Origin of the sequence: Bilophila sp. 4_1_30, assembly GCF_000224655.1 — a bacterium.
Taxonomy (GTDB): Bacteria; Desulfobacterota; Desulfovibrionia; order Desulfovibrionales; family Desulfovibrionaceae; genus Bilophila; species Bilophila wadsworthia.
This window is the reverse complement of the sequence record NZ_JH114233.1, coordinates 851098-908768: the sequence shown is the minus strand read 5'-3', so window position 1 is coordinate 908768 and position 57671 is coordinate 851098. Positions and strand designations below refer to the sequence as shown.

Genomic DNA, 57671 nt, shown 5'->3' with positions numbered 1-57671 from the left:
GGACGCCATTGTGAGCAACCTTCCCCGGCACGCATGGCTGGATATGGTCAACGAAATCGACCGCAATGAGGCCGTTGACGAATATACCTACAGGCTGGTGCTCAAGCATCCCTACTACCCTACGCTGGTAGAGCTGGGGCTGACCCGGCCTTTCCGTTTCATCTCTCCGAAGTGTTTCATTGATGGCGAAACCAAGAACGGCGTGTCCGGTTATGTCGGCACGGGGCCGTGGGTTCTGACCGAGCACAAGGACAAGCAGTATGCCGTGTTCACGCGAAATGAACGCTATTGGGGGCCTAAGCCGGCTCTGGAGAGCGTACGCTGGAAGGTTATGCCGGACCATCAGACTATTCTGCTCGCACTCCAGAAGGGGGAAATCGATCTTATCTTCGGTTCCGACGGTGACATGCTGAACCTCGACGCGTTTGCCGCATTGCAAAAGGAAGGCAAGTACAAGACGGAGATCAGCGCCCCCATCGCCTCACGGGCCATCCTTCTGAACGCGCATCAGCCGATTACCAAGGATATCAATGTGCGCGAAGCATTTCAGCACGCCATCGATAAGAAGGCCATTGCCGACGGTATACTCAACGGCTCGGAAACGATAGCCGACACGTTGATGGCCAAGACCGTTCCCTATTGCGACGTTGATCTTCCGGTACGCTCCTATGATGTTGCGAAAGCCAACGAACTGATGGAAAAGGCTGGCTGGAGCATGGGCAAGGACGGGTACCGTTACAAGGACGGCGAGAAGTGCGTCGTCACCATCTACTATAATTCCAACAACTCACAGGAACGGACCATCAGCGAATACATGCAGAACGATCTCAAGAAGATCGGCGTGGAACTCAGAATCGTGGGCGAGGAAAAGCAGGCGTTTCTGGATCGGCAGCGCACCGGCGAATTCGACCTGCAATACTCCCTGTCGTGGGGTACACCGTATGATCCGCAGTCGTATCTGTCTTCTTGGCGCATTCCCGCCCACGGGGATTATCAGGCGCAGGTCGGGTTGGAGCGCAAGGAATGGCTGGACAAGACAATCACCGCGCTCATGATCGAGCCGAATGAGGATACCCGTAAGAATACGTACAAGGAATTGCTGGCGTATATCCATGAACAGGGCGTGTACGTGCCTCTGAGCTATTCGCGTACCAAGGCCGTGCATGTCCCGGCTCTCAAGGGGGTTACGTTCTGTACCTCCCAGTACGAAATCCCCTTTGAAAGGATGTCGTTCTAGCAGACTGGCCCGGGAGACGCGTCTCCCGGGCCGCTTGTAATGCTTAAGGAGTTTCGTATGGGGAGCTATCTTTTTCGTCGCCTGCTCAACCTCATCCCCATCCTTATTGGGATTTCGTTTCTGTCTTTCGTGCTGATCAATCTGAGCCCCAGCGACCCGGCGGAAGTGGCCGTGCGTGTCAATGAAGTCACTCCCACGGAAGAGGTGCTCGCCGAAACCCGTGCGAAACTCGGCTTGGATAAACCTTTTTTGACGCGTTATGTGGTTTGGCTGAACAACTCCTTGCATGGGGATTTCGGCAATCGTTATGTGGACGACAAACCTGTGCTTGGTGAAATCCAAAAGGCGCTGCCCGCGACCCTCGTTCTTGCCGGAGCGGCTCTGTGCCTGACGCTGGTGTGCAGTCTCTCCGCCGGGATCGTCTGTGCGTTGTATGAAGGAACCTTTCTCGACCGGCTCATCCGTGGCGGTGTCTTTCTTGGTACGGCCATGCCCAGTTTCTGGGCCGGGCTTCTCCTTATGTGGCTGTTTGCCGTCAAATTTGATCTCGTTCCGACGAGCGGGATGGACGGTCCCAGCTCCGTCCTTTTACCCGCGGTCACGTTGTCCCTTGCATATATCGCCACCTATACGCGGCTTATCCGTGCCAACATGATTCAGAATAAGCAGGAAAACTACATTCTCTACGCACGGGTACGCGGTTTGCCCGAGCGCTCGATCACCCGCCATATGCTCAAGAATTCGCTTCAGGCTTCGCTGACCGCACTGGGTATGTCGTTGCCGAAGCTTATAGCCGGAACCTTTGTCGTGGAAAGCATTTTCGCATGGCCCGGCATCGGAAGGCTTTGCGTGACGGCGATCTTCAACCGTGATTTTCCCGTCATCCAGGCTTATGTGCTGATCATGGCGGTTCTTTTTGTAGTCAGTAACGTATTGGTGGATATCCTGAGCGCTGCCATCGATCCCCGGCTGAGAAAGGAATTCTAGCATGTCCCCGTGGATTCGCCTGAAAAGAGACAGCCTGGCGCTGGCCTGCATGGGGTTTCTGGGGGTTGTTCTTGTATTGGGCCTCCTCGCTCCCATACTTCCCTTGTCCGACCCGACGCTTGTCGACGTCAGGGACAAGTTCGCGCCGTGGAGCTGGCATCATCCCTTTGGGACGGATCAGCTTGGGCGCGACGTCCTTTCGCGTCTTGTCTATGGCATACGCGCGACGGTGTTTCTGTCCTTGCTCACTATGGCCATAACCTCCGCGTTAGGGGCGTGCGTCGGCCTTGTTTCCGGGTTTTTCCGCAACCGTATCGACGACGTGCTTATGCGCATATGCGACGTAATGATGTCCTTCCCCAGCGAGGTCATGATCCTCGCCATTGTGGGCATGATGGGCCCAGGCCTGGAAAACGTGGTCATCGCCAACGTGGTGGCCAAGTGGCCGTGGTATGCGCGTATGGTCCGTTCCATCGTCCGGCAATATTCCGACAAGGACTATATCCGGTTTGCCAAGGTCGCCGGCGGATCATCCATCAGGATCATGATGCGGCATCTGTTGCCCGGCACAGCCGGCGAACTCTTTGTCCTGACGACGCTGGATACGGGAAGCGTGATCCTGATGATTTCAGCATTGTCTTTCCTCGGGTTGGGCGTGCAGCCCCCCACCCCGGAGTGGGGCATGATGCTCAATGAGGCGAAGGAGGTCATGACCATGTATCCGTTGCAGATGATCCCGGCGGGCATGGCCATACTGTTGGTTGTGGCGGCATTCAATTTTTTAGGCGACAGCCTGCGTGACGCCTTTGATCCCAAACACGCGGGCAGGGAACGTTCATGAGTTTACTTGAAGTGCGGGGTTTGACTGTCCGAGACGCCCTTACCGGGGCGCTGATCGTACGGGATGTGCATTTTTGCCTTGAACCGGGAACCTGCCTTGGCGTCGTTGGGGAAAGCGGCAGCGGCAAATCGCTGACGTGCCTGGCGCTGTTGGGACTGGCGCCTCCTTCCTTGCGGGTTTCCGGCAGTGTCCGTTTCGGCGGCATCGACCTCTTGCAGGCAGGACGGGAAACCGTGCGCGGCATCCGCGGCAAGCGAATCGCCATGATAGTCCAGCAACCGATGACGGCGTTCGATCCTCTTTACTCCATGGGGGCGCAGCTTCTTGAAACACTCCGGGCGACGACATCGGCTTTTTCGGAAAAAGAGAGCAGGGGACGCATCATTGAGGCTCTGGAGATGATGCACATCCACAATCCGTTGGATATGCTCAAGAAATATCCGTACCAGCTTTCCGGAGGCATGTTGCAGCGGTGTATGATCGCGGTGGCGCTGCTTCAGCGGCCCGATATCATCATTGCCGATGAGCCCACAACGGCGCTGGACTCCATGAACCAGCGGGAGGTTGTGGCACAATTCCATTGGATCCGGGAACGGTTCGGGACCAGCCTGATTTTGGTTTCCCATGATCTTGGCGTAGTCCGCCAGCTCGCGCAGGAAGTCTTGGTCATGAAGGACGGCGTCGGCGTCGAATACGGCGGAGCGGAGCTTTTCTCCGCTCCACGGCATCCCTATACGCGTTATCTCGTGGACACGAGAGCCTCGTTGTCCAAAGCCTTCGAGAGGGTGATGCAATGTCGGTAGCACATCGGGAAACGCCGTTGCTTGAGGTCCGCAATGTCTCCAAAAGCTATCCGGTATCGGGAGGCTTTTGGAGGAAAAAACGGCAGCCGGTCCTCAGAGACGTGAACCTCACACTGCCCGAGGGCTCTTCCGTAGGGCTCATCGGTGAAAGCGGCGAGGGGAAAAGCACGCTCGGAAGGCTGATCCTTGGTTTGGAACAGCCGGACAGTGGGCAGGTATTCTTGGAAGGCCGCCCTGTTCATGTATGGAGCAAGGAACATCCTGGGCAAATGAGCGTTGTGTTCCAGGACTATACATCCTCCGCCAACCCGAGATTCTCTGTGGAGGAACTCATCAGAGAGCCGTTGGATATCTTGCGGCTGGACGCGTCATGCGCAATCCCGGAACTGCTTGAGCGGGTCGGGCTCCCGAAGGCGCTGCGGAACCGTTATCCCCACGAGCTGAGCGGGGGGCAGCTCCAGCGGGTGTGCATCGCGCGAGCCATAGCGACCAGGCCCCGATTCATCGTATTCGATGAGGCCATCAGCTCGCTTGACGTGTCCGTACAGGCGCAAGTGCTGGAACTGCTGTTGGAGCTGAAGGGGGACATGACCTACCTGTTCATTGCCCATGATGTCCAGGCCGTCACCTACTTATGTGATCATATTATGTTTCTTCATGAGGGGACCATCGTGGAATCCTTGGAGAGGGAGCACCTGGCAAGGGCATCCAGCGGATATGCACAACGGCTTCTTCAATCCGTTATCCCCTTTAACCCTGACGCTTGCGTCGCAACAGTATAAGGCTCCGCCATGCATTCCTCCTGCCAGGCGCTCGACGGGCGCATCGAACGGTTGCGTCCCCCGCCCTGAATGGGACATGCGGACATTGGACGAAACAGGGTTCACCGATATCTGCTGCGATACCCGGATAAGCGACAGGATTTATACGGAAGTCGACGAGACATTCAATCCTGTCCCCATGTTCCGGCTGACGGCGGGCAAGCCCGGCTAGAACGTTTTATCATGTATTTCTTCTGATATTCCGCCCAATAGGGCCGTTTTCCTTCCGGGCAAGCTTATCCCGGGCTCTCGTCGTGCGCACTGTGCTTGGGGGGAGAGCCCATCGTATAACCTTTGACGCTAGAGAGGTGATGATGAAACGTGCAATGATGTTGTTCCTTGCGGCAGGCCTTCTTTTAAGTATGACGAGCGGTGCACGGGCGGCTGACGTGAATATTAAGGGGCAATGGCAAAACGGTTTTTCCTGGGCTGATCGCAACCCCCTCAAATCCGCGAATGCTTCTGTTGATAGATTCAAGGCTTCCACGCGGTTACGCACGCAGATCGATATCGTGGCTTCCGATTCGCTCAAGGGCGTCGTCTTTTTTGAAGTGGGCCATCAAAACTGGGGAACAAATGATGCCGCCCTCGGAACGGACGGTAAGGTCGTCAAAGTACGTTATAGTTATGTCGACTGGATTATCCCGGAGACGGACGCAAAAGTCCGCATGGGCCTTCAGCCCTTCGACATCGCGACATTTGCGGTACCGTACGCGGCATTCACGACCGACGGTGCCGGGATCTCGCTTTCCGGAAATTTCACTGAAAACGTGGGGGCCACGCTTTTTTGGGTTCGTGCGTACAATAACGATGAACGTACTGTTTCCCTATATGGCAAGGACAACACGTTGCTGTATACATACAACAGCCACGATGCGATGGATGTCATCGGGCTGGCGGTTCCGGTGCAGTTCGATGGCATCAGGATGAACCCCTTCGGAATGTACAGCGCGATCGGCAAAGACACCCGTTTCGGTGCCGGTGCGAACAACAAGACCGGAGTCGCCAGCGGATTGCTCCCCGTTGGCACCGGGAAGGTTGTCGCCGACTCCAAAGACAATCACGGCAACGCATGGTGGGGCGGCCTTTCCGCTGAAATGACGTTGTTCAGCCCGCTCAGAGTCGCCGTAGATGGTGTTTACGGAAAGGTGGACATGGGGAAAACGGGCAATCAAGATCTGAAGCGCGCGGGCTGGTATGCCGCCCTGGCCGCTGAATGCAAAACGGATTTTGTCACACCCGGCCTTACGTTCTGGTACGCTTCCGGTGATGACGCGAACGCGCTTGACGGTTCCGAACGTATGCCCGTCATCGATACTGACGTGGCGTTGACCTCTTTCGGATATGACGGCGGGATGTATAACCGTTCCAGCACGTTTAACGGAACGGATATCAGCGGCAGCTGGGGGATCATGGCTGAGCTGAAGGATATTTCCTTCATTGAAGCCTTGAGTCACGCATTCCGCGTCGCGATGGTTAAAGGCACGAACAATACGGAAATGGTACGCGGCGGGGTGGTCGCTCATGGCGCAATGGCCACTGTCGGCAATAATATGTACCTCACCACCAAAGACAAACTGTGGGAAGTCAATTTTGATTCCCAATACAAGCTGTATGAGGGGCTTACCCTCGCCTTTGAGCTTGGGTATATCTATCTCGACGCCGATAAGGAACTCTGGAATAACTTGTACAAGGAAAACAACTTCCAGGCAGCTTTTAGCGTAAACTACAAGTTCTAGCTCCGACCTTCCTGAAATGAAAAGGTATGCATGGGTACAGGGTACCGTGCATACCTTTTCAGACAAGAAATGTTCAGACGAAGAATATGCGTCTTATTCGTTTGGTGCGCTGCGTTTGGCGCGGACAGCCTGACGGAGCCAATCATACCATTCTTCAAGCCCGTCACCCGTGCGGCAGGATATTTTGAAGACGGGGAGAGCGGCATTAAGATGGCGGGCATGTCGCGCGGCGGTTTCCATGTCAAAATCCAGATAGGGGAGCAGGTCGATTTTATTCAGGATCATGGCACTGGCACGGTTGAAGAGGAACGGGTACTTTTCGGGCTTATCGTCGCCTTCGGGGAGGCTGAGGAGGGCGATCTTGGCATCTTCGCCACAATCGAATTCCACTGGGCAGACAAGGTTTCCCACGTTTTCAATGAACAGGATATCGATTTCGTTCAGGTTGAGCGCCCCCAGCGCCTCCATGACAAGATTGCTGTCGAGATGACATCCGCCTTCCGTGTTGATCTGCACAGCCTGAGCTCCGGTGGCGGCTACTCGTTGGGCGTCGTTGTCCGTTTGGAGATCGCCCTCGATAACGGCCATGTGGAACTCGGGGGAAAGATCCGCAAGCGTCCGTTCGAGCAGGGAAGTCTTTCCCGCGCCGGGGGAACTGATGAGGTTCAAGGCAAGAATGCCGTGCCTGGCGAAACATTCCTTCAGACGTGCCGACAGTTTTTCGTTGGCCTCAAGAACGTTGCGAATAACTGGTATTTCCATGAGATAACTCCTTTATTCCACTTCCATGCTCTGGATATAGAGTTCCCGTCCCGCTTCTATGGAGTGCCCTTGTTCTTCTCCACAGAAAGGGCACGGTGCCGAAAAACGTTTCTGCCGAGCGGGGGATTTCTTCGGTTTGCAACACAGCCCCTTCCCAATCCGTCCCTGCCGTAAGAGCGCTCGAACGCGACGGACAGTGCTTCCGGAACGATGTTCGCCAGAGCGCCGTACCGTACGCGTACTTGCAACAGACGGTGTCGAGCGTGCCGTTCCATCTCCTCGCGAATGATGGATAACAAGCTTGTAATAAGAGACATTTCGTGCATAAGAAAACTTTATGTGGTTTCCCTGAACAGGTTTCGCAATTACTGGGGAAACGGCGGCCTTGAGTATGTGTAAAACAGGGGCTCCGGCGTGTACGCTGAAACGGGGCGAAGGGGCTTCCGTGCCCACCGGGTGGAATCGTATGGTATCTTTGTTTTTTGCAGAAGAACCCAGATGGTATGTCCGTCCCCCCGTAACAGTCCCGGCCTCATCGGGGGCCAATGAAGCGTATTTTATCTAACTGGATTCACTGCCTATTTTTTGATTGAGAGTCATGACGCGTTTCATGGGCCGGTTCGCAGGCGGCAAGGGCATCGGGGAATGGTGTTAGTACCCGTTTGAGTACGCCCTGCGTGAAGGAAATGGCGACGCCGTAGTTCGTCATGGGGATGCCTCTGCTTTGAGCGGAGCGCAGGCGGCCGAGCATTTGCCGCCGCGTGAGTGTACACCCGCCGCAATGGACGATGAGATCGTATGATCCGGGACAGTCCGTGAGGGATTTGCCCGCACACATGTCAAAGCGCAGCTCTCCGCCCGCATACTGCTGGAGCAGGCGGGGAATCTTGATCCTCCCTATGTCGTCCTGTTGCGGGTGGTGGGAACAGGCCTCCATCATGAGCACGCTGTCGCCGGGCTTGAGGTTCCCAATGGCGGCGGCCCCGGCGGCGAGGAGCGGCAGGTCTCCCTTGAGGCGGGCCATCAGGATCGAGAAGGTCGTCAAAGGGACGGACTGCGGCGTCTCCAGCGCCACGCGGCGCACCACCTGCGAATCGCAGACCACCAGAGCCGGCGGTTCCTTCAGGCAGGCGAAGGCCGCCCCGAGTTCTCCTTCCGTCACCACAAGGCATAACTTGCGCCCATCAAGGGCATCCCGGATGGTTTGCACTTGCGGCAAAATGAGTCGGCCCTTCGGCGCGCCGGAATCGATGGGGACGACGAGGATGACGACGCCCTTCTCGGGAAGCAGATCCGCCACTAGCTGTGCTTCGTGAAGCGATTCGTCAGGCGACAGCCGAACCAGTTCGCGGCGGATCGTTTCGAGGCCTTCGCCCGTTTTCGCGGAAGCGCGCACCATGGGGAGGCCCCTCATGGCATCGGGTAGGCGATCCTTGGATGCAACGGACGACTCCGTTTTGTTCATGACCACAAGGAACGGAATTGCCTGCTCCCTGAGCCTGTTCACGATGGTTTCTTCGTAGTGACCCCAGACGTTTTCCGCCGTCACCACCAAAGCCATGTCCGTTCGAGGCAATACGGCAAGCGTGCGTTCCGTGCGCTGTGTCCCGAGTTCGCCCTCATCGTCCAATCCCGCCGTATCCAGAAAAACGACTGGCCCCAGCGGGGCGAATTCCAACGTTTTTTCCACCGGATCCGTGGTCGTTCCCGGCGTATCGGATACGATGGACACGGATTGTGCGGCCAACGCGTTGAGCAGCGATGATTTACCCACATTCCGCCGACCGAAAAGGCCGATGTGCAACCTGAGGCCTTTAGGCGCATCCAGCATGTCACCCCTCCCTGTGTAGCGAATGGGTGCGCCCCGCCGATTCGATGACCTGACGGGCCTCATCCATACTGACTCGATGTTTGTTGTCATAAATACAGTAGTCTTCCCGGTGGGCCGCCGGCGTGAAACCGGGCATGAGCACATTGCCGCCGGCGAGCAGGCCCTCCCGTTGCCCTGAAACGGGATCAAGCGACGCCAGAGCCGTTGTCGCGGGGAGATTGGACCACGGCAGAGCGATGCGCAGTACGGCCATGACCCGCAAGGCCAGCTCAACCGATCCCTGCGGTTCGTTGCCCAAAGGCGTATCGGCCTGAGGGATGAACGGCCCGGCCCCGCACATGTCCACATGAAGTTCCCGCGCCAGCAGGATATCGTCCGCCAGTGTCTCGGGACGTTGGCCGGGAACGCCCACAATGAACCCCGAACCGATTTCATAGCCGGCCCGCCGCAGGCGTTGCAGCGCATCCACCCGTTGCGTGAGCGTGTATCCGGGATGCAGGGCAGCGTACAGGGATGCATCCGCCGTTTCATGCTTCAGAAGGAAGCGGGATGCGCCCGCCTCCTTCCACAGCGCATAAGAAGCAGTGGGCTGCTCTCCGACACTCAGAGTAACGGCCACGGGGAACCGTGTGCGGAGAGCATCCACCACATGGGCGATACGTTGCGGATCGCCGTGGACCTCGCCGGATTGCAGGACGAGAGTGTCCACGCCGAAAGCCACGGCCCGTTCCGCCGCTTCGACAATTTGGGCCTCGTCAAGACGGTAACGTTTCAGGGACGGATTCGCCGAACGCAGGCCGCAGTATCGGCAGTTCCGTTCGCAACGGTTCGAGAATTCGATCAGGCCCCGGACAAAGACATGCTCTCCCTTTTCCCGGGCCCGCACCTCGTCGGCGCGCTCACGCAGAGCCTCGTACGGCGTTTCGAAAAGCAGTTTCAGGATATCGTTCCGTTGCATACCCTTTCTCCTGCCTTCAATCCGTCGTTCAACAGCCGTTCCTGCGGGAAAGGCGATCGGCAAAGCATCCGGCGCATGGGTTACATACCGCTTTTGGCGAAGGATTCCACCGCCTTGGTGACCTTTATCTTGTCTCCGATCACTCCGGCCCCGCCGACGCATCCCCCTTCACAGGCCATGACTTCAACGAGATTGCCGGGACAGTCCTTGGTTGCGTAGCTCTTGAGTTTGCGTAGCCCGGCGAGGGAAAGTCCGTTGACATACAGGGGGGTGACTTCGACGTCGTTTCCGACCGCCTTCTTGACCGCGGCGGCGACACCGCCGGAAATGGCATATCCCCGGCCATCGCCCGACGCGCCATCACCGAGCGAGTGTTCCGCGCAGGAGGATACGTCGATGTTTTTGGCTTCAAGGAGCGCACCGACTTCCTCAAATGTCAGCACGTAGTCCACAATGGGGTCGTACAGCGCCTCGCGGCGTTTTGCGACGCACGGTCCGATGAATACCGTCGTCGTGCTGGGGAAACGTTCTTTCGCTATCTCGGCGCAGTAGTGCATTGGGGTGCTCGTCGAGGAGACGAATGGGGCCATTTCCGGCAAGTGCAGGCGTACGGCCTCCACATAACCGGGACAGCAGGATGTGGTCATGAAGCGTTCACCGTGTTTCATCCGCTCCACAAATTCGGCGGCTTCTCTTTTGGTGGTGACGTCCGCACCGGAAGCCACTTCGAGGACCTCGGAGAAACCGAGCTCCCGCAGAGCCTCAACCACGCGCTTCAGGTTGCCGGGAAACTGCCCCACAATGGCGGGGGCCATCATGGCGGTAAGATGCTTGCCCGCTTTCATGGCGGAAAGGACGTCCACGATCTCGCTGCGCTCAATGACCGTGCCGAACGGACAGGCCCGCATACAGCGCCCGCAGCTGATGCATTTTGTGATGTCGATCTCGGCGCGGCCGTTTTCGCCCTTGTGAATGGCCTTTACCGGGCAGGCATCCTCACAGGGCACGGACAGGCGGACGATGGCCTGATAGGGGCAGGCGTCGTGGCACATGCCGCAGTTGCGGCATTTTTCGGGATCAATATAGGAACGTCCCTTGATGTGCTGGATGGCACCGAAATGACAGGACCCTATGCAGGGATGGGCAATACAGTTCTGACACGCGTCGGTCACATAGTACCGTGCGGGAATGCATCCCTGACAGGCCGTATCGCATACGGTCAGGATTGGGGCCGAGGGCTGTTCCCGTTCCAGCGCCTTTTCAGCATACACGGACAGAGGCGTGGAGTCGTCTTCCTCATCTTCAAGCCGGAATCCGAGCGCGGCCATGACCCGAAAGCGCAATATGGCGCGATCCTTATAGATACAGCATCGGCTTGGTTTCGTATTTTTGGGACGCATGACAAAGGGGATGCGTTCCACGCTTTTGCCGAAATCCGCATCGTGGAGAAAGGACTCGGCGACCCGTCTGAGCACTTCACGACGCAATACGTTGATATGGTTCCGTTCCACCATGAATTTCATTCCCTGACGGGACGGCTCCCGGCGCAGGGATTGCCCACTCCGGAAATCGTCCGCGCTGTTCATTGTAAGAAGGTTCTCAACAGTAGACGTCCCTGCGGCCGTCCCGCACCTTGGCGAGCAGGTTTTCGGAAACCTTGCGGATCCTGCCGTCCATACCGTCCAACGCCGCCGCAATGGCGCGCTCCCCGGCTTCCCGCGCTTCGGGTGTGCCGTAGTCGAGAAGATACTCCTCAAAGGTGGACAGAGCGTTGGGCGCGCATTTTTCCTTGATGAGGCCCGGTTTCGCCAGGTCCATGAAATCTTTGCCGGTACGCCCGAGACGATAACAGCCGGTGCAGAAAGAGGGAATGAATTTGTGCTGTCCGAGATCGGCAATCACTTCCGCGAGGGAGCGGTGATCGCCAAGCTGAAATTGTGCCGCCTCGAACTGGCTGGATTCCTGATAGCCACCCGGATTGGTACGGCTGCCCGCCGAAATCTGGGAAACGCCGAGTTCCAGCGTCCGCTGCCGGATAGCCGGGTTTTCCCGAGTGGACATGATAATGCCCGTGTACGGCACGGCAAGGCGCAATATGGCGACAAGCTTGAGAAAATCCTGATCGTCCAAGGCGTACGGCGGCCGGGAGGCCAAATCCGACCCGATGGCCGGTTCGATGCGCGGCACGCTGATGGTATGACAGCCGACCCCAAACCGCTCCTCAAGATGCGCGATGTGGGCCATGAGCGCCAACGTCTCGAAACGCCAGTCATATAGCCCGTAGAGCAGCCCTATGCCCACGTCGTCGATGCCCGCCTGCATGGCACGGTCGAACGACGATGCCCGCCAGTCAAGGTCCTTTTTGGGCCCGGCAAGGTGAACCCTGCCGTAGGTCGGCCGATGGTAGGTTTCCTGAAAAAGCTGGAACGTACCGATGTTCCGTTCCTTCAGTCGGCGGAAATCCTCTACGGACAGGGGGGCGAGGTTCACGTTCACCCGGCGAATGCGGCTGCCGTTCTCTTCCGCACCGTAAATCGCATCAATGGATTCCAGTACATAATCAATGCCGCTTCCGGGATACGCCTCGCCAGCCACCATGAGTACGCGCTTATGCCCCTGCCGCAGCAGAATTTTTGTTTCCTGCCTGATCTCATCCGGATTCAATGCCCGGCGGATCACCTCTTTATTGGATCGTCGGAATGCGCAGTACAGGCACTCATTGGAACAGAGATTGGAAATGTACAGAGGAGCAAAAAGGACAATCCGGTTTCCGTAGATCTCTTCCTTCACGGATTTGGCCGTATGAAACAGTTCGTCCAGTAAATCCTGTGAGTGAACGGTCATGAGGACGGCCACGTCCTCAAGCGAAAGCCCCGACAATGAACGGGCTTTATTCAGTACGTCCCGGACATGCTGCCGATCTTCCGCCTGATGTTTTTCCAAGAGCCCTTCAAGTGCAGACTCGTGGAGCCAAACCGCCTTCGTATCCGCCGCATGTTCCATTTCTGTTTCCTCCGGCGGCAGACCGTGCCGTCGACGTTCAGTTATACGGTTATCGCTGGATAAGCATGAAGAAAAGCCCAGATAGGCCTGTTGGCCGATAGTACGAAAACGAATCCTTTCTTGGGTGAAAGGCTATTCATAAGGATATGTGCCGGCCGCGAACTCTTTTTCGAAGCGTGGATTCGGAAACTCGCCTTTTGCCTGGAGTTCCTTCATCTTTGCGGACTCGTCAAACCACTTGGTATGGAGAAGCTGTTCCGATTTGTGCCCGAGCGGCTTTCCAAGATAGTTGGCATAGAGTTCGCGGACCTGCTGGTTATCTTGGGACGCTCGCCGGGGAAACTTCGAATCCGCGCCATAGACGCCGCTCAGCCTGTCGCTCATGGATTGAGAAAGTTCCCGGGTTGCCGCGATTGCCTTACTGTTACACGGATGCCTATGAGAACTCCACCCGTTATGGCACAGACGACCTTCAAGAAACCACGTCTGCCAATCTGATGAACGGACATCCTTCCTCCTAAGCGTTGTTCGCCATGGTCAGGCGTTTCTTGAGCCCAGCGAAGAGACTCGTCGTTTTGCGATTCATCGCACCAAACCATGACGGCATGACAGGTTGCCCTCCACCGCAGACGCATCCGCCAGGGCAAGCCATGAATTCGATGAGATGGTAGGGGGAGTTCCCCGCTTGTACCTGATCACAGATTTTCTTGAAGCGTTTCGCACCGTGGACGACTGCAACCCGGAGCTCCTTTCCGGCTATCGTCACTGTCGCTTCCTTGATCCCGTCCAGGCCCCGTACGGAAGTAAAATCCCAGTTCGCGGGTTTTTCTCCGGTCAGCGCTTCATAGGCATAACGCAGGGCCGCTTCCATAACGCCGCCGGTAACGCCAAAAATGGTAGCAGCGCCGGAAGATTCGCCCATCAAACTGTCCCGTTCTCCGTCGGGAAGCGCCCGAAAGTCTATTCCCGCCTCCTTGATCAAATACGCCAGTTCACGAGTGGTCAGCGTTGCGTCGATTTCCCGCATCCCGTCTAGCTGGAGTTCGGGACGCATCCCTTCATATTTTTTGGCGATGCACGGCATGATTGAGACGGTGTACACCTGCTTGGGGGCGTATCCCATACGTTCGGCCCCGTACGTTTTGGCAAGGGAACCATTCATGCCGATAGGCGATTTGCAGGACGAAAAATGGGAAAGCAATTCAGGGCAAAATGTTTCTGCATACTTCTGCCACCCAGGGCAACAGGACGTAAAATGGGGAAGGTTCTTCCCGTGCGTCAACCGCTCGACAAACTCCGTTGCTTCTTCCCATATGGTCACGTCGGCCGTGAATTCCGTATCCCAGCAATGGGCGAATCCGAGCTGTTTGAGCGCGGTGAGCATCTTGCCGGTCGTGACGGTGCCTGTGGGAAGCCCAAAAGCTTCTCCGAGCGCATACCGCACCGACGGTGCCGGCATAGCGATGCATTTGATCTCGGGATCGCATAACTTCCGCCGTAATTCCGGGATCCAGGTCTGTTCTTCGAAGATGGCTCCCTCAGGGCAGTGCGTCAGGCATTGCCCGCAATTGATGCAACCTCCCGTGTAGCGGATTTCATGCGGTTCAAACGTTTCCCCCAAAATGGCTCCAGTAGGGCAGTAGGATTGGCAGACATCGTATCCGATGCATTTCTCTTTGTCGATATTGACGAAAAATAAGGAATCAGGATTTGTGCCGGGGCAGGCGTATGTTGGACATACACGACATTTTCCATAGTGATCTGAGCCATATTGCCTCCTCTGCATATGTGTGATGGGGGAAACCCTTGGAACACGAGGTGCAACTGCCAACGAATACTGGTTCAAAGGAAAGAAGACACGCTGGTTGCCCGCAGTTGATTGAGCACCAGGTTCGCCTTTTTCTAAGTGTTGGTGTTACAAAAGTCAATAAAGTGTTACTTTGATATGTTTTTATAGCATGTCAGTATGTTATGTTTTTAGGGGCACAGGGAATAAGATAGAATGAAATGGACTGGTTAAAGAAGAGAAATCTTATTTTTCACAAGAGGACTTCCTTCGAAAGGAGATCATCTGGCAAAGTGTTGAAGGTTTCTCATATGCAGTGGTAATAGAGGGATTATACAAAAGTAGGGATGCGTTGAGCCTACAAAATGGTGTAGTTGAAATGTATTAATGCCTTTCACGTCTAAGCCAACTCAGATATAGGGCCTTCTCCCAAAAGGAGATGGGATAGCTTCCTATTGGTATATGTTCATAGCGCGATAAAGAACAATACCAAGTAAAATCTATATTTGGTTTTATCTTGTAATCTTATTCATTCTGTTTCAGCCACTATAGCCCGAATAGGTCATGCTCGCAGGTTTACGAGTACCCGATTACAGAAGGCTTTTTCTACACGGTCAGCCTAAATAGCGGCTTTGCCAAATACGGATGAATCCGGGCAGTTCATTCCTGCCTTTTCGCAGCACTCTGGGGGCACATATCCCATGCCTGCGAGAATTCTCGGTCGGCAAAGGCTTCGGCGAGCCCCTGCATCTGCTTCAGCCGCAACACTTCGTCTGGGTCCATGCCGAGTTCCTTGCCGATCTTTTCGTTTGTCCAGCTGTGCTTGCGGAGCAACGTCACGAGCCTCGCCGTAAGCTCCACCTGATGTGTCCCTCGCGCCATATTGTGCCTGACGGTGGAGGTGATGCGATCCTCAATGCTTTTGTCGAGCCTGACTACGGGCAAATATCCGCCAAGGCTTTTCCGTATCTGTGCGTCCATCTTCGCCACCTGCCGCCGATGAAAACCGTCTACTACGACATGCTCCTTGCCGTCTCGGGCCACCACAACGGGCATGGTAAAACCGTCCTTGCGGATCGACAGCTTGAGCAGCCGCATTTCGGGGGGAGCGACTTGGTTCGGATTATAATCGTTCCCCCGGACGTCATCCACCGGGACGAGCTGCGGGCATACCACCGGGTGCGGCATATCAAGATAGGCCGCAGCCAAAGCGACGATACGGTTGTACACGGCAACGCGCCTGTCCAGATCGCCTTTTTCCGCCTTGAGTGCACACTCCAGTTCAGCCAGAAGTCCATCAATCTCCACGTTCAAGTTCCTTTTTGAAGCGCACGAAACGTCCAATTTTCCGGACAGGGGCAAAGCCGTATCGCAGATACAGCTCCTTCCTGGTCCAATAATCCGTGGTTGTCAGATGTGTTGCGCCGTTTTCCCGGGCACTTTCAAGACAATGTTCCAGCACTGGAATGTCCGCCCCTTCCTCCAGTGCGTACAAATGGAGAATAGTGGCCCCCGCCCGCCCCAAACGTATCGATCCGAAGGCCATTACTCGCCTTGTTTCCCCTTTCTCCGTCATGATGAACCAGAGGCGCCCCGGCTCGGAGCTGATAACCCCTCCCAGTTTGTCTCGAATGGCCGAACTTGTTGCGTACTCACCCAACAGTCCAAACAGCTCCCGGTTTCTTGCCGGATCATTTTCATGCTTGAATTCGAGCAGTTCCATCATAGCTCCATGTACTTCATGATGAGCTGCGCCTGGCGCTCCATATCACGCTTGGTCTGGCCAAAGCTCAGCCCCTTGCACCAGTAATCATTTTTCAACAATGTCTTACAGATACGTCGCCAGCTCGGGGCCTTACGGCAGGATTCCAGTTTGGGATCGGCCTCCTGCGGGATTTCTTGGAAGCCGTGTTTCGTCCACCATTTTAGGAAGGTGTTGATCTTTTTTCTGTAATGCTCCGCCGTGGGTGGAGGCATGGTGTCGAGCAGAAATTCGGCATAACTCCTCCATGTGTGCCCTTTCGGAAGGCGGATGCGGATATTGCCGAACACGTTTCCAGAAAGTTCAACGTAACGGCTGCCGAAATTAGCCCCCTGCACACGCCCAACCACCCTGGACCACGTTTCCGGCTCCAGCATCTTGAATAACCAGAGCCCCTTGCGCTGATCGTCGCCATACGGTTGGCAGAGGCGCATCTGGTGGATGCCCACCCCGGCCAGATGCATGAGGTCGTAAACTTTGTTGTAGTCCCATCCCTGTCTGCCCGTGGCTGTCCATACATCTTCCGTTTTCCAGTCATAAATCGGATAAATGTTGACAACGCCGGAAGGCGTCACCGTGCTCCAGCTCTTTCCGTTCCACCGGCGTTTGGTCGTGGAGGCGATGGTCCGGAAGCGGTTCAGGGACTCATCGCTCCGGATGCCCACTATCGAGGCACAGGAACGTCCTTCCGCGAAATGTTCCGCAAACAGCGGTACGAATTCCTCGAACTCCATTCCCCGCCTGAACCATGGAAAAGAGGCCTCATCCGCAATGACGCCCGGATGAACAGGAAGCTCGCGGACCCACAAATCCTTCGCATCGGGATCCCAGCATAGCCAGTGCGGCTGAATCTGCGATACGGAATTTCTCAGGTGGATGGGCAGGCATATCCAGTGCGGACGGACATCGGGCCTGGTCATGATACGGGTGACGAAGGCATCGGTATGCGCATACCACGCTTCCAGATCGATGTGCAGCACATCAAGTGGGAGGCGGCCTTTTTCACGGGCGATATCCAATGCGAGCTGAACGACAACCCCGGAATCCTTTCCACCGGAAAAAGAGACATATACCCGCTCAAAAGCGTCAAAGACCTCCTCCAACCGCAAGCGTGCCGCAGAGAACACCTCCATACCAAGCCAATGCCTCATACCGCTTGCTCCACCAGTTTCCTTATGGCGTTCTTGTTGCCATTCAGTCTCCTGACTTCCTTTTTCAGCTCCTCAAGCGCGTCGGCCTTCCGGGTAAGCGCAGAACGGATGCGTTCGTCAAACCGGCTTTCACCCTGAAGCGTAATGTAGTATACGCTGCTCTTTTGGCCTATTCGGTGGCATCTGTCTTCAGCCTGAAGCCTGAGTGCATACCGCCAGTTTTCGGAATAGAAGAAGACCCGATGTGACTCCGTCAGCGTCAGCCCGTATCCTCCGGTCCCTTGCGTCGCCATGAGCACCCCGCCCCTTCTTTTCCAGAGATCGATCTTCGTCGTTCTCACCGTCGCCGGAATCCTGCCGTGAACCGTATACACCGGCATCTTTGGAAAGACTTTGGGAAAAGCCTCATCCAGTGCGGCGATCGATTCGAGGTAATTCACCCAGATGATCACATGGCTGGTTTTGAGTTGCCTGAGTTCAGCGAACAGAGCATCCATTCTCTGGTTTCTCAGACGCCTTGCCCCCAGAAAGCCGGACGGCAGGACGCCGCAGGAAACGGCATGTAACCCACTGAATAAACGGAAAATCGCCGTACTGAGATCGGATGGTCCGTAACTATCCAGATCGTCTAGGAAGCGAGCCTTCACCGCCTGATAGAGCGTCGTTTGCTCTTCGGAAAAACGGCACAGAATACGGCGGTACATCTTCGGAGGCAGTTTCAGGCAGTCTTCCTTGCTGACCTGATATACATAGGGGGCTATGATACGGCAGACTTCGCCGATGCTCATGCTTTCAACGGAAAAAGTCCGTTTTGGGGCTTGAAAGACGGCAAAGGCGCTCTGAAAGGCATGTCTTGGTGTGTATCCTAGAATCAACGGGGAAAGAAATTCCATTTGCGTATACAGATCTTCGATTCCCTGCTGAATCGGCGTCCCGGTGAGAATGAGTCGATAGGGAGTCCGGGCGCCGAACCTGATGAGCCGCCGTGTTCGCTTCGCCCGGCGTCCCTTGATATAGGTTGATTCATCAACCACAAGGAATGTTCCACCGTCGATCAGGCTGTCAAGAACATAAACCACGCGGGGCGAACTGCTGAGGCTTTCCAGCCCGACAATATGCCACCAGCTCTGTGGTACGTTCTTCTCCCGCGTCCGGGGGCCTATCATGTGAATGTCCGTGTCGAGACAGGACGTGTGCCGTAGAATTTCCCTTTTGGTTTCCTCCATAAGAGATACGGGGCAGCACCAGACACATTTTGCGATGCGCTTTCTACGAAGCCAGACAAGCTCAAGAGCTGTACGCGTCTTGCCCGTCCCCATATCCATGAACAGGGCTCCGACCCTGAGCCGCGAGAGCTTTTCTATCGCCGCCCGCTGATGAGCATAGGCAGTCGTTGTCAGTTTCCAGTCAGCGTTCAAACCGATCATCGAAGTCATCCCCATTCATGAAGCTATAACGGTTATTATAACACCGATGGAGGACTGTCAAAAGCAGATCTCATGATTACGCGGTCAGTTGGGTAACTTCTCGTGATGCGTGCTGAGGAAGCTGAGCCGGAGACAAATAGGTCTGATCCTCCTGATGGCATATTCAGATGTCAAAATTTCAACATGCGCATTGATAGCCTGTCGGACTTTTCAAAGCTTGGAATAGGATGTGGCATTTTAACTTGTTGTTTAACAAATATAAATAGTTAAATGTTTTTATTCGCCTTTTGTCTGAGCAGATAACATGCGTTTTATGCCCCATTTAGTGTCCCGGAACTGGTAGGGAATGTCGACAGCCGAGTGCCCGATTACCGGGGACGCCTCCTGCGTGGAGTCTTGGCCGGACAGCGTCCCAGAAGGTGGCTAACTCGATCAAAAACCATACCACACTCAGCAGACTCACACGCACAGTTCCAGCGGCCGGCTTGTCTCCACAGCCCTTACCGGCACAGTTGGGGGATAGCCTTTCTCTATTTTTTCAGAATAAAGGCGACGTTTTCATAATGGATCTTGGGAGCGGGATTAGCTGCCGATCATACTTCATCAAGTATGATCGGGGGCAGAGAAGGCTAAAGGGTAGCCCACGGATACAGAGCGCCGTGATGAGATGAGAGCCTGTAGCACGGCCCCACGGTCGGTTGCTGCTTCACGGGGAAGAGAAATGTTGAGGGACGGAACGCGGAGGTAAAAGGCGCTAGAGGGAGATAGGCGCACAGCGCACGTGGAGGGGACGACGCGGCCTGAAAGCCTTGGGAGAGAGCTTTACAAGCGGAGGGGATATAATACAAAAGGCGCACCACAACACCCTGATTTCAGAGTAAAGTGATGCGCCTCTAGTTTTCTAGTGGCGTCCCCAAGCGGATTTGAACCGCTGTTGACGGCGTGAAAGGCCGCTGTCCTGGGCCGGCTAGACGATGGGGACGTCTGGGGGTGCGTGTTGGCTGGGCTACGTGGACTTGAACCACGATTAACGGGACCAGAATCCGTCGTCCTGCCAATTGAACGATAGCCCAACGCGCAGAAAGCTGTTTAGTAAAAACAACCCTCACTGTCAACAAAAAAAGAGGCACTTCAGAAGAAAAAGTTTTCTGACAATATTTTTATATGTTATTTTACATCATTAGATGATGGTCTAAAAAGTTGTGCCGATGAGGGTATAGGGAGGCAGTGCGCAGGGGGGCTTACGGAGCCACGTCCGGTATGCTGATTTGGCAGGTCACTTGACATCAGCGGGCATGGCATTGCAGTATTACCCGGTGGACATTCCCATACGAACACGCCTCGTTTTGCTCCTCGCCATTGTCATGGCTGGGGGCTTTCTCTTTTTTCCGTCGCAGGGAACTTCTCTTTCCTCCGATTCGTTTTATTCCGCCGCGGTGTTTCCGTGTACGGAAAACACCCCAGAGCCTTGCCCGGTTCCTCTCGCCTTGTCGCCCGAGGAGGCTCCCTTCGGGGGGGAAGCGTTCTGGAGCCTTCCGGAGCAGGGGAGGGCGGCATATACTCCTTATGAACGTTCCACCCCCGGTACGTCCCGTTTGGAACGGGGGCACGCCTTCAGTTCATTCGTGGCGTTGTCGGGCAACTGTTTCTGCCCGGGAATACTCCTGCGGCGAGGCAGGGTTTCATTAGCCGTTTCCATACTCCCCCGTGGCTGGGTTTCTTGCCATGCTTGTCCCCGTTCGCCTCCGGCGGTTTGAACGTCCAGACTGGTCTAGTCCTTTTTGTTCAATCGCAACGGCGTTCTCCATATTCTGGGGAAGGAGCGTATATGTTTCTCGATTTTTCGTGGGTGGCAGAACCCACGGCTTGGGGCGGGTTGGGCACCCTTATCCTGCTTGAAGTAGTGCTCGGCATCGATAACCTTGTTTTTATTTCCATTTTATCTTCACGGTTACCGGAAGACAAGCGCAGGCACGCGTTTACCATTGGCCTTTCGCTTGCCCTGATCATGCGTCTGGGATTGCTTTCCACTGTTGCATGGCTGATCGGGCTCACAAAACCGTGGTTTTCCCTTTTGGGCTATTCGTTTACGGCCCGGGACATTATCCTGCTTATCGGCGGCCTGTTTCTTTTGTTGAAAGGGACTATGGAACTCCACGAGCGGCTGGAAGGGTTTCAGCCCACGGAAGAGAAGGCCGTTCACCAAGCCGTGTTTTGGCAGGTCATCACCCAGATCGTGGTGCTCGACGCCATATTCTCTTTGGATTCAATCATCACGTCCGTAGGCATGGTGAAGGAGCTCTCCATCATGATGCTGGCCGTCATCATCGCCGTTCTGGCGATGCTGTTGGCTTCGCGCCCGTTGACGGAGTTTGTGGACAGGCATCCCACTGTCATTATTTTGTGCCTCGGCTTCTTGCTGATGATCGGCCTGAGCCTTATCTTGGAAGGGCTCGGCTATCATATTCCCAAGGGATACCTCTACGCGGCCATCGGTTTTTCGATTGTTGTGGAGGCGTTCAACCAGCTGGCGCTACGGAACCGAAGAAACAGGATCACAACGCGCGGATTGCGTGAGTCCGCCGCCAGAGCTGTTTTGGAGCTGCTGGGCGGAACCACGATCCCCGGCGGCGAAACGGAAATGGAAATGGCCGCGCTGGGCTACTCCGATTGCCGGGACAAGGTGTTCAGGCCGGAAGAGCGGGCCATTGTCGCACGGGTCATCCGTTTTGGCGGGCGGACCGTGCGGTATATCATGACGCCCCGCCATAAGGTGCAGTGGCTCGACAGCAACGAGTCGCCGGAAGCCCTTCTCAAGCTCGTCGGCGCATCGAAGCACGCATTCCTTCCGGTCATGCGCGGGGATACCGACGAAGTGCTCGGCGTTGTGGATCTGCGCGAGCTGCTGTGGCGCTACCAGAAGACCGGCCGTTTTTCGCTTGAGTCCTCCGTGGTCCCCGTCCCCATGGTTTTCGAGCATACCGGGCTTCCCGATGTGTTGGACGCCTTCAGGCAGCACCCGGCTCCGATGGGTATCGTTCTGGACGAATACGGGAGCGCCGTGGGCGTTGTGACGCCTATGGACATCTTGTCCGCCATCGCCGGGCATATGGGGGATGTGGCCCCCGAGCCTGATTCCTTCCGTCAGCCTGACGGCTCATGGCTGCTTCCCGGACGTATGGCCGTGGACGAGGGGCTGCATACCCTGGGCATCCAGCCGGAAGAGGAACTGAGCTGCGCCACTATGGCCGGGTTGCTGCTTGAGCGTCTGGGGCATATCCCCGCTGCGGGGGAGAGCCTGTTTTTCTGGGGGCACTTGTGGACGGTCGCGTCCATGGACGGCCTGCGTATTGATCAAATCCGTATTCATCCACAGCGTTCAGGGGACATTACGGAAAAAAGTGAATAAGAATGCGCGGATTGATTTTGCCATGAGACGACTATGGATTTCTTTGCGAGAACAGTTTAGGTTAGGATGATTCTAAGAAAGGAAAACCCTTCCCAAGCGCTTTGGATTGCTTTTTAAGCGCGGAATCCTGTTTTTTGAGAGAAAATACCTCTTTGGAGGATTGTGCGGCGTGGCGTTTCTTTTCAAACGAGTCTGGCGACTGTGTCGTCCGGCGCTGCCGTGAAGAGGAACGCTACACCAACACAGAGGAATCGGAATGAAACGGAATCTCTTACAATGCATGGCCCGGGTGCTGCTGTTGCCCGTGGCTCTGATGTTCATATGTGGGGCGCTGGTTTCCGCTCATGCGGAATATTCCGGGCCCAAAGTGCGCTTTCGGCTGGCGCATCCGTGTCCGCCGGGGCATCATACCAGCTTGGCCTTCGAAAAGTTCGCGGAATTGGTCGCCCAAAAATCAAAGAACAAGATCAAGGTGCATGTTTTCCCCAATGCCGTTCTGGGGAGCGATGTCGTCATGCTCAAAGGCGCGCTGACCGGCGGGCTCGAAATGGCGGTCAGCTCCAGCCCGAACCTGACTTGGGTGGTGCCGTCGCTCATGGTTTTCGATCTGCCGTACATTACAAGCGTCAAGTATCAGAAGAACTTGTATGAGGCGTTGGATAACGGTGAGCTTGGCCGGTATTTCAAGGGAAAATTCAATGAAGTCGGCCTTGAGCCGATCATGTACTGCGAATACGGCTACCGGGATTTCTTCAGCGTTAAAAAGCCGATCCGTTCCGTTGCGGATCTGGCGGGCATTCAGGTCCGCACGACGGCTTCCGTCGTCGAGGTCGAAGTGGCGAAAGCCCTTGGCATGAAGCCGAAACCGTTGGCGTGGGGTGAAACCTATACCGCGCTCAAGGAAGGCATCGTAGAGGGTGAAGGCAACACGTTTTCTTTCCTGCTCGACGCGGAGCATGAGGATATCCTCAGGTACGCCTTCGCTTCACAACACAATTACAGTATGCAGATCCTGAGCGCCAACAAGAAATGGTGGGAAGAACTTGATCCGCAGGTCCGGAGCATCATCCGTGAAGCGGCCGCCGAGGCATTGAAGTACCAGCGGGAAGTCTTGGCCCCGCAGTCGGAAGAGGAGGCCGTCAAGCGGTTTATGGCCGATGGCCTTGAGGTTTCCAAACCTTCGGAGGCCGATCTTGAGGAGCTGAAACGGAAAACGCGTCCCGTTTGGAACCTTTTTTCGGACTCGTTGTCACAGGAACTCATTGACCTTGTGGTAGCCACTCAGCAGTAAGCCGGTTTTGCTTACAGGAGAGAGTATGAAAGAGGACTTGTCCTTTTTGCGCTCTTGTACTTAAGCCATAAGGCTATTACTCTAAAGAGAGGCGGGGGGCCGGGGAGCCCCGTTGTTTGCTGTTATGCCCCGGGACTGCCCCGGCGAGTGATAAATCGCCAGGGCGTTTGCTGCAGAGTATGACAAAGAAGTCAAAATTCTTTTTTACCTTACATCTGTTTTTTTTGACTTTTTGGTTGAAATCGTTGTCTTCCGTGAAAACGGATGGCAAAAATCTGCTTGGCAGATCAGTGTCCTTTTTATGGTCGGTTCAGGCCGGAAGGTGACGCCTGAGTATGCCATGGTATTGGAGTCCATGTGAGAAAAGGCATATTTGACCCATCAGTGGGAAGCTCCGCGGAAGAAGGTTTTTGGCCTTCGGATGCCCGTACCGTGCAGGCGCTGCTCTGTACGGCATTGTTGTCCGCGTTGTTCTTTTCATGGCTTTGGCAGGCGTTTCGTCTGTATAGCTATCCGGGGCTCGTGCCTTACAACGATGAAGCCGGGGAACTGTTCCACCTGCCGCTGTTCACGGGGCTTGCATTGCTTGCTTACGGCCTCCGGTTGCGGTTCCGTTTTGCGGAACAAGAGCCGTGCCAAGGATACGTCCTCCCCGTTCTTGGGAGCACGCGTTTACGGCGCAGGCTTGTGACGCTGCTGCTGATGTGGACGCCGGTTGTGTTGATGGTTACGCCGGTTTCCAACGAATTTTCCGGATGGGTACGCTCCGGCAGCTGGGCCGTCAGCGCTCTTGCCGGGATAGGGGCCGGCATCGCAGGCTGCCGCATTGGTCTGGCGCTTTGCCGGTTTTCCGGAGGCCAGCTCGTCCTGGGCCTTGGCCTGGCGAGCATCGTTGCGCCGATATGCAATTATCTTGTCCTGTTGTGCCCAGAGCCGTATTGGGTGATTCCCGCGTTGCTTTTCCCCGCCCTGTTCGCCTTGCTGCCTTCCGTGTATCCCTCTGCCTCTGGTGAGGAGGGGGAGCATACCTATCCCTTTTCCCGTATCCCGTTGTTCCTGTGGTGTGGATGCCTGCTCACGGCATTCAGCGAAAGCGCTTACTACAATCTGTATGGGGCGCTTGAACCGGTCATGCCCGGGCCAAGCCTGAGCGTGCTTTTTCTCGTCGTGCTGGGAGGGCTGTCGGCGTTACTGGTGCTGGGGCAAGCCCACCGTTCGCCGATCTGGTATGCCTTTTTGCTCGTCATCCCGGTATTGGTCGTGGGCTATACCGCGTGGCCTTTGCTGCACAGGGAATCGCCCGGCCTGTCGCTTGGCGGTTTGCTGTTCGGGTATACCTTGCTGAACATCTATATGATGACGGCATTTCTGCACACGGTTTCGTATCGCAAGGGTACGCGCAGGCTGCAGCTGCTGGCTTGCGGGATAGGGGGCATCGCGCTGGCGTCATGGATGGGAAGCCATAACAGCGGCTGGATTACGGAGAGCATTGCCAGGGGCGACTCGCTCAATTCACTGTTTGCGTTTCAGGCCTTCGCCATTTTGGCGGGAAGCTTCATCTTTGTCGTCTATCTGGAAAAAGTGGGTTTTTTCCGTCTGGCGAAGGGTGAGGCGGCCGCGCCGGAACGGGTGGCCGGGCAGGCCCCGAGCACGCCGATGTCCTTGATGGACTGGCCGATCGAGGAACTGGAGGCGCACTTCCGCGAGCTGGGGCTGACCCGGCAGCAGGCGATGATCGCCGCATTGCTGGCCCGCAAGACGCCGGATACGACCATTTGCGACAACCTCAACATTTCGCCGAGCACACTGAAGACCCATATACGGAATATTCACCGCCGCCTTGGGATCAGCAGCCGCCACGAGCTGGCGTGGCTGGTGACGGCGAATCCGGCGGGCATTTCCGAAACGCAGGGAGGCGGCCGTTAGCCGCATTGCGTTCAGGCTGGCGGATAGGCGGGAAGTGCCGTTGCCGCTCGGGAAGGGCAGTTGAAGCTGAGGAGGCGTTCTTTCGGGAGCGCCTTTTTTGCGTGCCATGAGGTTCTAAGCGGGACCGTGAGGCGGGTATCTCCAAGAGGATAGGGGGGAAGGGGAAACGCCGTATTGTCCTTACGAGAGGCCTGCATTGGGTCAGGGACGCATTTACTTTCTGGGCTGGAGCTTGTGGCAGCTTGAAGGCGGCCCGTACCTCGCGTAAGGGAAGGCTAAACGAAGGGGGGAATACATGCGGTTTGAAGAAGCTCTTTTGCTTGCCGGGAAGGGCCAACTGATCACCCGGCCCGGATACGGCGTTTCTTTTGCGGCGATTCGGGAAGGGCAGGCCGTGTATGGGCATTTTATCGGAGAAACCGGCTTTACCGATGTGCGCGCGTATGTTTTTACGGACGAAGACAAGAACGCTACAGACTGGGAGCGCTTCACCCGAGTCCTCCCCGATGCATGGGAAGGCTGCGATGTGCCGAATGGGTAAAACCGTGAGGGCGGGTGTATCACGCTGTCCCCGTTTTTCGCTCGCCAATCGGGAATATGGATGCGCTCTCTTTTCTGAATAGCGCCATAGTGGTTTATGTTGAAATCCGTGTGGCTGGGACGTCCGTCGGACGGGAAAGCGCTGGAAGAGGCACGGCGAGCATACGCATGTAAAAGGCCCGGAGGATATTTCTCCGGACCTTTTACAGCACTGGGTTGTGAGGAAGGCTGGATGTTGAGTGTAGGCTGTTGCGCGCTATGGCTGCTTCCGAAACAGCCTACAGTTGCCCATATACGAGCAAATGCCGCGCGGTCGTTAGCTTCCTGCAGCTTGTCCACGCCTGCCTGATTTCCGAGGCGCCGTCACAGGCCTTGGTAAGCCCCATCCAGAAAAAGGGGGGCTGTATATGCCGAGCCAGCGGATTGTATCCCGGAAGGAGAAAGGCTTTTTTACCGCGATTCGTTGTAGGCTTTTCTGCCCAAGGTGGCTCCACGTGGTTTTTTGCCGAACTTGCCGGGGCGCTGGCGGCGCTGGCCGGGCGCAAAGGGTTTGCGTGGATGCGGGCTGTCCGTCTCATCGGCGGCCTTCGCCGACACTTTCACCCCGCTTATGAATACACCCTTGTTGAGCGTGGCCAACACATGCGCGGCCAGCTCGGCGGATATTTCCACGATACTGAAGTTGTTCTGGATATCGATGGCACCGACGCTTCGCCCGGGGATGCCGCTCTCGCCGGTTATGGCGCCCACCAGTGCGCGGGGGGTGACGTCATGCGTCCGCCCCACATCAATGTGGAGCCTGGACATGGGGCCGGACTCCTGTCTGCGGGGAAGCGGCTGCATCCTGCCCTTTGATTTCGCCTCGGCGTTTTTGGCGGGGCGTTGCGGCTCCATCGTCAGTTCATCCACTTCGCCGACATTGTCCTGATTCCCAAAATCCCGCTGCATCAACAGTTTGAGCAAGGCCGCGGAGATATCCCGGCTGGAAGCGTCGCCATCCGGGAAGTGTTCGGTCTGGAAATCCTCCACCAGTACCCGCCAGCGATCCAGAGAGCTTTCGGCCAGGGTCTGGCGGACTTCGTCCAACAGCTTGGAAGTACGGATGTTGCTGACGTCGCGCAGGGTCGGCAGCTGGCCCGGCTGGATGCGGGCTTTGGTATAGCGGATGATTTCGCGGATCTTGTACTGCTCGCGCACCGTGACGAAGGTAAAGGCCTTTCCTTCGCGGCCCGCGCGGCCAGTACGCCCGATCCGGTGCACATAGCCTTCCACATCGTGGGGAATGTCATAGTTGATCACCGCATCCACATCATCCACGTCAATCCCGCGTGCGGCCACATCCGTCGCCACCAGAATCTCAATGCCGTCGGTACGGAAACGGCTCATCACCCGATCCCGCTGGGTCTGGTTCATGTCGCCATGCAGCCCGTCGGCCTGATAGCCGCGCTGTTGCAGGTGCACGGTTATCTCGTCCACGCTGCGTTTGGTGGCACAGAACACCAGAGCCTTGCGGAACCCCTGCGAGTCCAGCACGCGGCACAGGGCATCCATCTTCTGGTATGGACGGACCTCGTAGTACACCTGCTCGATGGCGGGGACCGTGAGCATCTTGTGGGCGATGGTCAGCATCTCCGGCTCGCGCAGGAAACGCTTGCTCAGTTCGCGGATAGGCTGGGGCATGGTGGCGGAGAACAGGACCCGTTGGCAGTCCGCCGGGCTTTGTTCCAGAATAAGCTCGATATCCTCGCGGAAGCCCATGTCCAGCATTTCGTCGGCCTCGTCCAGCACGACAATCCGCGCCTCGCTCAGGCGCAGCGTGCCGCGCTGCAAATGATCGATAACCCGGCCCGGCGTGCCCACGACCACCTGTGCGCCCTTGGCAAGCGCCCGAAGCTGCCGCTCAATGGGCTGCCCGCCGTAAATCGGCAAAACCGAAACGCCCCGTTTGTGTACGGCCAGTTTGCTCAGTTCTTCGGATACCTGAATGGCCAGCTCGCGGGTAGGGCAAAGCACCAGCGCCTGCACGCTCTTGCCGGAAGCGATCTTTTCCAGAATGGGCAGGCCGAACGCCGCCGTTTTGCCGGTTCCGGTCTGCGCCTGGCCCACGGCATCCTTTCCCGTCAGCAGTGCCGGGATAGCCAAAACCTGAATGGGGGAGGGTTCTTCAAACCCTAAATCTTCAACAGCTTTCAAGAGTTCCTGGGACAGTCCCAGTTCTGTAAACGATGCGGTCATGATGTTCCTGTAGGTAAAAATATCAAAACGGGGGTAAACACAGTCTCATTGCGCTGGAGGCACAATAAGCATGATTTCCAATACATACTCGGAGAGCGGGGAGCGCCCCGTACGGGCCGGGACGCGGCAAAAAATGCCGTGTGGAAGCTTGATATACCGGCCCGTTTTCCGACGGAGCCTATGGTGATGTTGGCCCCTTTTTGACCAGCATTTCCGCGTATGGAAGCCTCCGCCGTAAACCGGAAAGGGGTTTCCTTTTTCACCCTGCAACGCCCGCTGCACAAGGGAGGGCCGAGGCCTGACGCCATGGAGATGTTCCGGTTTGGGGATTTCGCCGGGTGGCTGATCGAGGTTCGGAAAAGGACCATTGGTGGCACAGCGGCAACGCCGCATAAGAAAAGGGGTTACATCGTACGATGTAACCCCTTGAGATTCCTGGAGCGGGAAACGGGATTTGAACCCGCGACCTTCAGCTTGGGAAGCTGACACTCTACCGCTGAGTTACTCCCGCAATGCGGTGTAAAGAAAAATGGAGCGGGAGACGGGATTTGAACCCGCGACTTCAACCTTGGCAAGGTTGCACTCTACCACTGAGTTACTCCCGCTCAAATGGAGGCGACGTCCGGATTTGAACCGGAGGATGGAGGTTTTGCAGACCTCTGCCTTACCACTTGGCTACGTCGCCTTGAGCGTGTTTGTTGGAGCGGGAGACGGGATTTGAACCCGCGACTTCAACCTTGGCAAGGTTGCACTCTACCACTGAGTTACTCCCGCTCAACGAAGAGAAGGTTTACCGTCGAACCCCGCTTCTGTCAAGCGTTGTTTCTCAAAAAACACATATTTCTTTTCCATCTTTTCCGTATGCCGCTTAACATGTCGAGGATGTTATTCCTTTGCCGGGAACGCTCGGGAGGGGCCTTTTCCGCATCCGGAATCAGAAGCGGGAGGAGAGGGCGACCGTCCGCTGCAATGCCCGTCTTGGAGGCGGCAGATCAGGCATTCCGTGGGTAATCATTGAGGAGGAAAGGGCCGCGCCGTATTTTGGAGGGAAAAAAGGATTGCCACATGCGACAGATACGTACCGTTTCCATAGGCGAGGTGCAAGCGTTCCTTCAAAACCATCCGGGAGGTTTCCTCATCGATGTGCTGCCCCCCGAGTTCCACGCCCAGCAACATATCCCCGGCTCATCCGGCGTCTGCGTCTTCGAAACGGCTTTTCAGGAGAAGATGCGGGCTCTGGTGCCGGATATGGCCGCGCCGCTCTTGGTATATGGAGCGGGAGGCTCTTTGGATAGTGCCGTTGCCGCTGAAAAACTGCAGCGCGAAGGCTATACGGATATCAGCCTGTTTGCCGGAGGGCTTGAGGCTTGGAGAAAAGCCGGGCTTCCGCTTGAGGGCGCCGGGGTGGATTTCCCCGTGCAGGATGAGTCCCCTTTGCCGATGTTTAAGGAGTACACGCTGATCCCCGAAAAAAGCTTTATCCAGTGGGCGTGCCATAACACTGTCCACAGCCATGACGGGACGCTTTCCGTGCGTGGCGGGGAGCTCCGCTTCCCACACGGCCCGCAAGGGGAGGGGGACGGGTTTTTGACGATGGACATGAACGGCATCGCCTGCCGGGATCTCGCACAGGACGAGATGTTGCCCGTCCTGATTGCCCATTTGAAATCCCTCGATTTTTTCGACGTCATGACCTACCCCACGGCGCAACTGGATATCCTGTCGCTGATGCCCCTCACGGGGGCCACTGTAACGGGGCGTACGCACCGCTTGCAGGGGCAGCTCAGCGTGCTGCGGACTGAGCGGGCCATCGAATGCGACGCGGAGCTGCGGAACCTGCCTGATGGGGAGCTCAGCATGTTCTGCCAGCTGGTCTGGGACAGGACGCTCTGGGGCGTGCGCTATGGTTCGGCACGTTTTTACCGTTTTCTGGGAATGCACAGTGTCGATGACAACATCAGTCTCAGCGTGATGCTGTTTTTCCGTTCCCAGAGGCCATAAGCTCAGATCTGCGCAATGAAAACAGGAACAGGATCGCTACACGGCGATCCTGTTCCTGTTTTCAGCGGCCCGGATGATACTGGCCGTCGTCAAAGCCGCGGCGCTTCAACTCTTCGGGGCGGTACTGCCCGTCATCATGGCGGGGCTGGGGATGGCGGTTATACTGGTGGTCTTTCCGCCGCTCACGTTCCAGCCGATCCTTATCGTGCTTTCTTCTCGGATGATTGCGATCCCGGTCGTTCCACTTGCTGTCCTTGTGGTCCCTGTTGTCCCAATGCTGGCCGTTACGACGGGCCTGTTCCCTCTCCGTGCGGCGCTGCTCGCGGATCATGCGTTCCTGTTCCTGGCGCATTTTCCCTTGCTGGTAGCGATCCTCGGCGCGGTGCATCCTTTCGCGCCGCTCAAGCTGGCGCTGTTGCCGCATCTGTTCCCGGTGGTTGTCCCTGTCGGCCACAAGGGGGTTCTCCGAGCCGGCGGAGTGGGCCGGGACAGAAAAGTCCGCCGTGTACGGCAGGAAATGACGGGGAGTGGATGCATAGGCGTTGCTCAGGGCCAGGCAGGCCAGCAGCGTTCCGGCACAAAGGCATGTAATGTGTTTCATGGTTTTTTTCCTCAAATCTCTCATCAGTGCTGTGAGAAGGGCCGTTCTTCCGTGCTGTGCGCAACGCGCAACCGGAAGGCGCACCCTTCCCCGGCAGGGTGGAATGCGCGTTTTCTATACGCCTCTTTCCCGGTGTTGCAAGCGTACGTAAATTCTCTGTGAATACAAATGATTAACTGAATAGGGAGAAGAGAAGGGGCAAGGCGGGGAGGGGAAAACCGCGGCGAGGCGGGAGGAGGGGAAAACGCAAGGCTGACAGGAAAGAACGGAAACGGATTCCGGCCTTTTCTGTCAGCCCTTGTTCCTCTACTTATAGGAAGGAAGAGGCGTCTTGATGAGTTTCAGGAACTTGTCGGTGACATAGGAGCTGTTTTCAACCTGTTTCAGCTCGTCCTGCGAGATCCTGCCGATGGCCGCAAAGAACTGGGCCAGATCGCCCTGCCAGCTCTGGGCCTGGCTGGGGCCTTCGGAGGCGTCGAACATCTGGAGCTGTTCTTCCAGGTTGAACACCGGATGGTTCTTAAGATCCATCTCAGCGAGATCCTTGCTGTAGTCGGTACCGGCCCAGTCAACGTAGAAACGCAGGTATTCCGGCAGCAGCTTGTCCATCGGTTCATTCTTCATCATGTCGATGGCGCGCATGTAGATGCTCAGGAACTTCGCGGTGACTTCGGGGTTCTTGTCGGCGAATTCGCGGTCAGCGACGATGACGATGGGAAGGCCGCGATAGCAGTCATGCGGCGTGCTGGCCACTTTCCAGCCGCGCTTTTCGCCCACGTAGGTGAGGGGCGCCCACAGGGTCACGATGTCGCCGATGCCGTATTCGAATGCGGCGAGCGCGGACGCCTGGTCCATATTCTTGATGGTCACGTCCTTTTCGGTCAGGCCAAGGGCCTTGAGCCACGAGCTCAGGGCGAAGTGGGCCGAGGAAACGGTCGTGCAGAGGACGGTTTTGCCCTTCACGCTTTCGGGGGTGCCGTATACGTTCGGGTAGCTCTTGTTATAGCCCTTGGTCTTCATGATCGGGCTGTCGGGGCGGACCATGACGGCGTTGACCATAGCCTCGTCGTTGCAGTTGGCAATGACGTAGGTGTCGTGGCGCAAGGCGCCCATGAGGGCGGGAATCGCTCCCATGCCGCCGAAGACCCATGTCTTGGCGGGCAGGGTGCTGAGGGCGTCCATGCCGGAGCTGAAGTAGAGCAGCTCGACATCGAGGCCCACTTCCTTGTCCCATCCCTTCTGCTTGGCATACCAGATGGGGAAGGTTTCCTGAGCGCCCATCCACGCGGTGGGGACTTTCTGGAGTTCGGCGGCGCCTGCCGTGCCCACATAGGCCACGCAAAGGACGGCAGCGCAGAGGCCGCGAAGCCATTTTTTGACGTTCATATGCAATATTCTCCTGTACTTTGGGAAGAGGGGGAGGCAGAAAGCGGGGTAGAAAGCTCTGGAGAGTCTTCTACCCCGCAACATTAAGCTACAGATTTCTCAACTTACTTGTAGCTTGGGATGGGGGTCTTGACGAGCTTCAGGTACTTGTCGGTAGCGTAAGCGCCGTTTTCGACCTTCTTGAGTTCGTCCTTGTTGATGCTGCCCACGCTGGCGAAGAACTTCGCGATGTCGCTCTGCCACTTCTGAGCGGTGCTCATGCCCTTGGAGGCGTCAAACAGGGCGAGCTGTTCTTCCAGGTTGTAGACGGGGTGCGTCTTGAGGTCGGTGAGGGACAGTTCGGGAGAATAGTTCTTGCCGGCCCATTCGAGGAAGAAGCGCTGGTATTCGGGAACGAGGGATTCCAGAGGTTCCTTCTGCAGCATGTTGACGGCACGCAGGTAGATGCTGAGGAATTTCGCGGTGATTTCAGGGTTCTTTTCGGCATACGCGGTGTCGGCGATCAGGACGATCGGGTTACCGACCTTACACATATGCAGGTCGCCGGCGATCTTCCAGCCCTTTTCCTGGCCGGCGTACATATGGGGAGCCCACAGGGCCACGCCGTCGCCGATGCCGTTGTCAAACGCGGCCAGAGCCTGAGCCTGGTCCATATTCTTGATGGTGATGTCCTTGTCCGTCAAGCCCAGGACCTTGAGCCAGGAGCTCAGGCCGTAGTGGGCGGAGGAAACGGTCGTGGTCAGGAAGGTCTTGCCCTTCACGGTGTCGGGGCTGCCGAGCACTTCGGGGAAATCCTTGTTGTAGCCCTTTACCTTGGCGATTGGGCTGTCGGGACGGACGAGCACGGAGTTGGTCATGGATTCGTCGTTGCCGATGGCGATGACGGAAGTGCCGTAGCGCAGGTTGCCCATCATGGCCGGGACGCCGCCCATGCCAGCGAAAACCCAGGAACCGGACGGAAGGGCGTTCAGAATATCCATGCCGGAGCCAAAGTACTGGATGTCGATGTCGAGACCAGCTTCTTTGTCCCAGCCCTTTTCTTTCGCATACCAGATCAGGAAGGTTTCGTGTTCGTCCATCCAAGCGGTGGGTACTTTGGTGAGCTTTTCAGCGAAAGCCATACCAGCGAGCGAAACGCAAAATGCGGCAGCGAGAAAAGCACTGATGAGTTTCTTGAAACGCATACCTGTTCCTCCAAGTTGAAATGTACTGAGGAAAATCCCTCTACCCTTATCATAATACATGTCGGGGCATGCACGATGATCGTATTCCGGACGTCAGCGTGACGTCCCTGCGGCGGTTTTTTCGGCATCTTCAACCGTCGCCTTGCGGACGGCCTGAACATGCCGGGTGCGGATGCGGAAAGCGCAGAACTGCAGCCCGCAGCCGATCCCCGCCAACCCTACCGCGAGCGCCGTTCCCAGATGGAAATACAAGGCTGCCGCGGCGAGGATGCACAATGCGAAACTGGCGAGCCTGAGGTACAGGAGCTTCCTGTATACCTCCCCGGTGCGTTCCCAGGGGGCGTCGTCGCATTGGCGTTGCGCATCGTTGTTTTTGGGCTGGGCCTTGCCCGAACAGCGCCGGACAAAGCCCTGTACCGACCACCAGACCAGCCCCGCGCACAGGGATCCGATAATGAGGCTGACGGTGGTCGTTTCCATATTACAGTACCAGAGCCGTGTTGTCGGTGATGACGGAGCGGAGCTTCAACAGCTCCATGCTGGTGTGCTCGCGGGGGCGGGGAAGATCGATCATGTATTCGGTCTTGATGCTCCCGGGGAGCTTGCCTTCCATCAGGATGATGCGGTCGCCGAGGAACAGGGCCTCGTCGATGTTGTTGGTGACGAAGATGACGGTGCGCTTTTCCTGTTCCCAGATGCGCGCGGTTTCCTTCTGCATGAACATACGGGTCTGGGCGTCCAACTGTCCGAAGGGCTCGTCAAGGAGCATGATGTTCGGGGAGTTCGCATAGGCGCGGGCGATGCCCACGCGCTGCTTCATACCGCCGGACAACTGGTGCGGGTAGTGCTTCTCAAAGCCGGTCAGCCCCACCATGTCGATGTAGTGCTGCGCAATCTCATGCCGCTCGTTGGCGGGGATATTGCGGAGCTTGAGGCCTAGTTCCACATTATCACGAACGTTCTTCCATGCAAAGAGCATGTAGCCCTGGAAGACGATGCCGCGGTCGGGGCCGGGGCCGGTGATGGGCTGGCCGTCAAGCGTCACGAATCCGGTGTCGGGCGTTTCCAGCCCGGCGAAGATCTTCAACAGCGTGGACTTGCCGCACTGACCGGGGCCGAGGATGACCAGAAACTCGTTTTCATACACATCAAGAGTGACGTCGCGGATGACGGGAACTTCCTGATTGCCCTTCTGGATGAAGGTCTTGCTGACGTTTTCACAGCGGAGTTTGAGTTTCGGTTCGCAGTTGCAGGTGGTCATATGCTTTCCTTTCTCAGCTGTGCTTAGAGGTTTTCAATGGTGCGCTTCCAGGGGCAGAGCTTGCCTTCAAGGAGCGTGACCAACAGTGAGGTTCCGTAAGCCGCTGCCGCGATGAGGACCATGCCGCCGAGCACGAGGGTGGGCTGGTGGGTGTCCATGCCGCGCTTGATGAGGAAGCCCATGCCGTCGCGGGAGTTCATCAGTTCGGCGGCCAGAACGCAGGTCCAAGCGGAGCTGAGGGAGATCTGGAGGCCGGCGAAGACTGCGGGGAACGACGCGGGGAAGCATACGTGGAAGATTTCATCCCGGCGCTTGCCGCCGAGGACGCGGATAACGTCATACAGGTCGGGGTCAACGAGGCGCACGCCGTTGTATGCATTGAGCAGACAGGGGACGAACGTACCGATGATGATGATGAACACCTTGGACATTTCGCCGATGCCGAACCACAGGATGGCGATGGACACCCAGGCGATGGGCGGCATGGGCTTGAACAGGTCGAACAGAGGCTTCACAATCGCGTTGACGTACTTGTTCAGGGCCATGAACAGGCCGAGGGGCACGGCGACGACGCTGGCGGCGATGAAGCCGATGAGCACGCGCTGGGTGCTGGCCCAAATGTGGCCGATAAGGTTCGTTCCGGCGAACTTCATGTACGTCAGGCGGTACAGCTGATCCACCACTTCCAGCGGGCGGGCCAGAGAGTCACGGAAGATCTTCTCTTTCGCCACGTAGTCCCACAAGGCGAGGAACAGGACGATGGAAACCACGTTGAGGAAATACTTGTTGGTAATGAACTTGTAAAAGCTGAACGGTTCGCGGTTTTTGGAGTGGTCGACGGTTTCGTTGGCGATAGAACTGGTCATGCCGCTTACCTCCTGATGCCAGCCAGCAGTTTCTTTTCAATCTGGTCGATGATGAAGCCGATGACTGCACCAGACAGACCCACGCAAATCATGCCGAGGACGATGATGTCGGGACGGCCGAGGCGGCCACCCATAGTGATGAGGAAGCCAAGGCCGGAGTCGGCGGCCAGCAGTTCCGCGGCCACGAGGTTGGTCCAGCAGTAAGCCAGGGCAAGCTGCAGGGCGCCGAACACCATGGGAAGGGCGGACGGGATGCAGAGCTGCGTGAAAATCTGCCAGTTGTTGGCGCCATATGTGCGGGCCATCTGGATAAGGGTCGGGTTGGTCATGCGCACGCCGACGTAGGAGTTGATGACGCAAGGCACGATGCCCGCGATCCAGATGATGAATACCTTACCGGCAAGGCCGATGCCGAACCAGAAAACGGTAAGCGGAATCCACGCGATGGGGGGGATGGGACGGATAAGTTCGAAGATCGGGCGGAACAGACCTTCAACCACGTTGAACCAGCCCATGGCCAAACCGAGCGGGATACCCACGACGAGCGAGAGCACATACCCGATGAAGGCTTCCTGAATGGACGTCCACGCGTGCGTCGCCATGATGGCGCCGTCGGGGTTGGGGTTGCTGAGTTTGTCGATGAACGCGGCGAACACCTGGGAGGGCGATGCCAGCAACGTATTTGGAATGATTCCCGAGCGCACCACGCCTTCCCAGAAGGCGAAAAAGATGATGATGCTTATGTAGGGAAGGATGGTCAGAAGCAATGGCTGTTTGACGCTTACTTCTTTGTAGGCCATGAGTCACATCCTCGTGTCTGTGCTGCGTTAGAGAGGCGAGCCTCGTCCAACCTGGGTTACCACCAACGGATCAGTTCGGTGACTTGCTTGCGCAGCTCCACGAACTTGGGATCGATCAGGTTACGGGGGCGGGGGAGATCCACGGGGATTTCCGCCTTGATCTTGGTGGGCTTGTTGGTCAGCACCAGGATACGTTCAGCAACGTAAACCGCCTCTTCGATGTTGTGCGTCACGAACAGAACGGTACTGTTGAGCTTTTTCCAGATATTGACCAGCTCGTCCTCAAGGTAGAAACGCAGCTTGACGTCGAGCTGTCCATACGGTTCGTCCATCAGCAGCAGATCGGGATTCACGGCGAACGCCCTCGAAACGGCGATACGCTGCATCATACTGGCTGAAACCTGGTTGGGGTACAGGTCGGCGCAGGAGGACAGGCCGACGAGATCCATGATTTGGGTCGCGCGCGCTTCACGTTCTTCTTTGCCGACGCCCTTGACTTCCATGCCGTAAGCCACGTTTTCGCGGACGGTACGCCAAGGCAGACAGGTCGGTTCCTGAAACACATACGAGATGTTGTGCTTCTTGGGGTTCGCTTCTTCCCCGTCGATGAGGATCTCGCCTTCGGTGGCGGGCATCAGCTTGGACAGGGTGTTCAAGAAGGTGGTTTTGCCGCAGCCCGTGGGGCCGACGATGGCAAGGAGTTCGCCTTCTTTGATGTTGAAGTTGATCCCATCGAGGACGGTCAGATCCCCAAACCGTTTTGTGAGGTTATTCACCTGAATCTTGATGCGTGATTCTGGGGTGGTGGGCACTGGTGGCTCCTTTGTCTTTTTTCAGGGCGAACACGCTGGTGCCGCCTCCTAGGGAGGAACGCGCTTTGGCCAATTCATGGACCTCGTACGCTGGTCCATACATTGGCTGAAGCGCTGCCTCTGGACCCTGTGTGGAGGCGGACACGTGGGCAAGGGATTGCTCCCTCACAAGTTGTGCTTTCGGCTCCAATCTTGTTCTCTAATGAGCAAAGATGGTGCCAGAGGTAGGGCCCTATCCTCAAAAAACCGCTTCCTGCCTACGTTTCTGGAGTAAAGAAGGCTTTTATTTGAGGGGAATAGGGATGATGCTCAAAAAAGAAAAAAAGAGCAAAAAAGCTCTACTTCCTCAGAGGTTGCGTTGGGGCTTCGGAAAAATAGGATCAAAATGTCCCAAAAAGAGAATGGGGAGGATTTTTTTTGGGACAAAAACTTCCCAAATTATAAGATATTGTATTTCAATATGATACATATATAAACGCTACGCTGGCGACACTCTTCCGTCATGGTTGGGAAAAAAATCCCGTATAATAAACCATGATTGAGATAAAAAGAACGAACGGGGCTGCCTTTGGTAGCGTTCAGCCCCAAAAAGGGCACGAAAAAATGGGACAGAAATGCGACATTTTTTCTGTGCCCCCAAACGGAAAAGCGCCTCCCTTTTTACTGGGGGAGGCGCTCGGATCGGGGCGTGGATTGCAGTGTGCAGGCGTTATTCTTTTTCCAGGCCGAAATCTTTCATTTTCCTGAACAGGGTACGCCTGTCCATACCGAGGCTGTCCGCCGTCGGGCCGCGTTTCCAGTTGTTCTTTTTCAAGGCGTTCAGCAGGTAGACCTTCTCGAAACGGGAAAGCGCTTCCGCCAGCGTCAGGGAATCTTCCGGGGCTTCGGAAGCGGCCGCCTGTGCGGTGGTCTCGCCGATGACGGTATCGCCCAGCCGCGCCGTCCCCAGGCTCAGGTATTGGTAGAGCACATTTTGCAGCTCGCGGACATTGCCGGGCCAGTCATAGAGCATGAATGCGTGCAGCATCTCGCTGTCCATGTACTCGAAGCGCTTGTTGCTCGGGTAAGCCTTCAGGAAATGCTCCACCAGCAGGGGGATGTCCGCCTTGCGTTCCCGCAGCGGCGGGAGATGGATGGGGATGACGTGGATGCGGTAGTAGAAGTCGCGGCGCATGGCCCCTTCATTGACGCGCTCAAGGAGATCCCTGTTCGTGGCCGCGATGATGCGTACATCCGGTCGGTGGATCTGGGCGCCGCCGACAGGCGTAAAACCCCCGTGCTCGATGGCGCGGAGCAGCTTCACCTGCCCCATGAGGCTGATTTCTCCCAGTTCATCAAGGAAAAGCGTGCCCCCATCGGCTTGATCCAGATACCCTTTCTTGTCGGCCGTCGCACCGGTGAACGCGCCCTTCTTGTAGCCGAACAGCTCGCTTTCAAAGAGGCTTTCCGGGATGGCCCCGCAGTTGACCGCCACAAAGGGCTGCTGATACCGGGAGCTGCCATCGTGGATGGCCCGGGCCGCCAGTTCCTTGCCTGTCCCCGATTCGCCATAAACGACCACGTTGTCGTCCACGGCCGCCGCTTTGGCGATGAGATCGAAGACGGCGGTGATCTGCGGCGAATTGCCCACGATGTCGCCTGAACATCGGGCTTTCAGGCGCTCGCGCAGCTCCTCGTTTTCCTGCCGGATCGTGTTGTCCTGCTTCTGCTTTTCGGTCACGTCGTTGATGAAGCCCTCCACAAGGAGGGGGGCCTGTTCCCCCGCGCCTCCGGCATGGACGCCCGCTCCTTGCTCCCAGACCCATTTTTCCTCATTCCACGAGGTGATGATCCGGTAGGTCAGTTCGAACGGCTCTTTCTTCCTGAGCGCGTTTTCCAGCGTTTCCGAGACGTGCGCCCTGTCGTCCGGGTGGACGAGGGCAAGCAGGCCCATGCCGTCCGGCCCCATGAAATGCTCCGGCGTGTACCCGGTAAGGCGGGTGACCCCCTGGCTGACAAAGCGGACCTTCCGATCCGGCGAGTGCTCGCCCTGATAGGCGAGGCCGGGAAGGTTGTTCATCAGGGTTTCGAGCTGGCGGCTTTTCTCGTGCAGCTCCATCCCGATGAGCATGTTGTGGCTTTCGAGCTCCTCCCGGAGGCGCTTGTTGGTGATGTGGGTGCGGACGCGGGCCAGCACTTCGTCGGCATGGAAAGGTTTGGTCACATAGTCGACGCCGCCGACTTCGAACCCCCGGTGCTTCTGGCCGGGCGATTCCATCACGGACAGGAAGATCACCGGGATGCCCTCGGTCGCTTTGTCCGCCTTGAGGCGCTGGCAGACTTCGAAGCCGTCCATCTCGGGCATGAGGATGTCCAGCAGGATGAGATCGGGATGATGGCTGAAGGCCAAATCCAGCGCGCGCTTTCCGTTCTTGGCGATGATGAGGAAATAGTCCTGTTCGAGGGTCTGGACCAGGATGTCCAGATTGACGGGATCGTCATCCACGACCAGAACGACAGGTTTATTGGGCTGCATCGGAAGGCTCCGTACTTGGGGCGCTGCTCGAGAACAGGGAAGGGCGGATCCTTTCCAAAACGGTCAGAGCAGCTTCATAGTCATAATTGTCCACATGCATTTTCAGGGTGTGGAGTAAGGGATATTCGTCCGCATTGCAAATCACCAGCAGGCTGCCCAGGGCAATGCGGATGCGCCCGGGCGCGGCCTGGAGGAGGGCCTCGACCAGATCATTATAATAGGTGCCCAGTTTGGCGATGTCGAGTGTGGGTTTGGAGGCAATGGCCGAGGGGCCGCCCGCGGGTTTCGTTTCCTTGTCGGACGGGCACAGCTTCGCGGCGGCCTCAAGGACCTCGCCGAGGGCCTCTTCCAGTTCGGGCAGCAGTGCGGCGAGCGGCCTACCCTGGAGCGTGGACAAGGCGGCATTGGGGTAGCCCTTGTCCAGCTGCGATTGCGCTTCCAGTTCCAGCGTGCGCGCCATATCCCGCAAATGCAGCGCTCCCAGATTGGCCGAAGCCCCCTTGAGGGCGTGCGCCCGTTCGCGGAGGGATTCCCAGTCATGGGTGCGGACGGCATGGCGGAAGAGGGCGGCATCCTGCGCGTGGTTTCTGGCGAAACTTTGCAGGATGGTGGGGGTATTGCTGCGGCGACAGGCCTGTCTGGATCACGGTTTCGAGCGAGAAGCAGGGGGGCAGAAACGCCCATGATGCCGCATCGGGCACGGAAGGCCGCGCCGGATCTCCGGCCTGCGCTTCCGGAACCCGGTAGTACTCGGGGAGCAGGCTATGGATGGTGTCGAAGAGCAGCGCCTGTTTGAACGGTTTGGAAAGGTACGCGTCCATCCCCGCATCCAGACAGCGCTGCTTGTCGGATTGCATGGCATGGGCCGTGAGCGCGACGACGGGCAGGACATAGCCGCGTTCCCGCATGATCTTGATGGTTTCGTAGCCGTCCATGTCCGGCATCTGGATATCGAGGAACATGAGGTCGAAAGCCTCGCGTTCCAGCAGGGCAAGGGCTTCGATGCCGTTGCCGGCCATCTTGAGCTGGGCGCGGGTTTCTTCGAGCAGTACGGACATGATCTCCTGATTGACGGGGTTGTCCTCGGCCACGAGGATGCGCACGGACGACAGATCCGGCGTGACCGGCGACTGCGCCGGGCGCGGCCCCCTGAAGCCCGCTTTTTTCCGATCAAACAGCTTGCGGAGGGTGGAGCGGACGCAGCGCACGGTGATGGCCGGGATGACCTCGACGGGATAGGGCTTGTCCTTGAATTCGGAGATGGCGAGGCCTTCCCTCGGGCCGCCCACAAGCACGAGCGGGACCGGGGCGGCGCAGCGCAGCTGCAGTTCCGCCGCAAGCCGGAGGGCCGGGGGGCAGTCCCCATCGCCGAGAAGTCGATCGATGATGATGAGATCAGGCCTGAGCGGTTCTTTCCCCAGCGAGGCAAGGACGGAAAGCGGGCCCACCCTGCTGGCGATATGGCTCTGGCACTGGATGCCGAGGGCCTCCAGCGTGCGGCGCATGACCCGGACGCCCGTATCCGACGAGCTGACCACGACCGCCTGCAGATCCATGAAGGTATTGCCGCCGAGCACTTCCACCTGTTCCTGAAGCGCCAGCCGTATGGAGAACGCGAACGTGCTTCCCTGTCCGACTTCCGATTCGACCCAGATTTCCCCGCCCATGTTTTCGACCATATACCGGGCGATGCTCAGGCCGAGGCCCGTGCCGCCGTGCCGCCGGGTCAGCGATGAGTCGGCCTGTTTGAACGGCTGGAACAGCTGCGGCAGCTGATCCGGGGCGATGCCGACGCCGGTGTCGTGCACGAAGAACAGGAATTGCGCCTTGTTCTGGTTTTCGGAAAGATGGAGGTTGCCGCCGTGCCGGACCTGCAGGTGGATGCGCCCGCCCGGAGGCGTGAATTTGACGGCGTTGCCCATCAGGTTGGTCAGGATCTGCTGCAAGCGCCCCGCATCGCCGAGAAGCGCCAGCGGCGTGGAGGGATCGATGTCGATCAGGCATTCCAGCTCACGCGCCATGCTGCCGCGCATGGTCATATCGCAAACGCGCAGGATCACTTCATCAAGCATGAACGGGGCGGTGTCCGTGTCCATTTCGCCCGCTTCGATCTTGGAGAAGTCCAGCGTGTCGTTGACGATGTCGAGCAGGGCGTAGGACAGGTCCAGAATCGTGCGCTGATGGTTGCGCGGCAGCGGGTTGTTTTTCAGGTAGGCTAATTCGGTAAAGGAAATGATGCCGTGCAGCGGCGTGCGGATTTCATGGCTGATGTTGGCGAGGAAACGGCTTTTGGCTTCCGTGGCGGCGTCGGCTGCCTTCATGGCCTGCTGGAGCTCGGTGTTGAGGCGCTGGAGATCCTCGGCCTTGGCGCTTTTTTCCAGTTCGGCGGCCAGCCGCTTGGTACGTTCCTCAACCTTGCGCCGGAGCTGGAAATTCCAGAAAATGATCAGCAGCAGGACGGACAGGACGACTTCAATGCCGAGCAGGCTGGTCCAGAACGTGCGCGGGGGAAGGTGGAGCGACGGCTGGCGGCTGAGCCAGCGGTTGTTGATGAGTTCCCGCTCGGGAGGTTGGATCTGGTACAGGGCTTTGGAAAGGATGCTGTGCAGCTCGGGCCAGTCCGAGCGCACGCCAATGGACAGGCCGCTCTGGGCGGGGATGGTCGAGGTCGCCTGAAGCCGCAGATGCGTGTTGTCTTCCAGCTTGGGCAGGACGCTGGCCTTGTAGTCGACCAGCGCGTCGGAATGCCCGGACATGACCCGGAACAGCCCCTGCAGGGGATTGCTGACAGGGTCCAGGATGATGTCGGGATAACGGTTTTCAAGGTAATTGTGCCAGTAATGCCTGTATACGACGGAAACCCGTTTCCCGGCGAGCTCCTTGAGGCTGGTGGCGTGCTGCGCGTTTTCGTGGATTACGATGATGCCGGGGAGGGAAATATGGGGCCGGGTAAGGAGCAGGTTTGCGTCGACGGCAAGCGTCGGTTCCACCATGGCGAACAAATCCGTCCGCCACTGCTTGGCGTCTTCGAGCGCCGTGGTCCAGTTGGATTGCGGCTCTATGCGGAACTGGATCCCGATGATGCGGGAAAGGAGCCGCAGATAGTCAAGGCTGATGCCCGCATAGGCGTTGAGCTGCTTGGAATCGGACAAAGGGATGAAGGCCGGGGTCATGCTTACGGTAATGACGGGGTGTTCATCTATCCACGTCTGTTCTTTGGGGGTGAACAGCTGAGGCATGGCCGTCATGGGCGAGAGCATACTGATGGACGATTCCAGCGACGGGAGATAGCTGTCGTCCGGCGCGTCCTTCGTGACCAGCAGCACGTGCCCTGTAAACAGGATGAATATGACGAGTATGGTGCCGAGGAAAACAAAAATACGCATAAACGTCTCGCAGAGAAAACGGCTCAGGAAGGAGCACCAGTATGGCAGAGATACGCTGCAAGGTCGAGAGGGCATCTTGTCGTTGCGCCTTCGGTTGACTATGGTGGCGGGGGAGCGTGTTTTCCCGAAGCCCGGCATAGCTATGAGAAGGATGAGACAATGCGTATTGATGAAGTGAAGAGACAGCTTGAGGCTTTTGGCGTTCTTGACGGATACCGCGAGTTCGCCACGTCCAGCGCCACTGTTGAACTGGCGGCCGCCGCAGCCGGATGCGAACCCGGACGCATCGCCAAGACGTTGTCGTTCAAGACGGCTGAAGGGCCTATTGTTATTGTGGTGATGGGTACGGCACGGATCGACAACCGGAAATTTAAGGATCAGTTTAAGGAAAAGGCGAAGTTCCCGCAGGGAGAAGAAGTGGAGTCGCTCATCGGGCACCCCATCGGCGGTGTTTGCCCCTTTGCCGTAAACGAAGGTGTCCGGGTTTTCCTTGACCTCAGCCTTAAGGCCTTCGATCCCGTCTATCCGGCAGCGGGGGCCCCGAACAATGCGGTATGCCTTTCGCTCGCCGATTTGGAACGTGTAACCGGCGGGACATGGGTTGACGTCTGCAAGCAAGAGGCCGAGTAGGCGGCTTTGTTGGCAGGCCCTGCACACGAGAAAAGCCAATCCATATGGATTGGCTTTTCTCGTGTGCAGGGTTGGGGCTTATTCGGTAAGCGTTTTGGGATCAATATTGTACTTGCGGATTTTGGACCATAGGGTGCTTGTGTTCAACCCAAGCAAGCTTGCGGCCCCGTCAGGCCCGGCAATTTTCCCGTTGGCCTTTGCGATGGCCATCTTGATATGGTCTATGATGATCGTGTCAAGCGTGGGGAAGGCATCTCCGCTTGATGAAAGCTCACATTTCTCTTTGATGTTCTTGTTCGCTGAGGGATGTCTTTCCGCAATAAAAGAGTGCTTCAGCGCATTCATGTCGTTATAGAGGAGAATACTGTTGAAGGTATCTATAAGCATCGGCTGTATGAATGAACAGATATCGATATCTTCTTGTGAATATCTGTTTTTTCCGATGCTGTATATGGACATGTAAATATGGATGCCTTCAAGGACATGATGTTTGAGAGGAATATAGATGCTGGAAGACTCTTCGTTGTTGAAAATGCTGTTCCTGAATTCAGAAAAAACACAGGACTCTTCACCTGTAAAGTTTTTTATGGAATGGACGTCTCCGGTAAAGAAATTATCTTCTACATACATGCGCCTGAGAGTGTCTTCCGGTATGGTAACTTGATCTGGGAAGGGGTTCTTTGAATAGTCAGCATACTCAGCTACCTTAAAGATGGTATCTTTCTCAAAAAAAAGAAATATATACGGCGGATACAGGCATGTATCGCTTAAAGAAGGAGGCCATTTTCTGCGTAAAGTCCGATATGCAGGAGGATTCAAAAACGGTCGAAAAGAAAACGGAAAAGAGTTCCTCAGACGTATGGTTCATGGTCGCCTCTTTGTCTTTTTATACTGTAGATGTATAAACTCGTATCTTAATAAAACGAAAAGAAAATTGCTTTTCAAGTCTTTTTTGTATTCAATGAAGTAATTCCAGAAGCCTTTTTATATTAAACAAGGAAAAAGGATTGTCAAAACGTTAAATAAAACATATATAGAACTGGCGTTCTATATAAAGTGTCTTGTTGAAAAGTCGTATTGTTTTTATTCTATCTATATATAACTATTGACGAAATATGTATTTTTCAAAGGATGTCGATGATGATTGTCTCATCAGAGATGAAGAGCAAAACACAATGACAACTCTTTTAATTGATTAATATCTGTCCATAAGATCATTTTTCTAAAAGTTATTTTTTTGATGGTTGATCAGGATTGTTCGTTTTGAATGGGAGAACATGACATATTAGCGATTCCATTTGTATAGAAAATGATTCTATATAGTAAATAGACCATACAAATGTAAATGGTGTAGTTGTAGTAAAAAAATCTTAATATTACAGATTTATTGTTATATGTTAAGCAATAAAAAATTTGCTTTTGAATAATTCTTATGTTTTATAGATAATAATGTTGAATTTAAATTCTAAAATCAAATAATAGTATTTTATATGCTAAAAATAGCATTATTTTGTTTTAAAAATTTTATTTAGTCTATATGGATTGTAAATAAAAAATTATATTATATTTCACCATGAAAAAAATGCAATGAATAGGAAAAAGTGCTGGACAGAGATGCAAATTGGGGATGCGTGAGAGGAATGATAAATGTAACGCTACGCAGCGCCGGTTCATGCGTAAAGAAGCATCACTGTCCTTTGGTGAAGGCCCGAGGAAATCACAAGGGCGGCGACAAGAAGGAGACAGGAGAAGATCAGATTCTGGGGGCTAAAACCGGGTGAACCACATTGTTTTTTATGGAATTATTTCGCTTTTCAAAAAAACATACGGCAACAATTGCCCCGTAGCACACTGCGCTCATGCCGGGAGTGCTTCATTTTATTCGGGCAACGCGCAGTAGGCCCTCTCCATTTTTTCCCAGTGTTGTGTTTTTATGATAATATATTGATATTACATTTAAAATAGATGCTGTTGACGGAAAAACAGGATGTGATATTCTCCTAACGTAAACGAACGTTAGGGAAACGTTTCGTCACCGGTGTGGCGCCCAGTCTTCAAAACTGGTGGACGGTCGAAAGGTCGTTGGTAGGTTCGACTCCTATACGTTTCCGCCAAAAAGAATCTCAAAAAGCCCCGCAAAGCCTCAAAAGCCTTGCGGGGCTTTACTTTATCCAAGTTCCATACTCTCCAATGGTCTCACTTGGTATATGGATATACCGTGTTATTTTTGTCGGTATTCTTAGGATATGGAACGGCCGTTGCGGAATCATGCCGTTTCATAAGCCTTTTTGTGGCGAATATCGGTATTCGTTTCAGGATTTTTTCCGATACCGTCAGCGCAAAGAAATACCGTCACGAAACAACCCAATGTCATTTTACGTAAAGCGAAGATTCTGTCCCATCTTGGGCACCACCTCTTTCCGTTCGTCGGGGCGCGGCCTTCTACTCTGGAGCCTGCCGATATTCTGGGTGCCGTCCGCCATAGGGGAGTACGGGGAGCCTTGAGATGGACCACAGGCTTGTTCAGCTTTCCGGGCAGGTGTGCCGGTACGCTCATCCGTGGGATATACGAGATATGACGCAGCCGCGGTTTTGAATGAAGCGTTGCGTCCCTTGAATCCGCCGGGAACCGCCGCGCCGGGGGCCGTCCTTGTTTGTGCGGCTGCTGGCAGCTTCGGTGCGCTCATCATGAAGATGATCGGCCCAATGTGAACTGTCGGGAACAGAAAAGAGGAAGCCCCCAACCGTGAGGAAGGGGGCCTTGTTGTGTGGGAGGCCGGAAAATTCTAAAACTTCCATTCTACAGCGAGGTTTCCGTAAACGGATGTCTCATCACGGCGGAAAAGTTCGCTTCCGGCGTTTAAGGAGAAAGAGATGTGCTTGTCCGTGTTGAAACGCACGCCCGCGCCGAGGCCAAGGCTGTCGCGGCCCGGGACTTTTATCGTGTTGGAGAAACCCGTGTTGGCCGCGTCCACGAATGAGCCGTGCATCGTGCCCGCCTTGTCGAGCAGTTCGTGGTTCCACGCGGCGGAGGCGTGAGCCTTCCAGGTGGCGTGTTCGCCGAACTGCCTTTCATTCGTGCTCATGCGGACACCGAGGCTGGAGCGCAGCGAGTGGAAGGTTTCGGAATCCAGATGGAGTCGGCTGCCCATACCGTTGTCTTCCGTCAGGGACGGGCGCGACGAGAAGGCGTAGTCCAGCGCGGCGAAGGGCCCGGCCTTGATTGTACCCCAGTCGGCCTCATAGCCGCCGCCCGCACGGACCGAGCCCGAGAACCCGGTCCAGTCCTTGTTGTTTTCGCGGTTGTAGCCGTTGAAGGAAACGGCCCGCTTCATGCGCCAGTTCTCCACGCCCAGACGTCCGATGCCGAAGACGTTCCAGCCATCCCAGTCCGCCGGGGCGTACAGGCCCTGCGCGCCGAGATACAGTCCTTCGCCGCGCAGCTTTCCATTGGTATCGCCGGTCATGGATTGGTGGTTGAACACGACGTGCCCGCCGACGGTCAGCCCGCCGGGGGTGCTCCGTTCCGCACTTCCGATCAGGCCGACGTTCGCGGCGTCGTAGCCGCCCATGCCGCTGCGTCCCGGCTGGTCGAACGTCCCTGCGTAGGGCTGTGCGGAAACATGCCATTCCCCGTCCTTTTGCGGAGCGCGGGAGAATGTGCCGGGAAGAATCAAATCGGAAAGCATACGGTGCATATCGAAACTCGCCAGCGCCGCATTGCCGTAGGCGTCGGGCGAAAGCTGGGAAAGAGCTTTGCGGACGGTGCTCCCGTCAGGTGCGGAGAAGTCCAGCGCCGCGTAGAGGTTGCGCATGTCGTCCCGTACCCCGTCAGCAGAGGAGAGCGCCCGGCCTACGTTGGCGGCGTTGCCGTTCGCGGCGTATCGGCTGTAGGCGTCGGCGACGCGGGAGGAGAGGATTGTGGCCGTCCCGCCTTGAGGTGTGGCGGTCATTTCCAGCGTGGGCGAGTCCAAAAGAAGGTTTGTGGCATAACCTTCCGTCAGGTTTCCGGAAGCCGTGATCGGCGCGAGGGAGAGGCTTCCCGCGTAATAGCCGGGCAGGGGAGCAAGATACAGGGTGCCGTTCACAACGGCGTTCCCGTTGACGGCGAGTCTGTCGGATGTGCCCGAAGCATCGAATTCTGCGAGCAGGCGTCCGGTCGCGGTCTGGTGATAGTCGCCGTTGATCGTAATGGTACCGATGCTATTGCCGGGGGCGACGGTACCCGCGTTGGTGAAGGTGCCGTCTACGGAGACGTAGCCGTTGTCGAGGGCGTTCAGGGTGTACTCGGCATTGCCGCTCAGGGTCGCGCCCTCCCTTACGTTCACATCCAGCACCTCGGCCCGCCCGTTGAAGGACAGCGCGCCGCCGTCTACGGACATCCGGATACTGTGCTTGCCCATGATGTTGCCGTCGTAGCGCAGGCGGAAGTCCGGATCGGGCGCGTCCGTCGCCGAACCGTCGCCCGCCGCCAGACGGCCGAAACTCAGGCTGGTGAGCAGATCGTCGCCGTTGGCGGCCGCTTGAACTTGCTGCACGTCCGAGTTGCCGGGGTTCCAGTCCGAAATGATGTCCCCGCTCAGCGCCGCTCCGTTTACGATGTTGATGTTTTTTACCCAGGCGTTGCGGGAAATGTATATGGCGGCCGCACTCCCGGACAGTGGGCCGCTTACGTCGAAACGCTCCGCAAGCGGGCCTTTCAGTTCGTCGAGCAGATTGTGCTGTTCATAAAGCTGGGTGACGACGTTGCCGGACTCATCCTCTGCTGCTTCCGTCCGGCTTCGGATGTATGAGCCGCGGTATTCGGCGGTCAGGCCGGAGTCCAGGCCGAGCAGGCTGCCGCCGAAGTCGAAGCGCGCACCCACGCCGCCGGTCCCTGTAGCCCGGATTTCTCCCCGGCTGACGACGTTCTGGCCTTTGCCGTAAGCCAGAAGCAGCCCCGTGCCATAGGCGCCGTCGGCGGATACGCGCACTCCGGGGGCGATGCGCAGGGTGTTGGTCTCGCCGTCCACGCGGATTCCGGTTCCGGCTGTGCCGCAGGCCAGCAGATCCGCGGTCTGGGTAATGTCGTTGCCGCTGCCGTAGATATGCAGCCCCACGCCATAGGCCGCGGTGTTGGGCTGACCGGGCAGATACGCCGTGCCGTCGGCGTTGCGGGCAAAATATCCCCGTCCGTTGTCGAGCGTCAGGTTGTCACCGTAAACGGAAAAACCGTAAAAGTTTTTGCGGTCGATCGTATATCCGATGTCCTGAAGCGCGGCGAGTTCGGCTTCCATGAAAACCTGATAGTTGCGGTAGTCCTGATGGCTCATGAGGCTGCGGTCCAGCTCGATGTGCGACAGATCCAGGCTATCCCCCTCAAAGCCTTCTATCGGCAGCCCGCCGTTCAGCGCGCCCGCCAGCACCTCGCTTACATGTGTTCCTTTGAAGAGGACGCCGCTTTCCGTCATCTCGCCGACCGTGAACACGGGGTCGGCCCCCGGCGCGGTTCCCGAGTGGACGACTTCCATGTCGGTTGTGGGGGTGACGCCGTATTGATCGACCAAGTGGCGATCCCAAGGAGAGATCTCGGTATCGAATCCATATACCAGGCTACCGTCATAGCCTTCCCCCATGGTGGCCAAGGAGGAAATGCCCAGGGCATGGCCCATTTCATGGTATAGGGTTCCGACCAGCTCTATGCCGTCGCCCGTGGGCAGGGGCGACGGGATGTCCGGAATGCTGAAATTCATCCTGCCGATCCGTATCTGGGCCGGAGGATTCATGCTTTGATCGCCGATGAGTGCGCCCGCCAACCCGCTGGCCCCTTCCCAAGGAGTCCCGTGCCACGCCGGATTCCCAACGCTTATCGCATCGGCGTTTACCTCGTTCATGGTGCCCACGTTGATGGCGGCGGGCACGGCGTTGTTCGCTCCGGGCCCGAGGATGTCCGCCCAATGTTCCACGGCCTGGGTAACGGCGTCTTTTTGTGCGGCGCTCAACTGCCAGGTGGAGGCTTCCCCTTCCGTTTCCGAAAGGGCGTTGCCGTACTTTTCCCCCTGATCAAAAAAGCGCAGTTGGAACAGGGGGGTGTTTGCGTGGTCGGTTATGATGCGCGTTTCATAGGCCGACGCCTGCGTTTCCCAGAGCAGGAAAACCGCGGCGGCTAATGTCAGGCAGTGGAAAAAACGGTTCCGGGGCATACATTTCTCCTTCCTTAAGAGGCCTTCTTGTTTGTACATAGACCATATTCCTCTAGCCTTCAATGAAGGCTCTTCATATATGTCGAAACGTGTTCAGAGAGTGCGCTTTTTTATGTCTTGCGGCGTTGTGGGGACATATGTGTGAGGAGGGGAAGAAAGGAGGGAGAGGGGAACTGAAATCCCTTTATGGCCTGCCCCGTCGAAATGGCGGCGGTGATTCCATTGACAGAAACAGTTTTGTGTTAGAGCTTGAAAAGCGCTTTTCAGAGAGCCGGTTTTTCATGGAGACTAGACCGAGCCATATGGGTGGAGGCTCCGCCTGTTACCCTTTTCTCTGCCTGATAGGGGCCCTTGCCCTGTTTGATGCCTGCGAAGAGAGGCATGTTCCGAGAGTTTCAGCTGAAAAAGACTGGGAGGGGATTATGTCGGATCATCCTCGCACTCATCAGAATGCGATCTTGAGAACCTATGCCGGGCTTCTGTTGATTTCGATTTGCGTTTATACGCTGATGTATGCTCCGCAACCCATGTTCAACTCGGTGAGCAGGGATTTCGGTGTGGACAAAGGCTCCACGGGGCTGCTCGTCAGCGTGTTCATGCTGTCGCTCGCCATCTCGCCTCTCTGCGTGGGGATGCTGCTCAGCCGTATCGGCGTGCGGCGTGCCATTCTGGGGGCTTCCCTCCTGCTCGGTATAAGCGGCGTGGGGATCTGGTTTGCCCCGTCCTTTCTTGTCCTTCTCGGCATCCGCGCTTTACAGGCATTGCTGGTTCCGGTGGTGCTCACAGCCGTCATGTCCGGCATTGCTGTCATGTTCCGCCATCTTGATCTCAACCGTGCGCTTGCGGGCTATGTGACCTCCAATCTTGTCGGTTCGCTGTGCGGCCGAATTATCGGAGGCTGGGCTGCGCAGATGTTCGGATGGCGTGCCACGCTCGCCGTTATCTGTTTTTTCTTTTTCCTTGTCCTCCTCTTCATCCGAAGCATTCCGGAAATGCGCAACGCCAGTGCGCGCCTCCACAGCCCACGTGAATACCTCGCCGTTTTCAAGGGCAGGGGGGTCCCCAGTCTCTTTTTCGCCGAAGCCTGCGGTATCTTTGTCTTCGCCGCCATCGGCAACCTCATCCCTTTTCGTATGGCGGAACTCGGGCAGGGCCACTCCGAGGGGCTCATCGGACTCATGTATTTCGGGTATTCCGTCGGCCTTGTCGCTTCGTTGTCCCTTGCGCCGCTCATGCGCGTGTTTAAGACGCCAACAAGACTTATTCTTTTCGCTTCCGCCGTCTATGTCGTCTCCTGTCTCACGCTTGCGGTCCCTTCCCTTTGGGCCTTGTTCGGCGGGCTGTGGCTCATAGCCTTTGGGGAGTTTGTCGTCCATTCCATCAGCCCCGGCCTTATCAACCATCAGGCCATGCTCTCCGGTCATGGCGACCGCGGTATGGTCAATGGGCTTTTTCTTTCCTGTTATTATTTCGGCGGGCTTCTCGGCTCCTACATTCCCGGAGCTCTCTATTCGGGCTTCGGCTGGTTTGCCTGTTATCTTTGTATCCAGCTCGTTCAGATTGCCGCGTTTTTCGTTCTGTTCAGACTGAACCGGACGGCACCTGACTTGCGGTAGGACGGGCAGCCGGTTTTCCATCTCCGGGATGCCACGGCTAGGGCCCGCCCGCCTTCACGTGTTTCGGCTCCGACGCAGCTGTTGATATGTCCGGGGCCTTGTGCTTCCTCTAACGATAGGAGACGTTTTTTGCTGGAACGGGGCTTCTGCCCTGCGGAAGAGGGGAGAAAGGATGAGCAGCGTATATCGTATCGAGAATGAGGGGGAAATCGGCCCGCTGGGCCGGCGCGGTATCGAATTGACCCACGAGATCATGTATCGGCATTATCGACGCGATGAGGACTTCGTTTACGCGCAGATGGCAGAGGGCGTCACGTGGATCGGGCCTTCACGCGCCCAGTACACCACCGGCGTGGACAAGCTCAGGGAACTCTTGCAGATCGAGCAGCTTGTCACCTTCACGATGGAGCAGGAAACCTATCAGGTCGCCTATGAGGATGAGCACACCTGTCTCATCTTCGGTTGTTATACGGTTACTTCCGATGAGGAAACCGGCCTGTTCATACGTACCCTGCAACGGGTATCCTTCTTTTATCGGTTGATTGGCGACCATCTCCATGTCGTGCACATGCATCTGTCCCACCCTTATGAAGTCGTGGATTCGGACGAAGTGTTCCCGTTCCGGTATGGAAAGGATGCCTTCGACTATATCCAGCGGACGCATCAGATGGCCTTTACGGACAGCCTGACCGAACTCGGCAACCGCAACGCCTACGAGACGAGCTGCGTGAGGATGGCCCATGATTTCGACTCGGTGCGTTCCCTGTGCCTCATCCTGTTCGATCTCAACGGCATGAAACGGGTCAACGATACATGGGGGCACCTCGCCGGGGATCGGCTCCTTAGGGATTTCGCCTCGCTCCTGCGGGAAACCATGCCTCCCGCCGCCAAATTGTACCGCTACGGCGGGGACGAATTCATTGCCGCCTTGCACGAGGTTTCGCTTTCCGATGTGAAAAAGTGCCAGCAAAAGTTGGAACAACGTATCGCGCGCTACAATGAGGAAAACGAAATACATTTGAGTGCCGCTTGGGGACATGCCTTTTTCAATCCGGAAACGGATCACGGCCTTTCGGAAATCGTCAAGCGGGCGGATGTCATGCTCTACGCCATGAAGCGGGCCATGAAACAGGCCGCCGAGAGCACAAGCTGACGGGCCCTTGGTCCCCCTGTGTCCTTACGGGTTCGTGTTCCCCTTGGGCCGCGAGATGAAGTTTCAGGCCAACATCAAGAGGGCTTCCATAAAGGGGACAAGGGAAAACCTTCAAATTTGAGGCATGACGCCAGAAGCCCCGGCAGGAGAGAGTCCGCCGGGGCTTTTCGTTTATGTGGTGCGGCGGGCGGTTTCGTCCATCCGGCGGAGTTCGTGTTTTGTGGCCTGCCCCACGAAGGGGAAGGGCAGGATGTCACGGGTGAGGACGAAGGCGCGTTGCCGGTTCCCGGCGGCATCGGTAGGGCGTCCGGGGAAGGCCGCAGCCGCAAAGCCCGGTGGGAGGGCTATGCATCGCAGGCGAGGTTCAGTCTGTGTAACGGGGTGGGTTCTCTCTATATATATCAGTTTTTCTTTTTAAAAGATTTAAATACTGAAAGATAAACCACAAAGAGAAACATGAGTATCGTGCAAAAGTTTTGCGAAGTACAGAATATGCTCATCCATATGCTCTCTTCAGGTATTATGGCCTCTGTCGGTTGTGATAGGTAGTAGCTGTATTGACTGTGTGTAAACGGTAGGAAAACGAGCATACCATACGTAATGAACAGGATATTGATAAGATACTTTAACGTTATCCATTTGAATTTAAAGAATCCCCAGTTTCCATATAAAGAGTAGATGAGCCCTGTGGCTAGACATCCGCCAGCTCCGGGGCCGACTATGATAAAATCTATATAAAACAAAATTTTGCTGAATGTGATCTGTTCATGTGCGGTACTGGGATGAAAGAGGCAAAACAAGAGTACCATCGTTGTTGCCCCGCCACCCCAGAGGGCGGCAAAAAACAGATGGGCAAATTTTAAATATCTTTTTTGTTGGATAGTCAGCTGTCTTTCTGGCATGTTTTATCCTTATAAATGGTATTTTGATTCCCCCTTGGGTATAGTTTACTTTACGTGTTTGTACAATTTTGCAATAATATATTGATATGGTTGTTTTTTAAAGGTGGGCGAGATGGCACGTGTTCCCTTTCTTGTCTCCTTGAACGTATGCCGCTTCTTCCCTTCCCACCGTAACAGGCCAGGCACCACTGACGCCGGGGCCATCGCCACTGGCGGATGCTACCTGTCGGGGCGAGACGCTTACCGGGCGGGAGGGCCTGCCCGCAGGCAAGGCCGGGACCCTTTGCGGCTCAAGGGATGGAGACGGCACAATGAACGGCGGCGGGGCATCCAGCTTGCCCGCGAAGGAGGCGCCTTTTCCGTATGTCCGGCCCGGCTAGCTTCCCACACTGCGTGTTCGGTAATTATAACTATCGGCGTAAAAGATGGAAAAAGGGAAAATCCCCACACCCGCAGGCGGCCGAGGGGATTTCCTTGCCCGGCATCTTGACTTTGCAGGCATGGTATGGTCTGGGAGGCAACAAGGAGTGGCTATGAGACTATTAGGTAATATCCTTTGGCATTTTCCCTGCTTTGGTTTTGTGACGTCTTTGTTTTCTTTTTTGGCGGGAATCCTTTTGACCGTTACCGTTGTCGGTGCCCCCATCGGGCTTGGTTTGATTCAATATGCCAAGTTCGCTCTCGCTCCGTACAGCTATGCCATGATAGACAAGCGGGAATTGCATCCCAATAAGAGCGGAAACATCCTGTACGCCATTCTTTGCCTCATTGTCCGGATTCTGTACTTTCCCTTGGGCGTGATTTTCTTCTTATGGGGCATTGCCCAGGTCGTTGTCATGTGCTGTACGATTGTCCTGCTGCCGATGGCGATTCCCTATGCAAAGTCGCTGTCCACGTTCTTCAATCCGGTGGGCAAGGTCTGCGTTCCCGTTGCCGTCATGGATGAGCTTGAACGGCGCAAGGCTGAAAAGGAAGTGGATACCTATCTGAACAAGTGACCGCTTTCACGTTTTGGCGGGAGATGTTTCGTACAGGGCTGACGGGCCGATCAAATCGATAGGCGGTCAGGGCGTTTCCTGCCGGGCTGACGGACAAATGAAATCCATCGGAAAGGAGTTTCCGGAAAGGTGCTTGCCATAGGGATGGTTTGGAATGTTCCTGACTGTCTTGTAAAGAAAGCCCCCAACCGTGAGGAAGGGGGCTTTTCTGTAATCTTTCCTCTCCGCAGGATGAAGAATCCTGAGGGGTGGGGCGGCTCTCGTCTGGACCGTTTCACGCCCCAGCGGGGCGCATAGGGGGGGAGGCCCCTTCCAAAGCACAGCGCAACGCTTCGGGGAGGAAGGGCAGCAGTTCCGCGATCTGCGTCGCGGGGGTCGGGTTCGCAAGCAGCCCGGTAATCCGGCTGGCCCGCGCGGCGGTCAGGCAGGCTTGGGGCATCTCCATGCCGCCGGCGAGCAGGCCCGTCACAAGGCCGGTGACGAGATCGCCCGTGCCTCCGATGGGCTCCAGAGCGGCAACCTGCGGTTCGGATACGTCGCCGAGGAACCGCCCGCCTTCCACAAGGTGATCGACCTTCCCTTTGATGAGCAGGAAGCGCGCGGCGTTTCCGTGCTGATAGGCGCGTTCGACGAGGCTTGGGATATCCTCATCCGCGGCCAGCAGAAAACCTCTGGTGTAAAAAGGGTGCGGCGCCTTTTCATCGGCAAGGAAGGCCAGTTCCCCGGCATCGGGGGTGAACAGATCGTAGGCGTCGGCGTAGCCGCTCATCTTGGCGACATACATGAAACCGGCATCGGCGACGAGCACGGGCTTCGGGTCCGTTTCTTCCAGAGCCATCAGGACGCGGTTGTGCCCGTCAAGGTTGGGGAACAGGTAATGAAACGTGATGCCCCGCACCCCGGACAGGCTGGGGGAGGCCGCAAGGCGGCTGTAGAGCTTCCGGCTCCCGTCGCCATTCCCGATGTCCCCGGCGAGCAGTGCCGTGGGAGGCTCCACCCCAAGCGTTTCGCACGTCAGCAATGCGGTTCCGAGCAGGGCGGGTGTCCCGCGCTGTACGGAAAGCGGGGCGATGCCCCCGCCCTCCGCATGGAGAAAGCCGCCATCCAGACGCCAGCGCCCCCCCGTCAGGGGAAAAGACGCATCCGGCACCGTACCGCAGATCATCCACGCCATAGCCGCCTCGCCTCCTCAAATGCGCGTTGCAGCGAATAGGAACACAGCGTCTGCCCCTTGACCCGCGGCTCCTCGGCCTCGCCGATGCATTGCCCCGTCAGCAGCGCCGCCAGATACGGCACATCGGGGCATCCGCCTCCGGACACGTTGACGATTTTCCCCGTGGCGCGTTCCACGGTGATTTTCATGTTCGCGGCCCGCACCATGAACCAGTCGCCGTAATCCTGCACATGGAACAGCGATACGGGTTCGAGCAGGGTATCGCGCATGGGGACGGACTGGATCGGCTCAAGGCGGGCGGCTCCCAGCGCGTTGCGGATAAGCGGCTCCTGCATCAGGTCAAAGACGATGATCATGTCGCATCCCGTACGCAGTTCGGGGGGAGGCCCTTTGACCTCCACGGCAAACCCCGCTTCCCGCAGTATCCGTTCGGCCCGGATGACCTCGCCCGTATGCTGGAAAACGAGAAAGCCGTATTCCGTGGATGTGCGGGAAGGCGGGGAAGCCCCTTTCCGGGGCTTCCCTTGAAACACTTCGGCTAAACGGGAAAAGAAGTCCCTCACTTGCGCAGTTCCAGCCGGAAGACGCCCTCGCCCTGATCTTTCGGGGTGACGTTCCAGCCCTTTTTTTCAGCGGCGCGGGTGACGTTTTCGAGGCTGGCCTCATTGTCCACCAGCACATCCAGAGGGGTATCGGCGTTTTCCGTCATGGCCTGATGGAAGAGGACCAACGGCTGGGGGCAGGAAAGTCCCCGGGTATCAATGGTACGCATGGCAATTCTCCTTTACGCCTTCTTGGAATGGACGAAGCCGATGATCAGGCAGACGACGAAACCGATGATTGTCGCCTGCATACCGTATACGCCGATGCCCGTACCGGAACTGGCCGTGCCCAGATTGTGGGCCATAGCCGCGCCGACCAACATGCCGAGGGCAAAAATGCCGGCGTCGCTGTCGCCTTCCCCCGCCATGAACAGCTGTCGGCCGGGGCATCCTCCGGCGAGTGCGAAGGCAAGGCCGGCGGTAACCATCCCAAGATAGTTCCACAGAAAGTCGCTGTGGGCCACTGGCTGGCCTTCAAAGCCGAACTTGAGGCCGCCCGTCAGGGCGTTCGCAATGAATGCGGCGGCGAACATGGCCGCCAGCCCGAGGAACAGGTGGGTGTAGCGGAAGAGGAAGAGGTCGCGGAACGCGCCCATCGTGCAGAAACGGCTGCGCTGCGCGAAGATGCCGATTATGAAGGCCAGCCCCAGCGAGGCGATGAAGGGGGCGTGCTGTGAGCCGGGGCCCTTCACGGAATAGAACAGGGGGCCACTTTGCGGCTGATCCGGGATTTGCGGGAAAATGAGGTAAAGAAGGAGCAGGCAGACGACGATGACGGGGAAGAGTGCCCCGGAGACGACGCTCTGGCTGCTGCTGCGGCCAAGGGAATAGCCTTTTTTGAAAAAGAGCGTCCCGAACCAGATCCCCGTGGCCAGACCGGCAAGGCCGAGGATGGCGTTTCCGTCGCCGCCGGCGAGACGGAGTATCGCGCGCCACGGGCATCCGAGGAACACCAATGCGCCCATGGCGGCTATCATGCCGAGGACAAAACGGACGATGGGTGCGGAACCCCCGCGCGGTTTGAATTCCCGCGTGGCGATGGCGGCGGCCAGCGAGCCGAGCACCAGCCCCATGATTTCAGGGCGCAGGTACT

45 protein-coding genes, 7 tRNA genes and 4 pseudogenes (1 of these 56 running past the window's edge) are annotated in these 57671 nt (G+C 56.7%); 18 read left to right on the top strand and 38 right to left on the bottom strand.

The features are described 5' to 3' along the window. The 7 genes from nikA to HMPREF0178_RS15830 all read left to right on the top strand — a co-directional run. Positions 1 to 1237, top strand: partial view of a nickel ABC transporter substrate-binding protein gene (nikA, locus tag HMPREF0178_RS15855; RefSeq protein ID WP_232281298.1) — the 3' portion only. The gene continues 338 nt to the left of window position 1, outside the view; only the last 1237 of its 1575 coding nucleotides appear in the window; the start codon falls outside the window, past its left edge; it ends in the stop codon at positions 1235 to 1237. 57 nt (positions 1238 to 1294) lie between these two features. Continuing rightward, complete coding sequence (opp1B, locus tag HMPREF0178_RS15850; RefSeq protein WP_009380783.1) at positions 1295 to 2224, top strand: nickel/cobalt ABC transporter permease; 930 nt, start codon at positions 1295 to 1297, stop codon at positions 2222 to 2224. Position 2225: 1 nt separating this feature from the next. Then, positions 2226 to 3065 carry a nickel/cobalt ABC transporter permease gene (opp1C, locus tag HMPREF0178_RS15845; RefSeq protein ID WP_009380781.1) on the top strand — a complete coding sequence of 280 codons (840 nt, stop codon included), beginning with the start codon at positions 2226 to 2228 and terminating at the stop codon, positions 3063 to 3065. Beyond that, positions 3062 to 3868 (top strand): ABC transporter ATP-binding protein, encoded by an 807-nt coding sequence (locus tag HMPREF0178_RS15840; protein WP_009380779.1) that lies wholly within the window; start codon positions 3062 to 3064, stop codon positions 3866 to 3868. Before opp1C ends, HMPREF0178_RS15840 begins: the two co-directional genes overlap by 4 nt. Continuing rightward, entirely contained in the window at positions 3859 to 4650 is a 792-nt protein-coding gene (locus HMPREF0178_RS15835; RefSeq protein WP_009380777.1) for an ABC transporter ATP-binding protein, read from the top strand. The genes HMPREF0178_RS15840 and HMPREF0178_RS15835 overlap by 10 nt, the downstream gene beginning before the upstream one ends. A 76-nt stretch (positions 4651 to 4726) precedes the next feature. Then, entirely contained in the window at positions 4727 to 4861 is a 135-nt protein-coding gene (locus tag HMPREF0178_RS22855; RefSeq protein WP_255344676.1) for a hypothetical protein, read from the top strand. A gap of 142 nt (positions 4862 to 5003) precedes the next feature. Then, complete coding sequence (locus tag HMPREF0178_RS15830; RefSeq protein WP_009380775.1) at positions 5004 to 6428, top strand: outer membrane homotrimeric porin; 1425 nt, start codon at positions 5004 to 5006, stop codon at positions 6426 to 6428. Positions 6429 to 6521: 93 nt separating this feature from the next. Here the strand turns inward: HMPREF0178_RS15830 and hypB are convergent, their stop codons facing one another. The 14 genes and pseudogenes from hypB to HMPREF0178_RS15765 form a co-directional block, all read right to left on the bottom strand. Continuing rightward, entirely contained in the window at positions 6522 to 7190 is a 669-nt protein-coding gene (gene hypB, locus HMPREF0178_RS15825) for a hydrogenase nickel incorporation protein HypB (RefSeq protein WP_009380773.1), read from the bottom strand. Between the two features lie 12 nt (positions 7191 to 7202). Beyond that, a pseudogene (locus tag HMPREF0178_RS21130) lies at positions 7203 to 7516 on the bottom strand (hydrogenase maturation nickel metallochaperone HypA). A gap of 245 nt (positions 7517 to 7761) precedes the next feature. After that, complete coding sequence (gene hydF / locus HMPREF0178_RS15820; protein WP_009380771.1) at positions 7762 to 9021, bottom strand: [FeFe] hydrogenase H-cluster maturation GTPase HydF; 1260 nt, start codon at positions 9019 to 9021, stop codon at positions 7762 to 7764. 1 nt (position 9022) lies between these two features. Further along, a complete protein-coding gene (gene hydE / locus HMPREF0178_RS15815) occupies positions 9023 to 9979 on the bottom strand; it encodes a [FeFe] hydrogenase H-cluster radical SAM maturase HydE (protein ID WP_009380769.1) in 957 nt (318 codons plus the stop codon). A gap of 80 nt (positions 9980 to 10059) precedes the next feature. Next, positions 10060 to 11493 carry a 4Fe-4S dicluster domain-containing protein gene (locus tag HMPREF0178_RS15810; RefSeq protein ID WP_039959161.1) on the bottom strand — a complete coding sequence of 478 codons (1434 nt, stop codon included), beginning with the start codon at positions 11491 to 11493 and terminating at the stop codon, positions 10060 to 10062. A gap of 85 nt (positions 11494 to 11578) precedes the next feature. Further along, positions 11579 to 12982, bottom strand: a complete 1404-nt coding sequence (hydG, locus tag HMPREF0178_RS15805) for a [FeFe] hydrogenase H-cluster radical SAM maturase HydG (RefSeq protein ID WP_009380767.1) — start codon at positions 12980 to 12982, stop codon at positions 11579 to 11581. 132 nt (positions 12983 to 13114) lie between these two features. Then, positions 13115 to 13491 (bottom strand): annotated as a pseudogene (locus HMPREF0178_RS15800) (iron hydrogenase small subunit). Between the two features lie 8 nt (positions 13492 to 13499). After that, positions 13500 to 14752 (bottom strand): annotated as a pseudogene (locus tag HMPREF0178_RS15795) ([FeFe] hydrogenase, group A). A gap of 676 nt (positions 14753 to 15428) precedes the next feature. Beyond that, positions 15429 to 16076, bottom strand: coding sequence for a ParB/RepB/Spo0J family partition protein (locus tag HMPREF0178_RS15790; RefSeq protein WP_009380764.1), 648 nt, complete (start codon positions 16074 to 16076; stop codon positions 15429 to 15431). Beyond that, positions 16066 to 16491 (bottom strand): hypothetical protein, encoded by a 426-nt coding sequence (locus HMPREF0178_RS15785; protein WP_009380762.1) that lies wholly within the window; start codon positions 16489 to 16491, stop codon positions 16066 to 16068. Before HMPREF0178_RS15785 ends, HMPREF0178_RS15790 begins: the two co-directional genes overlap by 11 nt. Further along, the gene (locus HMPREF0178_RS15780; RefSeq protein ID WP_009380760.1) at positions 16491 to 17681 is read right to left on the bottom strand and encodes a phosphoadenosine phosphosulfate reductase; all 1191 of its coding nucleotides are present in this window, start codon (positions 17679 to 17681) and stop codon (positions 16491 to 16493) included. The genes HMPREF0178_RS15785 and HMPREF0178_RS15780 overlap by 1 nt, the downstream gene beginning before the upstream one ends. Further along, positions 17678 to 19108, bottom strand: a complete 1431-nt coding sequence (locus HMPREF0178_RS15775; protein ID WP_009380758.1) for a DEAD/DEAH box helicase — start codon at positions 19106 to 19108, stop codon at positions 17678 to 17680. The genes HMPREF0178_RS15780 and HMPREF0178_RS15775 overlap by 4 nt, the downstream gene beginning before the upstream one ends. 905 nt (positions 19109 to 20013) lie before the next feature. Then, a tRNA-Glu gene (locus HMPREF0178_RS15770) sits at positions 20014 to 20090 on the bottom strand. A 16-nt stretch (positions 20091 to 20106) separates the two neighbouring features. Then, a tRNA-Gln gene (locus HMPREF0178_RS15765) sits at positions 20107 to 20181 on the bottom strand. Positions 20182 to 20936: 755 nt separating this feature from the next. Here HMPREF0178_RS15765 and HMPREF0178_RS15760 point away from each other — a divergent pair. The 4 genes from HMPREF0178_RS15760 (at position 20937) to HMPREF0178_RS15745 (ending at position 26275) form a co-directional block, all read left to right on the top strand. Then, positions 20937 to 22517 carry a transporter associated domain-containing protein gene (locus HMPREF0178_RS15760; RefSeq protein ID WP_009380756.1) on the top strand — a complete coding sequence of 527 codons (1581 nt, stop codon included), beginning with the start codon at positions 20937 to 20939 and terminating at the stop codon, positions 22515 to 22517. Between the two features lie 256 nt (positions 22518 to 22773). Then, the gene (locus HMPREF0178_RS15755) at positions 22774 to 23808 is read left to right on the top strand and encodes a TRAP transporter substrate-binding protein (RefSeq protein ID WP_009380754.1); all 1035 of its coding nucleotides are present in this window, start codon (positions 22774 to 22776) and stop codon (positions 23806 to 23808) included. 357 nt (positions 23809 to 24165) lie between these two features. After that, positions 24166 to 25734, top strand: a complete 1569-nt coding sequence (locus HMPREF0178_RS15750) for a LuxR C-terminal-related transcriptional regulator (RefSeq protein ID WP_009380746.1) — start codon at positions 24166 to 24168, stop codon at positions 25732 to 25734. Between the two features lie 295 nt (positions 25735 to 26029). Beyond that, a complete protein-coding gene (locus HMPREF0178_RS15745) occupies positions 26030 to 26275 on the top strand; it encodes a hypothetical protein (RefSeq protein ID WP_009380744.1) in 246 nt (81 codons plus the stop codon). Positions 26276 to 26724: 449 nt separating this feature from the next. Here the strand turns inward: HMPREF0178_RS15745 and HMPREF0178_RS15740 are convergent, their stop codons facing one another. The 5 genes from HMPREF0178_RS15740 to HMPREF0178_RS15720 all read right to left on the bottom strand — a co-directional run bounded on the left by HMPREF0178_RS15740 (position 26725) and on the right by HMPREF0178_RS15720 (position 29283). Beyond that, on the bottom strand, positions 26725 to 28509 hold the full coding sequence (locus tag HMPREF0178_RS15740; RefSeq protein WP_009380742.1) for a DEAD/DEAH box helicase: 1785 nt from the start codon (positions 28507 to 28509) through the stop codon (positions 26725 to 26727). 436 nt (positions 28510 to 28945) lie between these two features. Further along, positions 28946 to 29020: transfer RNA gene (locus tag HMPREF0178_RS15735), tRNA-Gly, on the bottom strand. Positions 29021 to 29039: 19 nt separating this feature from the next. Then, positions 29040 to 29114, bottom strand: a tRNA-Gly gene (locus HMPREF0178_RS15730). 5 nt (positions 29115 to 29119) lie between these two features. Then, positions 29120 to 29194: transfer RNA gene (locus HMPREF0178_RS15725), tRNA-Cys, on the bottom strand. Between the two features lie 14 nt (positions 29195 to 29208). Then, positions 29209 to 29283, bottom strand: a tRNA-Gly gene (locus HMPREF0178_RS15720). Between the two features lie 291 nt (positions 29284 to 29574). On the opposite strand from HMPREF0178_RS15720, the gene HMPREF0178_RS15715 reads away from it, so the two are divergent. Then, positions 29575 to 30510 (top strand): YceI family protein, encoded by a 936-nt coding sequence (locus HMPREF0178_RS15715; protein WP_009380740.1) that lies wholly within the window; start codon positions 29575 to 29577, stop codon positions 30508 to 30510. Positions 30511 to 30571: 61 nt separating this feature from the next. On the opposite strand, the gene HMPREF0178_RS15710 is transcribed toward HMPREF0178_RS15715, so the two are convergent. The 12 genes and pseudogenes from HMPREF0178_RS15710 to HMPREF0178_RS15660 form a co-directional block, all read right to left on the bottom strand. Further along, positions 30572 to 31111 carry a hypothetical protein gene (locus HMPREF0178_RS15710; protein ID WP_009380738.1) on the bottom strand — a complete coding sequence of 180 codons (540 nt, stop codon included), beginning with the start codon at positions 31109 to 31111 and terminating at the stop codon, positions 30572 to 30574. A 306-nt stretch (positions 31112 to 31417) separates the two neighbouring features. After that, positions 31418 to 32497: an ABC transporter substrate-binding protein gene (locus HMPREF0178_RS15705; RefSeq protein WP_009380736.1), complete on the bottom strand. Its 1080-nt coding sequence runs from the start codon at positions 32495 to 32497 to the stop codon at positions 31418 to 31420. Between the two features lie 104 nt (positions 32498 to 32601). Then, positions 32602 to 33681 carry an ABC transporter substrate-binding protein gene (locus tag HMPREF0178_RS15700; protein ID WP_009380734.1) on the bottom strand — a complete coding sequence of 360 codons (1080 nt, stop codon included), beginning with the start codon at positions 33679 to 33681 and terminating at the stop codon, positions 32602 to 32604. A 93-nt stretch (positions 33682 to 33774) separates the two neighbouring features. Next, positions 33775 to 34161 (bottom strand): hypothetical protein, encoded by a 387-nt coding sequence (locus HMPREF0178_RS15695; RefSeq protein ID WP_009380732.1) that lies wholly within the window; start codon positions 34159 to 34161, stop codon positions 33775 to 33777. 1 nt (position 34162) lies between these two features. Beyond that, positions 34163 to 34942 carry an ABC transporter ATP-binding protein gene (locus tag HMPREF0178_RS15690; RefSeq protein WP_009380730.1) on the bottom strand — a complete coding sequence of 260 codons (780 nt, stop codon included), beginning with the start codon at positions 34940 to 34942 and terminating at the stop codon, positions 34163 to 34165. Between the two features lie 23 nt (positions 34943 to 34965). Further along, on the bottom strand, positions 34966 to 35808 hold the full coding sequence (locus tag HMPREF0178_RS15685) for an ABC transporter permease (RefSeq protein WP_009380727.1): 843 nt from the start codon (positions 35806 to 35808) through the stop codon (positions 34966 to 34968). A gap of 5 nt (positions 35809 to 35813) precedes the next feature. Then, on the bottom strand, positions 35814 to 36608 hold the full coding sequence (locus tag HMPREF0178_RS15680) for an ABC transporter permease (protein WP_009380726.1): 795 nt from the start codon (positions 36606 to 36608) through the stop codon (positions 35814 to 35816). 56 nt (positions 36609 to 36664) lie between these two features. Next, positions 36665 to 37420, bottom strand: coding sequence for an ABC transporter ATP-binding protein (locus HMPREF0178_RS15675; protein ID WP_005027630.1), 756 nt, complete (start codon positions 37418 to 37420; stop codon positions 36665 to 36667). Positions 37421 to 38129: 709 nt separating this feature from the next. After that, positions 38130 to 39935, bottom strand: a complete 1806-nt coding sequence (locus HMPREF0178_RS15670; protein ID WP_009380725.1) for a sigma-54-dependent Fis family transcriptional regulator — start codon at positions 39933 to 39935, stop codon at positions 38130 to 38132. Next, entirely contained in the window at positions 39922 to 40395 is a 474-nt protein-coding gene (locus HMPREF0178_RS15665; RefSeq protein WP_009380724.1) for a hypothetical protein, read from the bottom strand. The genes HMPREF0178_RS15670 and HMPREF0178_RS15665 overlap by 14 nt, the downstream gene beginning before the upstream one ends. Positions 40396 to 40422: 27 nt before the next feature. Beyond that, positions 40423 to 40482 (bottom strand): annotated as a pseudogene (locus tag HMPREF0178_RS23095) (hypothetical protein); the annotation flags it as partial. Then, on the bottom strand, positions 40472 to 43321 hold the full coding sequence (locus HMPREF0178_RS15660) for a response regulator (protein ID WP_009380723.1): 2850 nt from the start codon (positions 43319 to 43321) through the stop codon (positions 40472 to 40474). The gene HMPREF0178_RS15660 and the pseudogene HMPREF0178_RS23095, both read right to left, overlap by 11 nt. A gap of 159 nt (positions 43322 to 43480) precedes the next feature. Between HMPREF0178_RS15660 and HMPREF0178_RS15655 the strand changes: the two genes are divergently transcribed. Beyond that, a complete protein-coding gene (locus HMPREF0178_RS15655) occupies positions 43481 to 43951 on the top strand; it encodes a YbaK/EbsC family protein (RefSeq protein WP_005027624.1) in 471 nt (156 codons plus the stop codon). Between the two features lie 78 nt (positions 43952 to 44029). Here HMPREF0178_RS15655 and HMPREF0178_RS15650 read toward each other — a convergent pair whose 3' ends face one another. Further along, positions 44030 to 44410: a hypothetical protein gene (locus tag HMPREF0178_RS15650; protein WP_232281297.1), complete on the bottom strand. Its 381-nt coding sequence runs from the start codon at positions 44408 to 44410 to the stop codon at positions 44030 to 44032. 6 nt (positions 44411 to 44416) lie between these two features. On the opposite strand from HMPREF0178_RS15650, the gene HMPREF0178_RS22660 reads away from it, so the two are divergent. Then, on the top strand, positions 44417 to 44635 hold the full coding sequence (locus tag HMPREF0178_RS22660; RefSeq protein WP_232281296.1) for a hypothetical protein: 219 nt from the start codon (positions 44417 to 44419) through the stop codon (positions 44633 to 44635). 1336 nt (positions 44636 to 45971) lie between these two features. Beyond that, positions 45972 to 46065, top strand: a tRNA-Sec gene (locus HMPREF0178_RS15645). 672 nt (positions 46066 to 46737) lie between these two features. Here HMPREF0178_RS15645 and HMPREF0178_RS15640 read toward each other — a convergent pair. Next, the gene (locus HMPREF0178_RS15640) at positions 46738 to 50133 is read right to left on the bottom strand and encodes an autotransporter domain-containing protein (RefSeq protein ID WP_009380720.1); all 3396 of its coding nucleotides are present in this window, start codon (positions 50131 to 50133) and stop codon (positions 46738 to 46740) included. A gap of 422 nt (positions 50134 to 50555) precedes the next feature. Between HMPREF0178_RS15640 and HMPREF0178_RS15635 the strand changes: the two genes are divergently transcribed. Both HMPREF0178_RS15635 and HMPREF0178_RS15630 read left to right on the top strand, forming a co-directional pair. After that, positions 50556 to 51749 carry an MFS transporter gene (locus HMPREF0178_RS15635; protein ID WP_009380719.1) on the top strand — a complete coding sequence of 398 codons (1194 nt, stop codon included), beginning with the start codon at positions 50556 to 50558 and terminating at the stop codon, positions 51747 to 51749. A gap of 172 nt (positions 51750 to 51921) precedes the next feature. Then, positions 51922 to 52902, top strand: coding sequence for a GGDEF domain-containing protein (locus HMPREF0178_RS15630; protein ID WP_009380718.1), 981 nt, complete (start codon positions 51922 to 51924; stop codon positions 52900 to 52902). A gap of 401 nt (positions 52903 to 53303) precedes the next feature. Here the strand turns inward: HMPREF0178_RS15630 and HMPREF0178_RS15625 are convergent, their stop codons facing one another. Beyond that, the gene (locus HMPREF0178_RS15625) at positions 53304 to 53804 is read right to left on the bottom strand and encodes a hypothetical protein (protein ID WP_009380717.1); all 501 of its coding nucleotides are present in this window, start codon (positions 53802 to 53804) and stop codon (positions 53304 to 53306) included. Positions 53805 to 54229: 425 nt separating this feature from the next. Here HMPREF0178_RS15625 and HMPREF0178_RS15620 point away from each other — a divergent pair, with 425 nt between their 5' ends. Continuing rightward, on the top strand, positions 54230 to 54802 hold the full coding sequence (locus HMPREF0178_RS15620) for a YccF domain-containing protein (protein ID WP_232281295.1): 573 nt from the start codon (positions 54230 to 54232) through the stop codon (positions 54800 to 54802). Positions 54803 to 55076: 274 nt separating this feature from the next. Here the strand turns inward: HMPREF0178_RS15620 and HMPREF0178_RS15615 are convergent, their stop codons facing one another. From HMPREF0178_RS15615 to yedE, 4 genes are all read right to left on the bottom strand, one after another. Then, the gene (locus HMPREF0178_RS15615) at positions 55077 to 55976 is read right to left on the bottom strand and encodes an NAD(P)H-hydrate dehydratase (RefSeq protein WP_009380715.1); all 900 of its coding nucleotides are present in this window, start codon (positions 55974 to 55976) and stop codon (positions 55077 to 55079) included. Then, a complete protein-coding gene (locus tag HMPREF0178_RS15610; RefSeq protein ID WP_009380714.1) occupies positions 55964 to 56539 on the bottom strand; it encodes a DUF3343 domain-containing protein in 576 nt (191 codons plus the stop codon). The genes HMPREF0178_RS15615 and HMPREF0178_RS15610 overlap by 13 nt, the downstream gene beginning before the upstream one ends. Then, positions 56536 to 56748: a sulfurtransferase TusA family protein gene (locus HMPREF0178_RS15605; RefSeq protein WP_009380713.1), complete on the bottom strand. Its 213-nt coding sequence runs from the start codon at positions 56746 to 56748 to the stop codon at positions 56536 to 56538. Before HMPREF0178_RS15605 ends, HMPREF0178_RS15610 begins: the two co-directional genes overlap by 4 nt. A gap of 12 nt (positions 56749 to 56760) precedes the next feature. Beyond that, a partial coding sequence (yedE, locus tag HMPREF0178_RS15600) for a YedE family putative selenium transporter (RefSeq protein WP_009380712.1) occupies positions 56761 to 57671 on the bottom strand: 911 nt, incomplete at its 5' end.

What these genes read in the sequence shown, in the direction of transcription:
- opp1C (WP_009380781.1), top strand. Translation starts at nt 2,226, where the DNA reads ATGTCCCCGTGGATTCGCCTGAAAAGAGACAGCCTGGCGCTGGCCTGC.
- HMPREF0178_RS15755 (WP_009380754.1), top strand. Translation starts at nt 22,774, where the DNA reads ATGAAACGGAATCTCTTACAATGCATGGCCCGGGTGCTGCTGTTGCCC.
- hypB (WP_009380773.1), bottom strand. Translation starts at nt 7,190, where the DNA reads ATGGAAATACCAGTTATTCGCAACGTTCTTGAGGCCAACGAAAAACTG.
- HMPREF0178_RS15655 (WP_005027624.1), top strand. Translation starts at nt 43,481, where the DNA reads ATGCGTATTGATGAAGTGAAGAGACAGCTTGAGGCTTTTGGCGTTCTT.
- HMPREF0178_RS15660 (WP_009380723.1), bottom strand. Translation starts at nt 43,321, where the DNA reads ATGCGTATTTTTGTTTTCCTCGGCACCATACTCGTCATATTCATCCTG.
- hydF (WP_009380771.1), bottom strand. Translation starts at nt 9,021, where the DNA reads ATGCTGGATGCGCCTAAAGGCCTCAGGTTGCACATCGGCCTTTTCGGT.
- opp1B (WP_009380783.1), top strand. Translation starts at nt 1,295, where the DNA reads ATGGGGAGCTATCTTTTTCGTCGCCTGCTCAACCTCATCCCCATCCTT.
- HMPREF0178_RS15650 (WP_232281297.1), bottom strand. Translation starts at nt 44,410, where the DNA reads ATGTCCATATACAGCATCGGAAAAAACAGATATTCACAAGAAGATATC.
- HMPREF0178_RS15760 (WP_009380756.1), top strand. Translation starts at nt 20,937, where the DNA reads ATGTTTCTCGATTTTTCGTGGGTGGCAGAACCCACGGCTTGGGGCGGG.
- HMPREF0178_RS15665 (WP_009380724.1), bottom strand. Translation starts at nt 40,395, where the DNA reads ATGGCGCGCACGCTGGAACTGGAAGCGCAATCGCAGCTGGACAAGGGC.
- HMPREF0178_RS15635 (WP_009380719.1), top strand. Translation starts at nt 50,556, where the DNA reads ATGTCGGATCATCCTCGCACTCATCAGAATGCGATCTTGAGAACCTAT.
- HMPREF0178_RS15810 (WP_039959161.1), bottom strand. Translation starts at nt 11,493, where the DNA reads ATGGTGGAACGGAACCATATCAACGTATTGCGTCGTGAAGTGCTCAGA.
- HMPREF0178_RS22855 (WP_255344676.1), top strand. Translation starts at nt 4,727, where the DNA reads ATGCGGACATTGGACGAAACAGGGTTCACCGATATCTGCTGCGATACC.
- hydE (WP_009380769.1), bottom strand. Translation starts at nt 9,979, where the DNA reads ATGCAACGGAACGATATCCTGAAACTGCTTTTCGAAACGCCGTACGAG.
- HMPREF0178_RS15680 (WP_009380726.1), bottom strand. Translation starts at nt 36,608, where the DNA reads ATGGCCTACAAAGAAGTAAGCGTCAAACAGCCATTGCTTCTGACCATC.
- HMPREF0178_RS15785 (WP_009380762.1), bottom strand. Translation starts at nt 16,491, where the DNA reads ATGGAACTGCTCGAATTCAAGCATGAAAATGATCCGGCAAGAAACCGG.
- HMPREF0178_RS15745 (WP_009380744.1), top strand. Translation starts at nt 26,030, where the DNA reads ATGCGGTTTGAAGAAGCTCTTTTGCTTGCCGGGAAGGGCCAACTGATC.
- HMPREF0178_RS22660 (WP_232281296.1), top strand. Translation starts at nt 44,417, where the DNA reads ATGGATGCCTTCAAGGACATGATGTTTGAGAGGAATATAGATGCTGGA.
- HMPREF0178_RS15740 (WP_009380742.1), bottom strand. Translation starts at nt 28,509, where the DNA reads ATGACCGCATCGTTTACAGAACTGGGACTGTCCCAGGAACTCTTGAAA.
- HMPREF0178_RS15840 (WP_009380779.1), top strand. Translation starts at nt 3,062, where the DNA reads ATGAGTTTACTTGAAGTGCGGGGTTTGACTGTCCGAGACGCCCTTACC.
- HMPREF0178_RS15700 (WP_009380734.1), bottom strand. Translation starts at nt 33,681, where the DNA reads ATGCGTTTCAAGAAACTCATCAGTGCTTTTCTCGCTGCCGCATTTTGC.
- HMPREF0178_RS15710 (WP_009380738.1), bottom strand. Translation starts at nt 31,111, where the DNA reads ATGAAACACATTACATGCCTTTGTGCCGGAACGCTGCTGGCCTGCCTG.
- HMPREF0178_RS15780 (WP_009380760.1), bottom strand. Translation starts at nt 17,681, where the DNA reads ATGAGGCATTGGCTTGGTATGGAGGTGTTCTCTGCGGCACGCTTGCGG.
- HMPREF0178_RS15690 (WP_009380730.1), bottom strand. Translation starts at nt 34,942, where the DNA reads ATGACCACCTGCAACTGCGAACCGAAACTCAAACTCCGCTGTGAAAAC.
- HMPREF0178_RS15615 (WP_009380715.1), bottom strand. Translation starts at nt 55,976, where the DNA reads ATGGCGTGGATGATCTGCGGTACGGTGCCGGATGCGTCTTTTCCCCTG.
- HMPREF0178_RS15685 (WP_009380727.1), bottom strand. Translation starts at nt 35,808, where the DNA reads ATGACCAGTTCTATCGCCAACGAAACCGTCGACCACTCCAAAAACCGC.
- HMPREF0178_RS15830 (WP_009380775.1), top strand. Translation starts at nt 5,004, where the DNA reads ATGAAACGTGCAATGATGTTGTTCCTTGCGGCAGGCCTTCTTTTAAGT.
- HMPREF0178_RS15630 (WP_009380718.1), top strand. Translation starts at nt 51,922, where the DNA reads ATGAGCAGCGTATATCGTATCGAGAATGAGGGGGAAATCGGCCCGCTG.
- HMPREF0178_RS15625 (WP_009380717.1), bottom strand. Translation starts at nt 53,804, where the DNA reads ATGCCAGAAAGACAGCTGACTATCCAACAAAAAAGATATTTAAAATTT.
- HMPREF0178_RS15620 (WP_232281295.1), top strand. Translation starts at nt 54,230, where the DNA reads ATGGAAAAAGGGAAAATCCCCACACCCGCAGGCGGCCGAGGGGATTTC.
- HMPREF0178_RS15605 (WP_009380713.1), bottom strand. Translation starts at nt 56,748, where the DNA reads ATGCGTACCATTGATACCCGGGGACTTTCCTGCCCCCAGCCGTTGGTC.
- HMPREF0178_RS15775 (WP_009380758.1), bottom strand. Translation starts at nt 19,108, where the DNA reads ATGATCGGTTTGAACGCTGACTGGAAACTGACAACGACTGCCTATGCT.
- HMPREF0178_RS15640 (WP_009380720.1), bottom strand. Translation starts at nt 50,133, where the DNA reads ATGCCCCGGAACCGTTTTTTCCACTGCCTGACATTAGCCGCCGCGGTT.
- HMPREF0178_RS15695 (WP_009380732.1), bottom strand. Translation starts at nt 34,161, where the DNA reads ATGGAAACGACCACCGTCAGCCTCATTATCGGATCCCTGTGCGCGGGG.
- HMPREF0178_RS15715 (WP_009380740.1), top strand. Translation starts at nt 29,575, where the DNA reads ATGCGACAGATACGTACCGTTTCCATAGGCGAGGTGCAAGCGTTCCTT.
- HMPREF0178_RS15835 (WP_009380777.1), top strand. Translation starts at nt 3,859, where the DNA reads ATGTCGGTAGCACATCGGGAAACGCCGTTGCTTGAGGTCCGCAATGTC.
- HMPREF0178_RS15705 (WP_009380736.1), bottom strand. Translation starts at nt 32,497, where the DNA reads ATGAACGTCAAAAAATGGCTTCGCGGCCTCTGCGCTGCCGTCCTTTGC.
- hydG (WP_009380767.1), bottom strand. Translation starts at nt 12,982, where the DNA reads ATGGAACATGCGGCGGATACGAAGGCGGTTTGGCTCCACGAGTCTGCA.
- HMPREF0178_RS15670 (WP_009380725.1), bottom strand. Translation starts at nt 39,935, where the DNA reads ATGCAGCCCAATAAACCTGTCGTTCTGGTCGTGGATGACGATCCCGTC.